General features: G+C 40.9%; 36 protein-coding genes (2 of these 36 running past the window's edge). 2 read left to right on the top strand and 34 right to left on the bottom strand.

From position 1 onward, the window contains the following. The 23 genes from HQN83_RS03630 to HQN83_RS03520 all read right to left on the bottom strand — a co-directional run. Positions 1-68, bottom strand: the 5' portion of a protein-coding gene (locus HQN83_RS03630) for a hybrid sensor histidine kinase/response regulator transcription factor (protein WP_173088654.1). 4,111 nt of this gene lie to the left of the window's left edge; 68 of the gene's 4,179 nt are visible here — the first part of the coding sequence; it begins with the start codon at positions 66-68; the stop codon falls past the left edge of the window. A 259-nt stretch (positions 69-327) separates the two neighbouring features. Next, positions 328-1,893 carry a carboxylesterase/lipase family protein gene (locus tag HQN83_RS03625; RefSeq protein WP_173088652.1) on the bottom strand — a complete coding sequence of 522 codons (1,566 nt, stop codon included), beginning with the start codon at positions 1,891-1,893 and terminating at the stop codon, positions 328-330. A 15-nt stretch (positions 1,894-1,908) separates the two neighbouring features. Then, positions 1,909-3,420 carry a family 43 glycosylhydrolase gene (locus HQN83_RS03620; protein ID WP_173088650.1) on the bottom strand — a complete coding sequence of 504 codons (1,512 nt, stop codon included), beginning with the start codon at positions 3,418-3,420 and terminating at the stop codon, positions 1,909-1,911. Positions 3,421-3,431: 11 nt separating this feature from the next. Next, complete coding sequence (locus tag HQN83_RS03615) at positions 3,432-4,913, bottom strand: cellulase family glycosylhydrolase (protein ID WP_173088648.1); 1,482 nt, start codon at positions 4,911-4,913, stop codon at positions 3,432-3,434. Positions 4,914-5,238: 325 nt separating this feature from the next. Then, positions 5,239-6,450, bottom strand: coding sequence for a glycan-binding surface protein (locus tag HQN83_RS03610; RefSeq protein WP_173088646.1), 1,212 nt, complete (start codon positions 6,448-6,450; stop codon positions 5,239-5,241). 30 nt (positions 6,451-6,480) lie between these two features. Beyond that, positions 6,481-8,058 carry a RagB/SusD family nutrient uptake outer membrane protein gene (locus HQN83_RS03605; RefSeq protein WP_173088645.1) on the bottom strand — a complete coding sequence of 526 codons (1,578 nt, stop codon included), beginning with the start codon at positions 8,056-8,058 and terminating at the stop codon, positions 6,481-6,483. A 10-nt stretch (positions 8,059-8,068) separates the two neighbouring features. Then, on the bottom strand, positions 8,069-11,239 hold the full coding sequence (locus tag HQN83_RS03600) for a SusC/RagA family TonB-linked outer membrane protein (RefSeq protein WP_173088643.1): 3,171 nt from the start codon (positions 11,237-11,239) through the stop codon (positions 8,069-8,071). 758 nt (positions 11,240-11,997) lie between these two features. Further along, positions 11,998-13,017, bottom strand: a complete 1,020-nt coding sequence (locus tag HQN83_RS03595; protein ID WP_173088641.1) for a DUF5627 domain-containing protein — start codon at positions 13,015-13,017, stop codon at positions 11,998-12,000. 27 nt (positions 13,018-13,044) lie between these two features. Further along, positions 13,045-14,799, bottom strand: coding sequence for a RagB/SusD family nutrient uptake outer membrane protein (locus HQN83_RS03590; RefSeq protein ID WP_173088639.1), 1,755 nt, complete (start codon positions 14,797-14,799; stop codon positions 13,045-13,047). Positions 14,800-14,826: 27 nt separating this feature from the next. Beyond that, positions 14,827-17,625 (bottom strand): SusC/RagA family TonB-linked outer membrane protein, encoded by a 2,799-nt coding sequence (locus HQN83_RS03585; protein WP_173088637.1) that lies wholly within the window; start codon positions 17,623-17,625, stop codon positions 14,827-14,829. A 34-nt stretch (positions 17,626-17,659) separates the two neighbouring features. Beyond that, positions 17,660-19,477, bottom strand: coding sequence for a RagB/SusD family nutrient uptake outer membrane protein (locus HQN83_RS03580; RefSeq protein ID WP_173088635.1), 1,818 nt, complete (start codon positions 19,475-19,477; stop codon positions 17,660-17,662). A gap of 11 nt (positions 19,478-19,488) precedes the next feature. Further along, complete coding sequence (locus tag HQN83_RS03575) at positions 19,489-22,629, bottom strand: SusC/RagA family TonB-linked outer membrane protein (protein WP_173088633.1); 3,141 nt, start codon at positions 22,627-22,629, stop codon at positions 19,489-19,491. Between the two features lie 957 nt (positions 22,630-23,586). Further along, the gene (locus HQN83_RS03570; protein WP_173088631.1) at positions 23,587-25,164 is read right to left on the bottom strand and encodes a glycoside hydrolase family 43 protein; all 1,578 of its coding nucleotides are present in this window, start codon (positions 25,162-25,164) and stop codon (positions 23,587-23,589) included. Between the two features lie 74 nt (positions 25,165-25,238). Then, the gene (locus HQN83_RS03565) at positions 25,239-27,170 is read right to left on the bottom strand and encodes a glycoside hydrolase family 97 protein (RefSeq protein WP_173088628.1); all 1,932 of its coding nucleotides are present in this window, start codon (positions 27,168-27,170) and stop codon (positions 25,239-25,241) included. Positions 27,171-27,251: 81 nt separating this feature from the next. Then, positions 27,252-29,777, bottom strand: coding sequence for a glycoside hydrolase family 95 protein (locus HQN83_RS03560; protein WP_173088626.1), 2,526 nt, complete (start codon positions 29,775-29,777; stop codon positions 27,252-27,254). A gap of 192 nt (positions 29,778-29,969) precedes the next feature. Next, positions 29,970-32,390 (bottom strand): glycoside hydrolase family 127 protein, encoded by a 2,421-nt coding sequence (locus HQN83_RS03555; protein ID WP_217277300.1) that lies wholly within the window; start codon positions 32,388-32,390, stop codon positions 29,970-29,972. A gap of 18 nt (positions 32,391-32,408) precedes the next feature. Then, a complete protein-coding gene (locus HQN83_RS03550; protein ID WP_246254224.1) occupies positions 32,409-34,352 on the bottom strand; it encodes an alpha/beta hydrolase-fold protein in 1,944 nt (647 codons plus the stop codon). Positions 34,353-34,393: 41 nt separating this feature from the next. Next, a complete protein-coding gene (locus HQN83_RS03545; RefSeq protein ID WP_246254221.1) occupies positions 34,394-35,287 on the bottom strand; it encodes a sialate O-acetylesterase in 894 nt (297 codons plus the stop codon). Positions 35,288-35,421: 134 nt separating this feature from the next. Further along, positions 35,422-39,498 (bottom strand): hybrid sensor histidine kinase/response regulator transcription factor, encoded by a 4,077-nt coding sequence (locus HQN83_RS25210; protein WP_217277299.1) that lies wholly within the window; start codon positions 39,496-39,498, stop codon positions 35,422-35,424. Between the two features lie 343 nt (positions 39,499-39,841). After that, positions 39,842-40,945 (bottom strand): endo-1,4-beta-xylanase, encoded by a 1,104-nt coding sequence (locus tag HQN83_RS03535; RefSeq protein WP_173088624.1) that lies wholly within the window; start codon positions 40,943-40,945, stop codon positions 39,842-39,844. Between the two features lie 127 nt (positions 40,946-41,072). Next, positions 41,073-42,752 carry a glycoside hydrolase family 43 protein gene (locus HQN83_RS03530; RefSeq protein ID WP_173088622.1) on the bottom strand — a complete coding sequence of 560 codons (1,680 nt, stop codon included), beginning with the start codon at positions 42,750-42,752 and terminating at the stop codon, positions 41,073-41,075. Positions 42,753-42,998: 246 nt separating this feature from the next. Beyond that, positions 42,999-43,610, bottom strand: coding sequence for a class I SAM-dependent methyltransferase (locus HQN83_RS03525; protein ID WP_173088620.1), 612 nt, complete (start codon positions 43,608-43,610; stop codon positions 42,999-43,001). Positions 43,611-45,225: 1,615 nt separating this feature from the next. Beyond that, positions 45,226-45,891 (bottom strand): competence protein CoiA family protein, encoded by a 666-nt coding sequence (locus HQN83_RS03520; protein WP_173088618.1) that lies wholly within the window; start codon positions 45,889-45,891, stop codon positions 45,226-45,228. A gap of 566 nt (positions 45,892-46,457) precedes the next feature. Between HQN83_RS03520 and HQN83_RS03515 the strand changes: the two genes are divergently transcribed. Next, entirely contained in the window at positions 46,458-47,213 is a 756-nt protein-coding gene (locus HQN83_RS03515; protein WP_173088616.1) for an SDR family oxidoreductase, read from the top strand. A 118-nt stretch (positions 47,214-47,331) separates the two neighbouring features. Then, the gene (locus HQN83_RS03510; RefSeq protein ID WP_173088614.1) at positions 47,332-47,781 is read left to right on the top strand and encodes a DoxX family protein; all 450 of its coding nucleotides are present in this window, start codon (positions 47,332-47,334) and stop codon (positions 47,779-47,781) included. On the opposite strand, the gene HQN83_RS03505 is transcribed toward HQN83_RS03510, so the two are convergent. The 11 genes from HQN83_RS03505 to HQN83_RS03455 all read right to left on the bottom strand — a co-directional run. Then, complete coding sequence (locus tag HQN83_RS03505; RefSeq protein WP_173088612.1) at positions 47,778-49,010, bottom strand: RNA polymerase sigma factor; 1,233 nt, start codon at positions 49,008-49,010, stop codon at positions 47,778-47,780. The two genes, HQN83_RS03510 and HQN83_RS03505, sit on opposite strands and share 4 nt — an antisense overlap. Before the next feature lie 53 nt (positions 49,011-49,063). After that, positions 49,064-49,399 carry a YciI family protein gene (locus tag HQN83_RS03500; RefSeq protein ID WP_246254218.1) on the bottom strand — a complete coding sequence of 112 codons (336 nt, stop codon included), beginning with the start codon at positions 49,397-49,399 and terminating at the stop codon, positions 49,064-49,066. Positions 49,400-50,231: 832 nt separating this feature from the next. Next, positions 50,232-50,495, bottom strand: coding sequence for a hypothetical protein (locus HQN83_RS03495; protein ID WP_173088608.1), 264 nt, complete (start codon positions 50,493-50,495; stop codon positions 50,232-50,234). A gap of 198 nt (positions 50,496-50,693) precedes the next feature. Next, positions 50,694-52,601, bottom strand: a complete 1,908-nt coding sequence (locus HQN83_RS03490) for a DUF2075 domain-containing protein (protein WP_173088606.1) — start codon at positions 52,599-52,601, stop codon at positions 50,694-50,696. Beyond that, a complete protein-coding gene (locus HQN83_RS03485; RefSeq protein WP_173088604.1) occupies positions 52,598-52,927 on the bottom strand; it encodes a nucleotide pyrophosphohydrolase in 330 nt (109 codons plus the stop codon). The genes HQN83_RS03490 and HQN83_RS03485 overlap by 4 nt, the downstream gene beginning before the upstream one ends. Before the next feature lie 117 nt (positions 52,928-53,044). Then, positions 53,045-54,112, bottom strand: a complete 1,068-nt coding sequence (locus HQN83_RS03480) for a type I restriction endonuclease (protein ID WP_173088602.1) — start codon at positions 54,110-54,112, stop codon at positions 53,045-53,047. Between the two features lie 154 nt (positions 54,113-54,266). Beyond that, entirely contained in the window at positions 54,267-54,419 is a 153-nt protein-coding gene (locus HQN83_RS03475) for a hypothetical protein (protein ID WP_173088601.1), read from the bottom strand. 208 nt (positions 54,420-54,627) lie between these two features. Beyond that, positions 54,628-55,287 carry a hypothetical protein gene (locus tag HQN83_RS03470; protein ID WP_173088600.1) on the bottom strand — a complete coding sequence of 220 codons (660 nt, stop codon included), beginning with the start codon at positions 55,285-55,287 and terminating at the stop codon, positions 54,628-54,630. 11 nt (positions 55,288-55,298) lie between these two features. Further along, positions 55,299-55,580 carry a DUF6804 family protein gene (locus tag HQN83_RS03465; RefSeq protein ID WP_173087320.1) on the bottom strand — a complete coding sequence of 94 codons (282 nt, stop codon included), beginning with the start codon at positions 55,578-55,580 and terminating at the stop codon, positions 55,299-55,301. An 11-nt stretch (positions 55,581-55,591) separates the two neighbouring features. Further along, positions 55,592-56,098, bottom strand: a complete 507-nt coding sequence (locus HQN83_RS03460; RefSeq protein ID WP_173088599.1) for a hypothetical protein — start codon at positions 56,096-56,098, stop codon at positions 55,592-55,594. After that, positions 56,091-57,671 carry the 3' portion of a J domain-containing protein gene (locus HQN83_RS03455; protein ID WP_173088598.1) on the bottom strand. It continues 417 nt past the right edge of the window, so 1,581 of the gene's 1,998 nt are visible here — the last part of the coding sequence; the start codon falls outside the window, past its right edge — the gene reads right to left on this strand; its stop codon occupies positions 56,091-56,093. Before HQN83_RS03455 ends, HQN83_RS03460 begins: the two co-directional genes overlap by 8 nt.

Raw genomic sequence — 57,671 nt, 5'->3', positions numbered from 1 at the left:
ACATTTTCCTGTGCAAAAAGAGAATTGCACAATAGGAATGCGCTGATCAAAGCTAGAAACCGAAACATATATTTTTCTATTAAATGCTTTAGTCATTCTCCGGAATTCAGAAAATAATGAAAACTAAAGCCAAATCGTTACAATTGATTGTTTAATATTGGTATAGCTAAGCTACACTTAAATCTGGATATTTTTAAAGAACAACCCGCTCTCAGCCCTGATAGATCAGTAATGTTTGGCGGGTAATTGTTAAAATTTAAACGCCAGCCCTAGCAAAATACTACAACTGACGTTTTAGAGGGCGCGTATTGCAAATTTCCTAAAACCCTATTCCTGGCCTTTTTCATTTACACCAAGTTTCCACCTAAAATATTGATCCAATACCTCCAGTGACTTTTCGTCGGGAACTGATCCAATATGAGGTGTCTCCGCGAAATGCATCACTGATGGCTGTCCTGTGTGAAACCCCGGCCATTGGGGCAGTCCCTTTCCGTTAGGATTCCCATATTTTACGAAGTTGACCCAGTAATCCCCCATGACGGCGGAGATCTTTAAATCTGAACCGGAAGTTTTCGGATTCAAAGGATCGATATGCTGGAAAACATAGGAAACGTCCTGTGCATGGGGAGAGCCGTGTCCGTATTCAGCAGTACCCTCGGGGTAATTTGGATGCTGGTCAAAAAAATAGTAAAACACCTTTGATTTCCCCGTTTTTGACTGGAGCCTGGCCCAGGTCCAGTTGTGCCATCCAAATGCGGCATCCCTCGACAAATTCCTTGCCGTGCGGGGAACAGAATTTTCACCTACCGGGTAGGCCTTAATTAACTGATCAGCAAATTGTCCATAACGTGCTTTTACCCCATCGGTATATTCTTGAGGGCTCTTTCCAGGAGAGAAACTTAGTCCCTCATCGGAATTGTAGCCAATAAGTACCGGCACATCATTGTAGCGGCCTGCCTGGTATAGTTTATATTGAACATCCGGGATCACATATCCGTCTATTACAGGCCAGGAGCTGCCAGCACCCCAGTCCATAGGGAGCTGCTCCACTTCCAGCTTTTTAAGGTCTTCTATGGAGGTCGCTCCTGCTTTTGCGGCATAAGCCAATCCCTCAGTTTCTGCTTGCTTCAGTGCCTTCATATTTTCACCAGGATATGTTTTCACGCTAATGGGGCCAAAAGATCCCCCGCTCTGTGAAATCGCTCCCCGGAAAAGGCCTTTAGCCAGAGGTGATGCACACAACATACTAACTGAGATTCCTCCGGCCGACTCACCAAAAATAGTTACTTTTCTGGGGTCACCACCAAAGGCTGCTATGTTTTGTTGCACCCACTTAAGCCCTGCTATCTGGTCGAGCAAACCATAGTTGCCAGACACATGATCGGGTCCTTCGCCACTTAGTGCCGGATGTGCTAAAAAACCTAAAGGACCTACGCGATAAGCAATACTAACAAAAACAACCCCCTTTTGTGCCAGTTTCTGTCCGTCATACCAGGGTTCTGCGGTTGATCCGGTGCTGAACCCTCCCCCATAAATCCATACCAGGACAGGCAAATTTTCTTTTTTTGATTTTGCAGGGGTCCATACATTCAGGTACAAGCAATCCTCACTTTTGCCGGCTGCCGGGTTTCCACCCTGCATAGGTGAAGCTGCAAAATGTGTAGTTTGCTTTACGCCGTCCCATCTTACAACTGGTTGGGGAGCTTTCCACCTTAATGGACCAACTGGCGGAGCCGCAAAAGGAATTCCACGGAATATAGTTAAATTGTTTTCTAGGGCTCCCTGTATACTGCCCCCCTCGACATTCACAGAAACAGGGAACTGAGCCTGACCTGTAAAGGCAGTGAAAACCATTAATACAGCGCTGAGTGCGATATTTTTCAGTATTCTCATAAATCGCTTACTAGTTTAATTTATTGGAGTAAATTTAAAATTCTTAAACGTTACATTACCTTCGCCCGTTGAGGTCAAGCCTATCCTTAAGCTTAAGAACCCACTTAGCACATTGTGATGCATGGCAGAAACCTCAAGAGAGCTTTCAATCTTATTCCACTTCGTACCATCTGTGCTATAATACATATCCACTGTATTATTGATGTTTTTCAGGCGAAGGAATACATGATTTTTTATCACATTCTTTTCCGTTTGAAACTGCCAGCCACGTAAATTGGCAAATATGCTTTCATTGTTGGCCAGGATGCCTGAATATGCATTGTTGTTGTAAAAAAGAACCAAGCCACCTGTTCCTTTTCCTGCTATTGATAACTCCAGGTCTGCCATATACGAATGGCCCGATGGAATGCACAACAAAGGCGAGCTATTGGCTACATTAGTCCCTTTTCCACTAATTGTCAATCCATTATCAGATAAGTTAAACCTATTGGTATCCAATCCTTCGAAGAATGCCCATTGAGACTTTAATTTATTTCCTTTAAAATTATCGTTCAATGTAAAGTCCGTTTTAGACTCAACTAAATTTGGTTTCCTGATCGGTTTGCTATCTGTTACACCATCGGGTACTTTGTACCAGCCATCTTTGGTCCATTCTACCGGCAGTAGTAAGGTCTGACGGCCCTTATTGTAAAAGCCAGCTTCATAAGCATGAAATATCATCCACCAATTACCTTTAGCATCGTCGAATAAGGTGCCGTGCCCTTTTGACTTCCATTTTTCAGATTGCTTTGTTGTTCTGATAATCGGATTGTAAGGAGAGTTTTCCCAGGGGCCGGATAGCGATTTCGACCGTGCGGAAATGACCATGTGACCAGTTTCAGGACCGGCTGTACCACCCTCGGCTGTTGTAAGGTAGTAGTATTCTCCCCTTTTTATTAGCTTGGGACCTTCCAAGCAAAAGCACTCGATAGTCCAGTCTTTAGGTATAGGCCAGCCACTGTAGGAACGCTGTTGATTTCCGGTAATCGAAAGACCATCGTCAGACAGCGGTACAAATCCTCCGCTGCTAAAGAATAAATATCTTTTGCCATGTTCATCTTCAATATGCCCCGGATCAATATTGCCGATCTTCAGGTCAATAGGTTCAGTCCAGGGACCGGCTATAGAATCTGCCGTTACCACGTAGTTGGTGCCATTTGCAGGGAAATAGATATAGAACTTATTTTTATACTTCACCAAATCGGGGGCATACACCGAGCCTACATTTTTATGTAAAGCATGGGTCACCGGTTTCCAGTTAATCAGATCTTTTGAATGCCAGATCAGTAAGCCTGGATAATACTCAAAAGAAGAATGGACCATGTAATAATCATCACCATCCCGTAAAATACTTGGGTCCGGATAATCTCCTGCAAAAATGGGATTTAGGTAAAAGCCGGCACCCTTTTCATTCGGCTGGGTTTGGTACTGAGCTTTCGCGAAAACGCTCATCTGGAGCAGAAAGATAGTTATTATTAGTTTATTCATATGGTCAATTATTACTTTGCGGCTGAAATCAGGGCATCTATAGTACGTTGATCACGGACCTTGTTATTTCTGCGGTCCATGACATCTCCTTGTTCCCAATAAAATGGCTTGAAACCAAATTTAATCGCTTCTCTGGTTGAATAATTATTCCAGTAGTCCACAGCGTCATTATGTTTTGCCATATCCAAAGGGCGGTTATTGGCACTTGTTCTTCGAAAAGCCGCATACTCACCCATGATCACGGGGATCCCTTTGTCAACAAACTTAGCTTTCATCAGTGCGTATAATCTCGATATTTCATTTTCTTCTGCCCAGGTTGCATTACGGCTCGGTTCAATAGTGGAGTGATGTCCCGTTCCCCAGTAGTAAAACATTTTACCCCAGGTGGCATCTCCATCCATCAGTATTGTGAACTGTGCGGGCGTATAATTATGCACTTCAACCATCATACGGTTTGGAACCTGGTCGCCGGGGAGGGTATTCATCAGGTTGTTGGTTTTTTCGAAATCAGTACCAGGACCCTGAACAACCAGTACGCGGTAACTGTTTCTACCTCCCGTGGAGCGAACTGCATTGATAAATGTTTGGTGGTAACTGTTTAGTATGCCCATCTGCTCAGCATTTTCAACGGGAGGTTCATTGGCACTTGCAAACATCAGGTGTTCATCAAAATCCCTCATCGTTGTAGCGATCTGTTCCCAAAAAGCTTTTTGCTTGGCATTGACCGAGTCTTTCTTAATCTTATTGATATTATGGTCTAACCAACCACCGTCCCAATGTATATTCAGCAACACATACATGTCGTTATCAACACAATACTTAACGACCTCTTTGACCCGATTAAGCCACACAGGATCTATTTTGGCTTTTGACCGATCACTTAAATGCTGCCAATCCCATGCACAGGGAATCCGTATTGCATTAAAACCTGTCTGCTTTACAAATTTAATATAGGATTCTGTAATCTGGGGATTGCCCCATCCGGTTTCTCCGCCCGGGGCTTCCATTGTGTTACCAATATTCAATCCTAATTTCATTTTAGCAGCCAGTTGAACAGCCGTACTGCTCATGCCCGTTTCATCCGGTGCTTTAGGAGAGGTATTGTAGGACGGAAACAGGTCACCTGTTTGTGAAAGGATAACCCTTCTGGCCTGACCATTGTCTGAAGTGACCACCAGGGTAGCGGATCGTGAAGCACCGGTACCATTAGGCACCACCGTTAATTGAAGAGCCGTACTCCCTTCATTCCCTGCTGTTTTATTTAACTGTATCCAGGAAGTTGCAGGATTACTGATGGTCCATTTTGCATTACTGGTAATGGTAATATTGGAGTTTCCTCCTGCTGGCTGAAAAGCGACTTCAGCTAAAGAAACACTGAGTTCAGCTTGAACTGGCTCTTTTTTTTTACAGGATGAAATAAGCACAGTAATTAGTAGCAGTAATATTTGGAAGGATTGTTGCCCTTTAATTTTTATAATTCCAAAATGATTCATTGGTTTTTCGTTCTACTGTTTATTTTTTTTGGTTTATATTTATAGTTGGTTTTTTCGGCCGATAGCCCATCGCGCTAATGCTTTTCAGATTCGATTCCCGTTGGAGGCCAATTGGTCATCAAAGTCAAAAATACCCCAGAAATCCCATTCCGGAATGGATCAAATGTTTCTATTTGTAGGACGAATGTTAAGGTAAGCCCTTAGCGTCAACACCATTCAGTTCCCTTACGCTTCTTTAATGATCATACATCTCCCAGGCTGAGTACCTGTTATAAACTAAATACAAACTTTATAGGCCCGTAACGCTACGGACCTATATTTTGATTTATTTTATTTTTACTATTCTGATGTTATCTATGGCCGCCTCAAAATTATCGACTGTTGTGGTGCCATCATTCATAAATGTTAGGTTAAGCGCGCCATTTCCAGTTGAACCAAGTAATTCGGTCAGTGTTGAAGCTGGCAGGCCATTGCTTAAGAAATTTGACAATGGAATGGTAACTGTTTGCCAGCCATTTGTTTTAAATGGTGTGGTGGAACCATTGGCGTTTTTCCATTGGCGGTAAAGAGCAAAATAAGTCCAGGTATAATCTTTTACAATCTGAATAGAGCCATTCACCCATGGCTTATTAACGGCTACTTCAAACTTTAATGCATAATTATTTAAGGTATCCTGTAAATTGGCAACAGGGACCCATTGAACTGCATTCGTATTGACTGACCGTCCGCCATCCCACCAGTTTCCATTTCCGGCAGGAATATTTGAGGCCTTCATGACGCCATAATTACCATTGTTTCCAGGAAAATTCACAGAACTGTTTGAAACATCAGATCCCCAGGAAAAGGTATTTATTCCATCATAATTATTCAATACCCCGGTTACATAATCATGAACATGATAAAAGGTTGTTGCTGACCCTGATTTTGTGACCACGGTGACCGGACCACCTGATGAAACGCTTGCCGGTACAGCCATACTGATAGCGGTGCCGTCACTGGAACCTGTAAAGCCCGTTACTTCTACTCCGGCATAACTGACATGCTCAATAAAAAAGAAATTAAATCCATTTATCTTAACCGAGTCGCCTGGATTGGCACTTTCATTAGATATGCCGGAAATTGTAGGAGCAGGAGCAACAATAGGAAACGAAAATGTGGTTTCCCCATGTACGGTTACATAGCGTATGGTATTGAGGTCGGCAGCCTGTACCAGAGGAAAGGCAATCACCTCAGGTAACAATACAATAGCACTTGTATCCGAAAACCATGCGTCATTGAAAGCGCCTTTTACGCCATTGAAATAAATTTGAAGTGCACCTTTTAAATTACGGCCTGAAATAACGACCCATTTTCCGGTACCCACACTAGTTAAAAGGGAGTCTCCGGGACTGGCTACGTAGTTACGTACCCCTGTAATCACCGGGATACCAGTTGATGATGATGAGTTTTCTTTTTTACAACCCTCCAGTATAAAGAACATTGTTGCAAATAAAACAAGTAATAAAAGGCTATTAGCTTTGTTTAGTAGCTTTTTCATATGTTATCATTTAATAATAAATAATTCAGTTTAGTAATAGGCCACCGGAGCACCCAGTAATTTCGGGTCAGCGGTAATCTCAGTAGCCGGTATCGGCAGGGTAAACGTCGCAATGGTTGGGGCTGTGATCACCATATCACTGGCAGATCTGGTTTTTACACCCGTGGATGGATCATAAGTAAACTGCACCCTTGTATTCTTCAGAATTTGGTTACCCAGCAGTGTAACTGCCCCCTGCGGATTGTAATACGAAAGACGCACCAGATCAAACCAATATTGTCCCTCAAAAGCCAGTTCAATTCTTCTTTCATTCCTAAGTGATTCCGTTGTAATGTTTGTTACCTCATCAACACCTGCTCTTTTTCTAATCATATTAAAAACTCTTAATGCTTCCGAATTTGCAGTGGAACTATTGTTTCCCAATAAAGCCTCAACATACACTAAATAGACATCTGCCAGACGCAATACGGTATTGTGTTGTGGAGATGACCAAATGTCCATAGTGGGTGAATTGTTATCTGTAGCGGTACCAACAATATGCTTTTTAACACTGCAACCGGTTGCTGTATAGCCACCCCCGGAAGCATTCAATTCCGGATAATGATCACCGGTTAGCATGAACGTGGCTTTACGGCGTATCGAATCCTGTGGTGTATAGATACTATCCAGGTCGAAGGTTGGTCCGATAGCCCCACCCCAACCACCACCTGGAGGCACTATAGCTCCACTCGGTGCAAACTGGGTTTGAATGGCATTACCATTGCCATAGCCTACACCTGGCGCCCACTGAAAGGCAAAAAGTGACTCAGGATTGTCATTAAACTGTGTTCTGAAAAGGTTATAATAATTTGGCAAAAGTGTTAGACCGCTTGTATTGATTACGTTTTTAGCAAAGAAAGCAGCACTGTCTAAATCCATCTGGCTCCTGCTTCCGCTAATTCCGGCTCTTGTCAGGTATACTTTAGCCAACATGCCCTGGGCGGACCAGGTAGTGACACGACCAGGCTGATCACGAATCGGCAATGAAGCTGCCGCAAACCTTAAATCGTTAATTATAAATTTATAGACATCGCTAAGCAAGTGACGAGGCAACAGTGGATTTTTAATTAATTGATCATTGTCTTCGATGATAGGCACCGCACCCCATAACTGAGCCAGATGAAAATAAGCCGTAGCTCGTAAGAATTTTAATTCGCCAAGGGCACCGTTTTTACTTTGTACGGGTACGCTGTCCGGCAGTTTTGCATTGATTGCTTTTATGTTGGCATTACAGTGGCCTACAATTTTATAAAAACAGCGCCATGAGGTACTGATTTGTCCATTATCGCTGGTGATTGAAAATGAGGTCAGCTGAGCCAAATCGGCATTGTAAGGCTGTAGCATATTGCCACTCAAAATATCACCGATACCGAGTAAAGGAAAACCATTCCAATCGTTCCATGGCTGTGCATATAGTGCAGCGGTAGCAAGTCTTAAATCAGATGAACTTTTGTAAAAATTGTCCGTTGTTATTTGTGACAAAGGTGCCCTGTCCAGGAAATCTTTTTTACATCCGCCCAGGATTACAGCGGCAAACAAAGTGAATAGGTATAGTTTAATATGTTTCATAATTTTAGTCTTATTTATTTAAAATAGAGATGTTGGCACCAATAGTAAATACACGTGGCTGTGCATAGTATCCATTGTCCACACCTGCAGCCAAAGGATTCCATGAACCTATTTCAGGATCATACCCCTTATACTTTGTTATGGTGAACACATTGGTTACCTGACCATACAGGCGCAATGATTTTAGATGTATTTTAGCCAGGAAATTCTCTGAAAAATTATAGCCAAGCGTGATGCTTTTACATCTTAAAAAAGAGCCATCTTCGATGTATTTATCAGAAAAACGCTGGTTACCGTTGCCACTGCTCTGGCTAATTCTGGTGATCGTTGTTTCAGGATTGGTAATGTACACATTGTTAATGTCCGAAGCTGAACCCGCAGGGTCAATTAATCCGATTCGTGCATAATTGAGTACATTTTTAAAATATCCGAAGTTTTGATTTGGGTTCTCTGCATCGACCCTTACCTGGTTAAAAAGCTTATTGCCATAGTTACCGGACATAAAAATGTTCAAATCGAAGTTCTTATAGTTGAAGCTGTTGTTGATCCCAAATTGGAATTTCGGATTTGGTGTACCTAAGAAAACCTGATCACTTTCATCTATTATACCATCGTTATTTTGATCTTTAAAGATCACATCGCCTACCCACACCCCTCCGGAACCGTTGGTAACTGGTAATGCAGTTCCTCCTTTTTGTGGTATTGCCGGATATTTTGCGAAATCTGCGGCATTTTTATAAGTACCCAGGGTTTGGTATCCATAGTACTCTCCTATAGATCTGCCTACAATGGATTTGGTGATGACGGTACTCCCGGCATAACCATATAAAGCGGCAGCATCGGTATTTAAGGCGAGAATTTTATTCTTATTGTGAGACAATGTCAGGTTGCTTCTCCAGTTGAAATTCTTGCTTTTCACATTGTGTGTGGTGATCGCAAATTCGAATCCCCGATTGCTGACAGAACCAATATTGATATATGGCGATTGGATAGATCCCGGAGCATAACCTGTCGCATCAATCATTCCTGAATACAATGGCAGCGTAAGACTCAGTAGTAAGTTATCTGTTTTTTTATAGTAAGCATCCACAGAAAACTCAATCCTTCTGTCCAAAATGCTTGCATCTAAACCTGTATTATAACTTTTAGTTGTTTCCCATTTAACATCTGGATTGCCACTGGCAGCCAATAGTTGCGCGTTACCCGATAATGAGGTAGCCACCGTTGTTAATGTTGAGCCATAAGCATAATCACGTATGTTCTGATTATTCTGCAACCCATAACCCACACGAAGTTTCAAATCATTAATTGCTTTTATGTCTTTCAGAAAGCTTTCCTGATTCAATTTCCAGGAAAATGCTCCGGAATAAGTAGCTACCCACCTGTTTTCAGGGGCAAATTTTGAAGAACCATCGTTGCGCACATTAAGTGTTAGGTTATACTTATTGTTGTATTTTAAATCAAGACGCCCAAAATAAGACTCTCCTGCAGTTTGGCCTTTTGCACCGGCATTAGTTGCTGTCGTCGCATCACCACTGTTTATTGCCTGTACATTATTACTTGGAAAATTTGTTCTGGTTGCCGATACGTTTTCGTATTCCCACACTTTAGATTCATGTCCCACCATCGCATTTAAGTTAAATTGGTTGCCAAATGAATGCCAGTAGGTTAAGTAATTGGTAAGTGAATAAAAGCTGTTTTTACCGCTAAAATAAGTTGCCGAATTGGAGGTCTTAGAATATGCGCCCATTGTATAAATGGGATCGAACTGGTCTTCAGAAGCAGTAGAAAAATTCCCCGATATTTCATTGCGCAGGCTAAGCCCTCTTGCAAACTGGATTTCGCCATAAGCATTTCCAAATAACTCATATCGATTCTTAAAGTCCTTTACGATACTCGCCAGAGCAAATGGATTAGTCCCTGTAGCACCATAAACATTGGGGTCATTTCCGCCCCAGGTGCCATCAGGATTTACAATGTTCACATCAGGAGTCTGATTTAATGCCTGACGAATTACGCCCGTCTGTGAAGTAGTTACATTTTCTTTTACATTCGCCAGTTGCAAACTTGCGCCAATCTTTAACCAATCTGTTGTTTTGTTATCCAGATTTAACCTGGTTGAAATCCTTTTAAAATCAGAACCTAAAGCGATCCCATCCTGAGCAAAGTAGGTGCCGGACAAATAGTATGTCGTTCGGGCATCGCCACCGGTAAGGGATAAGTTGTGGTTTTGCATGAGCGCTGTTCTAAACAAGGCCTCCTGCCAGTTCGTTCCTTCGCCCAGGTATTGTGGGTTAGCAAATTGAGGCCTTAAATCATAACCAATTATGCCCCCTTTCTCGTTCATGAACGTTGCATATTCCCGCAAATTCATTACATCGTAGTATTTAGGCAAGGCCTGGCCTCCGGCATATCCATCGTAACTGATTACCGGGGGGCCAGACACTCCTCTCTTTGTGGTAATGATGACCACACCATTAGTTGCCTGGGCTCCGTAAATAGCGGTAGCTGATGCATCTTTTAGGATATCTATCGAAGCTACTTCAGAAGGATTGATACTTGATAAAGGATTGGTACCCTTATCGCCAGTTGAAGGCAATATCTGTACCCCATCAATTACATACAGGGGAGGATTATTGCTAAAACCCGACAAGCCGCGAATCTGCACAGAGACACCGCCACCGGGCTGACCTGAGATCTGCTGTACAACAACACCGGGAACCTTTCCCTGTAAAGCCTGATCAATCGTTGTGGGCTGCGTTTTAACGATATCAGCTCCTGACACCGAGGAGATGGAGCCCGTAAGATCCCCCCTGCTTTTGTTCCCGTAACCAATTACAACAACTTCATCCAGTTTTGTATGTTCGGTCCTTAAGCTCACATTGATGATACTGGCATCGCCTACCATTACTTCCTGCTGTTGAAAGCCGATCATCTTAAAGACGAGGATGTCTCCGGTATTCGCCCGTATAGTATACAGTCCCTGTTCATTGGTAGATGCCGATGTCTTTTTTGTTTTCAGCTGTATTGTAGCTCCCGGCAATGGAGCATCATCATCTATTGTTACTATCTTCCCTGTAATTTGCCTCTCCTGGGCATGCCCGTTTAAGTGCAGGAGCACCATCGAAGTTACCAACCACAAAAAGATCGGTAATTTCTTAATAGAAATTGTTTGGTTCATATTTGGTTTATTTTGGTTTATTTTAGTCTGTAGTCAACACTACCCCCCTCCTCTTGCCTGTTTTTTTCTGCTTGCTCAGGCAGAAATCTCCCCAGTTAAAAATCACCGGGATGAAAAAAAGCAAACGCAATACGGTCGGGTTGGTAACTAATTACTGATGTCAACATGTGCGAAAAAGTCTGTTATTGATCAAAGCTCCTTTGGCCTGATAGGTTAATTATTGGTTAGATGAAGGTCAAATATAGGCTCCCATTAAAGCCACGGATGCCTCAAATGATAAAGAGAAGAGCACTTATGTTAACATAAAACGTGCATTCAAATGCAAGGTTATTCCTCAATAGCAATAACAAAATCGATACAGCAGCCCAAAATCAGAGCACATTTATAGCACATAGACCTGGATAAAAGGTTGAAGCGGAAATTCACTAGTTTTCTCTCAGATCAATACAAACAATATCCTGAGAGATACCCGATTTAAAGCCAATTCTACTGCCGGATTAAATGGAAATACATGAAAATGAGAGCAGGTCCTTCTCCGGGAGATAAAATCCGATATCGTTCCTCAAACACGGGAGCAGCTGAAGTCCTGCAGACACAAGACTTGAATTGAAATGAATTGCCAACCTTTGCCATTAAGCGGAAGGAATTTAGATTTAAAGGTATGCGCCAATGGGGAATTGGTCTTCTAAGTACTTTAATGAAAATGCCGGATCGGTGACTTTTAAGTCACGCGATCCGGCATAAGCGCAGTTAAGCGTTTACTTGTTATAATAAGGGGTAAAAAGCTGAAAACTTTCGGCTCTGTCGCGCAAAACCAGGGTATCTGCAAACACATGGGTAGCAGCACCGAATTTCACCTGATAGTCCAGATAAAGCACATCCCTTTTTTTATCCCCCCACATATCACCGTCTTTAACATACTTACCCTTTCCGGTAACCGTATAATTTACTGCCGCCGGGTTTGTCAGGGTACTGTTGCCATTGTTATCAAATTTGAGCTGCAGCTGAAAAGGGAGGTCCACATTGCCTTTGGTTTTACCTCTCAAGGAGATTAAAACTTCGTCCATCGATTTGGTTGCAACAGTTGATACTACCTGATCATATTCCACATGTTTTTGATGATATACTACTGTTGTGTCTGGCGATTTTTCAATTCCCCTACGCAAATAAATTGCATCCCATGGATTTTTATATTTAACCGCAAACAGGATGTAGTCTTTTGGTTGGGTCGACCAGTCTGTTGGAATTAGACGATTTCGGCCAGAACCATTTGCTGGTACCCCGCTTAAAATAGAATCTGCATTCACAACTTTCGTAATCCTTAGCGGAATAACATAAGTTGTTTTAACAGCCAGAGGGTCAGCAAAAAAAGCGTCCGTTAATTGGACCTTGATTTCTCCCATCATCGATCCTGAAGGAATCGTAACCTTCATGTCTGAAGGCAGCGAATAATAATTAGCCGGCATAGGCAAAACCTTGTCACCGGTTGCACTTTCCAATGTCAGATTATGACAAAGGGAATTGTCAACTGTCACATCAAGGGTACGGTCCTGTTTATTGCTGTAAACACCTCCCATTGTGGCATAGATGATACATTGATGCGCCTTGTCCAGTGCATTGTCGGAGACATAACTCGTTCCCAGCAAAATCGTTCTTACCGGATATTGATTTGCAAAATAAACCGTGGTGTATTTATAGTCCGGGAACGCTACGTCAGCGTTTTTACATGCCGTCAATAACGAATATCCTATTAGTAATAAAAAAAATATTTTTTTCATTGATTTGTCAATTAGATGTGATTAAAATTACCAGCCCGTATTTTGAGTTAATCCCCATTTCTGTATCTCGTTATATGGTATTGGTCCAAAAAGCATATGATCATTGTACAGTCTCGTTTCTACAGGACCAACAACAGAGCTGCCATCCGCATTAATGGTTACACCCTTTGCAGACTCAACCAGGCTTTCTTTCCATCTTCTCAGGTCCCAGAAACGGAATCCTTCAAAACAAAGCTCCAGTCGTCTTTCATTATGGATGAGCTTTCTCATATCGTCGGTGCTGTTTATAGCACTGAGAAAATGATCAGGTTGTTGAATTCCCGCTCTGTTTCGGATCGCAGCTATAGTTTCCCTGGCAGAATAACTGTGTGTGCCTTTACCATTTGGACCCCAGGCTTCGTTAGCTGCTTCGGCATAAGCTAAGTACAACTCTGTATAGCGGATATATGGCACATAGTGTTTCTGCATATTTGAATTTGCCGGATCAACACTCACATCTTCACGAAGCAACTTCCGCATATAATAACCCGTACGGGTTGATGTGGGAACAGCATTCAAACCGTCATCAGTTCCGCCTATTTTTGTATAAATCGTTTTGCCTTGAGAACCTTCCTTACTGCCGTTTACCACTATATACAAGCCCAAGCGTGGATCGCGATTGGCATTGGGATTGCTGGCCAGGTACCCGCTGTTCGGATCATTAATAGGAAAGCCGTTGGCCATCGGGAAAGCATCAACAAGATTTTGTGTCGGATTAACACGGCCATTTCCATAAAGGGTAGGTGGATAATTATCTCTTTCCAGGGCATTCGCATCACTCACATTTCTGCGCCAAAGAACTTCTTTTGGATTCAAGCCTGCCGACAATCCATTTATTTCACCTGCATTGCTGCTCGCATACCAAAAATGACCATTAGCTGCAATGCCCGATAATCCGCCATTTAAATCGAGAATGGCAGCTGCATCATCAGCAGCTTTTGCCCAGGTAACGGTTGTGCCACCCTTAAAAGCAGGACTGGCTGCCAAAAGAGAAGCTTTTGCACGAATACCTTTCGCTATTCGTACGGTCATACGCTGGCGATTGTAAGCCCCAAATACACGATTGTAATCAGCAACTGTTGTTTTACCGGCATATTTTGATGGAATCTGATTGACCGAGGAAATGTTCTCGAAATCAAGTGGTAGGAACTGTTCAGCCAAATCCAGATCTTTATAAATCTGCTGCATACATTCTTCAAAAGTATTACGCGGTACTCTGAAATTTGATTTACTGTCTTGTGGAGCGGTAAGAATGGGTACCCCTAGTAAACTTCCTCCTGCCCAACCGGCATGCACCTGTAACAAATTATACATAAACAAAGCTCGTAGCCCATATGCCTCTCCTTTTGTCCGGTCGTTAAACATTTCTTTGGTAAACTGGCCTGTAGTTGCCCATTTCACCTTGTCTGTTTCAGCCAGTATTAAATTAAGGTATTGAATAGCGGCAAACGCACCCGTCCACTGTTCCATTGGGTCATTTAAGGATGACCATTGTCCCGTAGCCATTAGACGATAGCTGTTCGTGGGATTATTGGATACTGCGTCATCAGTAGCTACATCGGTAAATGAATAACTCCCTCCAGGTAACCTAACATAGCCATTGAGCAAAAGCCCCTCGGCAAATGCTGCATCATTGTATATCTCGCTAAGATCACGGATATTTTCATCGGCAGGGGACAAAATTTTCTTACATCCTGAAAGAATTATCACCGATATCAAAATAAAAACTAATCTTCTTTTCATATAAATTTAATTTTTTAATAATCAACTTTAAAAATCGGCTTTAAGCCCAAGATTATAGAAGCGTGTTTGGGGAATTGAACCGATGCTTAACTCCATTACCTCCCTGTTCTTGGAAATAGTTAGCAAATTGCTGCCACTGGCATATATATTTAAGCCTTTTACGAAAGAATTTTTAAGTACCCTTCCCGGGAAGCTATACGTTAACTGAACTTTGGCAATATTAATTCGGTCAGTGCGGTAAGACCAGAAATCGGAAGTACGAAAATTGTTGTTACTCCCAAGGGTTGACAGCCCTGGGTAAGTTGCGGTATTCTTAGTCTCTTCCGTCCAGGAATCCCGAACAACTGCAGAATACTTAGTGGCACCTGATACCCAATAATAACTATTACGCTTAATATCTGTTCCTCCAAATGATCCGGTTGCCAATACGAACAGGGTAAAGTCTTTAATCTGGGCAGTAATATTCAAACCTCCAGTAAAAGGATTCATCCATCGGCCGATCATCACTTCGTCCCTGTCATCTATCATACCATCCTGATTTTGGTCTTTATACTTAATGTCTCCAGGCTTGGTTACACCGAACTTTTGTGATGCATGACCATTAATGTCGTTCTGACTGTTGAAGAAACCTTCGCTTACTAAACCGAATATGGCATCTATTGGTTTACCGGCCCTGTTTCTGTACTGGTCTGCAAATAGCTCGTCACGCTTAAGGGCTTTTGTAGTCACATATGTACCCGCTAAACCTATGGTCAGTTTAGCCTCCCCTAGCTTTTCATGAAGGTTAAACTGGATATCCGCCCCTTTATAGCTATTTGCTCCAAAGTTTGTGTAGGGTACAAAAGATGTCTCTGGAAATGTAGTAAAAAAGTAGCTTGGATATTGGGTAAAACTCTGTAATGGAATTCCATTCTTTTCAATTAAAAATACGCTTCCCCTGAAATCCAGTTTATTTTTAAATAAAGCACCATCTATCCCCAGGTTAACTTCCTTTCTTTTAGCATACGAAAGATTTAAATTCTCACCACGTGAGATCGTTGTAGCCCGATTGGTAAACGTTCCATCAGCCCAGGAGAAAAAAGCGGTTGACGAATAAACGGCATTATACAGATAGTAATTTCTAACATCGAAGTCCAGATCCGTATTTATGATACCTGCTGATGCGGTTAATTTTAACCGATCAACCACCTCTGAATTTTTAAGAAAACCCTCTTCACTTAAAAGCCATCCCAAGCTAACTGTTGGGGAAAAGGCAACTCGCTTATTGGCAGCCAGCTTTGTTGAATTGACAACTGCTCCACTAAAGTCAGCATAATATTTATGATCGTAATTATAAGAAAGTTGTAGCCCAAGATTACTATTTGTCCGATACTGATAATCTCCCGTCATACGGCGTTGAAGGCCTGATGCAAGTAAGATTGCCGAAACATTGTGTTTCTCATTAAATGTATTTTTATAGTCTACATGAAAATTGAAATCGATCAGCTGGTCACTAAAGGTATTGGTTAAGTTCTGAGTCCCTGTTTTACTGTCTTTATTATATAGGGTCAATTGAGTTATAGAATCTGCTGCGTTACTCCAGGTTGGAACATAAACTGCATAGGTGTTGTTGAGCGTCTGATTATAAGTATTCGAATAATCAATGCTTACCTGTCCATGAAAAGACAAGCCTTTCAATGTCTTTTTAAGGTCAACATCTATCCCACTGGTGTATTGAAACTGACGGCTCGTAAAAATGTTATATCCTCCAGCGTAGGCATCGGCTATTGGATTGGTCAGATATTGCTGGGTACCGCCCAACAAATATTTTCCACCTATAATATTACGGCTCCCTTTTACCAAAGCCTGGGCTGCCTGCGCATTTGCTTCAATTAAGCTGATAGGGATCAACGGAGCAAAACGCTGCGGCTGAATAATAGCAGCCTGTCCCCAATAATCCCCCAATGCAGTTCTACTATTAGCAAATATTGTAGATACGTTTATATAGGCACTAATGGTATTATTTAACTTCAGATCAACATTACCACGTATATTAAAGCGCGTATTGAGCTCATTGTTTCCTTCTCCAAAATTCAGCAGTGAATTTTGACTTTCGAAACCGGCAAAGGCATAGAAACGTGCCCGATCGTTCCCTCCTGAAAACTCTCCATTACCAGAATAGGTATGGTATGCCTTGCGCAGATAATCGGAAGAATAATAATCAACATCAGGATAACGATACTTGTTAGAGCCTGAGGCATAATTACTTATTGTAGCATCATCATATAGTGGTGCCAGTCCATCATTTTTAGCGGCCTGATTGTAATAAGTCATATATTCTGCTGATCCTAAATATTCAGGATAAGATTTTGGTACATTGATACCGGCATTGGCACGTATTCTGGATTGGCGATTTCCCGCCTTACCACGCTTACTGGTAATTAGTATTACCCCGTTAGCTGCACGGCTCCCATATAAAACAACGGCACTGGCTCCCTTTAAAAAAGATATTTGCTCAATTTCATTTGCCGTAATGTCAACCAGGGAACGAGGTACCCCATCTATCAATACCAGTGCTGTTCCGATATTCCAAAGATTACTGCCGCCTATAAATGCCTCAGTACCATCCAATGGATAAGTTCCATAATGCTTATCCAGGTAAGAAGATGGGTTTAATATGGAAATAGCGCCGGCTAAATCTTTAAGACTTACGGTTCCGTAAGCGACATGAACTAAGGAATCGATGCCCGAGGTGTCTGGTTCTGTCTCTGTAGTTTGTGCCACAGCTCCCAATATAAACCCAAGGCACAATCCACATGAAACCAATACTATTTTTATGTATTTCATTATTTTTCCTTTTTAAGCTTTAAAAACTATGCTTTTAGTATCCCGGATTCTGACCGAATGAAGGATAAAGCGTTACATCGTTTATTTTCAGCGGTAGCCAATAATTTTTATCCTCAAACTTGCGGGTTACAAGTACCGTTTCCTTTATATTAATTGGTTTCCCATTTGCACCACGATCAAAATCAATGGAGGTCTTTTCCCTGTATTTCAGTTGCCCCGCAAGTAACCAGCGCCGCAAATCATTGTAACGGATTTCCTCTTCAAAACCGAGTTCCATTGCTCGTTCCCGAATGATTTCACTCATGAATTTTGAATTGTCTGAAACATAATTCTGGGCAACATCACCGCTATGGCTGCGTCGCCTTACTTTATTGAATGCGTCTTCAGCACTGATATAATTTGGTCCATTGCTCTTACCCGAGCCATACCCCTGTAGCACTGCTTCTGCATACATGAGGTATACATCGGCCAGACGCATGTATGACAAATGCATATAATTGTTAGGGAAATTATCTACACTATTTGCTGTCATAGGTGTCAATTTTCGGAGTAGATACCCAGTCCGACTGGTTGATGAGCTATTGCGGCTGTGTCCGGTGTTCGATAAGTTAGCATACCGGTATTTTTCTTTATCTGCCGGAGCAGAGCCCTTAATAACCTGATCACCATCAATAACGATATCATTGTAGAAGCGCGGATCTCTATTCACCCAGGGATCTGCAGGGTTGTAACCAGATGCAGGATCGTCAATTGGAAGTCCATTGGCCATTCCATAATTCTCTACGAAACGAGCATTCGGAGAGGTATATCCTCCGCCAATATTTCCATCAACAAAGACAGAACTTGGACCCCATGGACAGCCGGCAAACCAGGCGCTATAAACGGGGTTTTGGAAGATGGCTTCCGGAAATCCGGGGATAAAACTTCCGCCATTAGTATAGAAAAGCGTGCTGTACTTAGAAAAATCAACAAGCTTAACCCAGGTTTCCTGACTGTCGACCAACTTTAGCAATTCTGCAAATGCCTCAGCTGCTTTTTTGCAGTAATCTGCATTAAATGTTGCTGCACCTGTTGAGGATTTATTCATCAATGGACTGCCTGCATATAAGTAATTCTTACCTAAATAGCCTAAAGCAGTTACCTTTGTAACCCTCAATTGATTCTTTCCTAAAGTGGTCTTACCTGCATTGGTTTTATCCCAATCAACAGGTAATAGCGCTGCAGCTTCCTTAAAGTCTTTTGCCGCAAGATCAGCAGTTTCCTGATAAGTCAGACGTGGCAATTCCAATTTTGTACTGGCCGACAATACTTCATTAATATAGGGAAGTCCGCCCCAATAAGTCATCAATTCAAAATGGAACCAGCCACGGAAAAACAACAGCTGTCCTTTGATCAGGTCCTTCTCTTCCTGAGTTCCCTCGAGTTTGTCGAGATTGGCCAATCCTAAATTGGCCTTATGGATACCGTACCAGGCGTTCGGCCATAACCCTTTGCCGAATCCACTGCCTTGATCCGAATTGTATCGACCTGCATCCAACCACGAAATCCACTCAGCAGTTGTCCAGGACCAGGAATCTCCATTATCAAACTGTTCATTTAGCCAGGTTACACCAGTTTTATGTATTATTTCGTCACCGAGAATCCAATTGGCAGCCCAGGTTTTACTGGTATACTCGGGTACACAGCTGTAAAGCTCTTCAGTGAAACCTTGAAAATTGTTGAAATTAATAAAAGCATCTGTTGGCGACACATCAGCGCCCGGTGCTTTATCCAGATATTTTTTACAAGAAACTAGTCCTACTATTGCAAGAAAGACAAAAAACTTAAAAAATAAATTTGTGTACTTTTTCATATATACAGTAGTTAAAAAGTTATATTACAACCAAAATTGATACGCCTTACAGTCGGGTAAGCCGTAGCTGCCCCGTTATCTACTTCGCGATCATCTGGCATTTTAGTCCATAACAATAGGTTATTGCCATTCACATAAACCCGTAATGCACCAAGCCCAATTCTTTTTAATTGAGAAGACTTGAAAGTGTAAGCTACTTCGGCAGTTTTCAGCCTGACATAAGATCCATCATATAAATAGCTAGTACCATAATAGGGCATTTGAGAAGCATATCTGGGCATAACTACATCAGCATTCTGATTCCCCGGACTCCAATATGAGCCCTGCTTATATACATTGTCGTAATGGTCCTGTCCGGAGAAGCTCACCAATTGCAAGAAACGATTGGCATTACTCACCGCATAAAATTGAACGAAGGTGCTAAAGCCCTTCCATTCAAAACCTAATGTTGCGTTATAACTGTTCTGAGGACGCTGAGGATATCCGTATGGAACAATATCTTCATTATCAATAATACCATCCCCATTATAATCAACCATCTTAAGGTCGCCAACCAGTTTCTGGTTATCGTTCGTATTCAACTGAACAGTACCATAAACCTGATCCCAGTTATTCGCATATCCATTGCTTAAATAGGAATAGGTCTGACCAATTTGTTTATCTGCCCTTTTTAAATAGTCATCCTTCAACTGGGGATCATCAGCTTCAATAATTTTATCTTTGGCATGTGTCATACTGAAATTACCCCACAACCGTATGCCATTATTCAGTACTTTATTCGCGCGAACCTCGATCTCATAGCCCTTATTCCGAACAATACCCAAATTGGCCGTAGGCGGTTGAACTCCAAAATAAGAAGGTACTGAGCGGCTGGCCCCATCTAGTAAAATACTTGTGCGATACTCGCTAAATACATCTACACTTCCTGACAAAAGATCATCGAACAGAGCATATTCAACACCATAATTGGTCTTTGTGACTTTCTCCCAATGAATGTCCGGATTACCAACACTGGTTTGGGCTTCACGCCACCAGGTATAAGGACTATATTGATCACTTGATGATCCCAAGGGAGTGTTACCTCCATAAGTCCAAGTGGTGGAATAGAGCCAACGATTTGCAATGTTATCATTACCAACCTGACCACGGGAAGCACGAAGTTTTAAAGTATTGATGAAGGTCAGATTTTTCATAAAGTTTTCTTTACTGACCATCCATCCAACTGCTGCAGAGGGAAAAAAGGCAAAGCGATAGTTGGGGCCAAATTTTTCAGAACCATTGTAAGCTCCATTGAATTCGGCAAAATACTTTTGCCCGAAATTATAGGTAACCCTACTTACCCAGTCTTCACGAAAGTGCTCAAATTCACTGCCGCCAGCGTACTTATCCCTGCTGAACAAGCCCATCGCAGTGACCGCATGGTTACCAAATGCCTTATTGTAATCCAGTACTGCCTGATAGAATAGTTTACGGAATGTTGCACCATTTTGAACTGCATCAGTATTAACGCTCCAACGAGATGGAATCCAGTCGAATTGATTAGTCCCCAAATACTGACTCTGTGTTACTTCTCCTGTAATAGGGTTGATGTATTTTTGTTGAATTGTGCCATTGTCAAAAATACCTCCCTGAGATAGAAACGAGTTGTCAAAAGAGAAAGTTCCCTTCGCAGCCAGACCACTTAAAAGCTTACCTAAGTCCTGCTTTAGCGTAAAGTCAGTAGTAATCCGGGTAGTAGTGATTTTGCGAATCCCATTGTTTGCCATGGTTGCCAATGAGTTGATTGTGGAAACCTGTTCTTGCGGATAGTAACCCCATCCCCCGTCAGAATACTTTGGATAATAAATATTCGGCGCATTACTGTATATACTCTGCCAAATCCGGTATTCCCAACTATCTTGGTTCCAGGCATCTTGTTTTACCCCATAGGAGCCTGCGAGATTCGCCGTTAGAACGGTAGTTTTAGTTAAATTAAAATCCAGATTACTACGAACATTGATGCGGTTAAATCCATATCCTGGCTGATAGGATTTTCCATTGTCTAATTTTTTAATGATATCACCTTCTTTCAAAAAATCTATCGCTGTAAAATATTTGACGAACTCTGTACCACCGGAAACATTTGCACTACCATTGTAAGACATGACAGATTTCTTGATCAACTCATTCCCCCAATCTACATTCGGATAACGCTCAGCTTCTTCCTGGCTACTGGGGTTACGATACTTCGTCAACTCAGGTGATGGTACAAATTTACTCCAGGAAGATGGAGAAAGGCCCAGTTCATGCTCAATGGCCAGATTACGAATTTTTATGGCATCATAAGAATCGAATTTACTGGCCAGCAAAGAAGGTATTTTCATCGTGACGTTACCCGTGAAACGGATGTCTGCTCTCCCTTCTTTTCCACGTTTGGTGGTAATGAGGATAACCCCATTGGCACCTTTTACACCAAATACTGCTGTGGCAGAAGCATCTTTTAAAACTGAAATACTTTCCACGGACCCCACATCAACACTGTTCATGGAGCGCTCAATACCATCCACCAAAACCAAGGGATCACTGTTGTTCCAGGTACTCTGGCCACGGATGAAGATTTTCGGATCTTCAGCACCCGGAGTTCCCTGAGTGGCCACGGTAATCACACCGGGTAAATTACCTGTTAAGGCTGCGCCAAGACTTGACACACCACCGGCCCGCTCCAGTACTTCTCCCTTTACTTGTGTAATTGCTCCAACTACACTTTCCTTTTTTTGTTTTCCATAGCCCACGACTATGACTTCATTTAAGTCCTTATTCTCATCTCTCAATACAACCTCAATGTTGCTTTTGCCGGTAATATTGATCTCCTGACTAATCGTACCGACATAAGCAACCACGAGCGTTGTCGTTCCTCCTCGCAACTCAATTGTGAAACGACCGTCTGAGTTGGTTAATACTTTTGTATTTGTACCTTTAACCGCAACTGTTGCACCGATCAGTGGTGTTTTTTGCGAGTCAACAACAGTACCTGTAATTCGTCTTTGCTGTGCGCTGACCGTAATGGTTAGCAGAAGAAAAACAAACACCGAAAAGCAAACTTTTTGTGATGATGCTTGTCTGAGAAATCGCATAAGACAGCCTTCATTGCACACTTTTGTATATTTTTCCATTATTTAAAATCATTTTAGAGGATTTAGTTTTGATAATTATATTTTCCATACACGCTATGGAATCCTAGTTGTAGTAATTTTTTTCTGTCATACATTTGGTTTGATTTATACCTGGTTTAAAAAATTAAAAGCTATTTTTAGGGGCATAGCTTACCCGCCCCAGTCAATTAGATGGGTAGTTTCATTTGGATTAGTTTGATCAGTTGACGTGCTTTAAAGCACTGACTTTCGTTGTTCCGCAAGATTCAAAAGCGCTAAACCACTAGGAATTCCTACGGTGCAGCTACCGTTTGCAGGACCCGGTTTATAAGAGCCGGCGGTCAGCAACTTCTTACTGCAGCGTCGTCGTCAATCGAAAAGAATTAGAGTAACATAAAGATGCCTGTTCATTGATTTGTTTGGTTTAATGCCGCCCCACAATTTGGAGCCTGCAGTTGATTTATATTCAGTTAACCTAATTTAAGATTGCATCATTTTTTAGACTGGTACAATTGTTTAAATTTATATACTTGATGTTCAAAACAGCAAAAACAGGGCTTGCGTAGTCAAAAACAGCGATATTAAGTGTAACAACACATCGATATTTCAGAAGAAAAATCTCCTGAAACATAATTACCATATAAAAATTTATTCCTGCTAAACCAAAAAGCAATTTCACAGCTGGGCGCATGATATAACTGCTTTAACAGCTGCTTATTAACCAAAGCGTTTACAGCTTCGGCGCGGAATCACAGAAATCCTAAAAGGTGTCTCGCATTCAGCAGCATAACAATTCACGCACGGGACACCTATAATTTTCTTCCTGAATATGGTGGATCTATACCGGGGAATCATCATTACCTATCGTCCTGTTTAAACTGAGGAGATGGTGGTCTGGCTTCGGTCCCTGAGGACTACTGCTCTTCGCGTTGCCGGGAATTCAGTCGGGTATTTGCAAATACGGGCGTATTTTAGGAGCTAGTTTGTGGAAGATCGTTGATCTGAAATACGGAAGTAATCAAAATCAGCATACCCGCCTGTTTGTTTTCTGGCATAGTTAAACAAAGCAAACCGGTAGCCCATAAAGTGTGGAATGGTATAAGCCATTTTTAATGAACTTCCTATTTTCTTCCAGTTCTTTCCATCGAGACTATACATGAAGTTGGCAAGATCATGCCGCTGGCTGAAATCACAATCTACTTTAAAATAAACGTTATTCTGGTTAAGCTTGATCCTTTGGCTTTCCACAGGATCAGCCGTATCTACGCTCATGACCACTATATATTTAACACTCCCTTCAACGATCACACCAATTTGCCCATACTTTTTTTGCAGTAAACCCAGCCCAGCAAAATCACCATCCTTCATCTTAGTTACATCAAGCAAGGTAGTTGCAGCGGAAAATGGTCCAATCGTCCGTTGGGTCAACGTATTCCTTGCTTTCAGGAAATCATCATCCAATCGTCCATTGGTCAGCCGCAAATAACCTTTTCTCTTCCTAACCGACCAAGACGCCATATCAGGATTATGGTTCCATTGCCAAACCAGCGGTAAATCAGCTTCAGCCCGCCGGCGACTAAATTCATCAGAGGCAACAATACCTGGGATCAAACCCTTACTCCCCGGTAAATCCAGCGTGTCCGGAACTTTCCCATTGCTCCCCAGTATCGGCCAGTCGTCTTGCCATTTAACAGGCACCAAATAAGGGATACGTCCTACCGAACCGAAATCACGGAAAAGGTAAGCATACCACTCACCATTAGGCCTATCGATAAGTCCTCCCTGGGCCACGCCCATATCCTGCAGCCCAACCGTACCTTCATAGGGACCAGTTAGTTCATCAGCTCTATGGATAACCACCGTCCTCATACCGCCTTTTGGCCAGGTAATGTTAAAGAGATAATATTTACCCTTAATTTTAAACAATTGAGAGCCCTCTGCCGGAAGCCCGATGTTTTTTCCGGAAGGGAGACTTGCATTTTCTATTAGGACACGTTCGGGAACATCAGTATTTGGTCCTGACAGGTCAGGCTTTAGTTCTACTAATTTAATCTTCCCACTTCCATAAACCATATAGACTTTGCCATTGTCATCGAAAAACAATGAATGGTCATGAAAACCTGGTTTAAAAGAACTTGCTTTCCATGGGCCCTTTTCTACATCCTTTGTGGTATATATGTAGGTTTTTCCTGTATTCTGAGCAAAAGTACTCACATAGAAAACACCATTATGATAACGCATACTACTTGCCCAGCTTCCCTGTCCGTAAGCCTGTTTGCCATTTTTCAGGTTGAGGTCATCCACGTTGCCAAGTGTATCATAGGCATAACTTACAATACGCCAGTTTACCAAATCATTTGACTTCATAATCGGTATGCCCGGGCTCATGTGCATGGTTGTGCTGCTCATGTAGTAGGAATTACCTACACGCACCATAGACATATCTGGTATATCCGCAAAAATAAGGGGATTTTGTGCCTTTTGATATTGAGCAAATACCGGGGGGCAAAGAAATTTTAAGGTAATTATAGCCACAAAGGCAATCTTTTTTTTCATCTTATCTAGGTTTTTGTTTAAAAGGGAACCTACCCAAACTTAACATTTAGAATGACGCTATTCAATCCTTTCCGCTATTCAAAAACCGCAACAAAGCCGTCATTTCCCTTTAAGTCAATTTTAACTTTTCCAGCTGACGCTACTTTGAAACGCTTTGAATCAAATGAATTATTGCTGTCCATGCCAGAAGTAATAAAGTTTCCTGTTCTATTTTTTAAGAAGGAAAGGTCTAAAGTCAATGTCTTGGTAGCCTTTTCTCCATTAATGCCTGCCAGGTACCATTTGTTTCCTGACTTCCGGGCAATGACGTACAATTTTCCCGGATAACCATCAATAAATTTAACATCATCCCAACTGTTGGGTAATCCTCTCAGAAATCCCTTTACAAACTCGGGAACATGCTCCATCCCATCCGGGGTCTCTGCATAGTGCTGTATTCCCGATAAAAATGTAATGGCAGTCGCCAGCTCAAAAGCCGCTGTGGTCACGCGCTTTATATTAGGGATCTGGTATAAACACATGGGGGTAAAATCCATCGGATCAAAGACATTCCGGACCATTGAGCTCATCACCGCATGTTCCGGCATCTTATTAGCGGCATCCTGACTAAAGGTGATCATTTCATAACCAAAAACAGCTTCAGCAGTCATCAGATTGGGGTAAGTCCGTTGCCATCCTCTTGGAAGTGTGGCACCATGGAAATTAACCAGCAAATGGTATTTCGCTGCATCTTCTAAAATATCCTGATAATAAGCGATCATAGATTGCCCGTCACCTCCAAAAAAATCTATTTTTATCCCTTTTATGCCCATGTCCTGCAGACGGGCAAATTCCTTTATGCGATCTGTGTGGCTAACCAGCTTATCTTTTGGCGTAAATTTTACAGTATTCCAGTCTCCGGCAGAATTGTACCAAAGGAGCAATCCAACATTCTTTTGTTTTGCATAATCCGCCAGCATTTTCACAGCCTCATATCCTATGGTCTGATCCCAGTTTGCATCAATAAGACAATATTGCCATTTCATATCGGCAGCATAGTCAATATACTTTTTCTGTACCGGGTATATTGTGGCTCCATCCTTTTCCAACACCCAGCTCCAGGATGCTTTACCAGGTTTTATGAAAGACGCATCCATCTCTTTTGCTGGCAAAGCCAGGTCAGTCCCCAGAGTTGATTCCATAATTGTTTTCAAGTCTCCAACTGCAATAATCCTCCAGGGTGTCTTCCAGGGCAAAGTAGACTCCGGATTTAATGCTCCACCTGCGATTTTTTCAGCTGGTTGTGGGAAATTGATGCGATATTCCCCATCATTAGAGAACTGCTGGAGGGCAGTACCACAATAATTACTTTCCAAACCGGATTCCGTAATGATTACCCAAGCATTTTTACTTTTAAATAAAGCGGGGTACACCCAACCGTTAGTACTACTTGAAGGTGTTCCCACCGGAATATCCATCATGTAATGAGCTTCATAGGAAGGGTTAGTATGTTCAAACCCCGTTTGAGCTTCTGTTTTGGGCTGTAACCAGGCCCTTGTTCCTTCCGGAAAGTGAAAACTCGTTGTCTCAGCCGTTATTGTCTTAAGATCATCGCTGTACTCTGGAAATTCATATCGAAATGCAACACCATCATTGGATACCTGAAAAATAACATTCATTCGCTTTCCCGAAATTGTTTTGGTTTCTATTACCAGTTGGTTCGCGCGATAAGTAACATTTCTCTTTTTTGCGTTAGATAGGGTATAATTGTCCTGCATCCCGGGAGAAATAGAAGTCCGCAGAACCTCCAGGTCTTTAGAGAAGTCTTCATCCCCTCTTTTTATTCCCATTTTGGAATCAGTAAGCACAATTTCCCCTTTATACTTAACACTGTAAATCGCCTGAACCGGATTACAGGTTACCTCTATTTTTTTATCAGGACCTGAAACCAGGTAAGTACCACTTTTTTGTGCATTAGCGCACAATACACAAAGCAGAAAATTAAACGATAGGATTATTAATTTCATCAGTATATAGAATATATAAGCGGTAAATCACTACTTATTGAGAACAACTTTTACCAGATCCATTGATTCATTTCTGGTTGGTTAATTTAGGATCAGTGTATACAGTTGATCAGGTTGGGTAACGATATCATAAAGAAATGTCTTGTTGAGCACTGGCATCGTTAAGTCAGCCTTTTCAGAGACGATCGCCTCCGGAGTTTTTTCCAGCGCATAAAATGGATTCGGATTTTCTCCTATCGCTTTCTTCAAACCAGCCACATTCATTTTCATCGGATGAGGAACCCTCAGGCGGAGATTTCCACCAATGGTAGATTTGATGATGGCTTTAATCACTTTTCCATCTGCCCATTCCATCGTAACTACTTCGAAACCTCCCCTTGCCCTCAAACCACTAATGCTCCCCTTCTTTTTCCACTGATCAGGAATCGCAGGAAGTAAATGCAATGCTCCATCCGCACTTTGCATCAACATTTCTGTAATGCCGGCGGTACAACCAAAATTGCCGTCGATTTGAAATGGAGGATGTGCATCAAACAAATTGTTATAGGTGCCGCCTCCACCAGGATTCACTCCTAGAGGGCTAAGTTGATTCTGAATCAGCTTATAGGCATGATTGCCATCCTGCATTCTCGCCCACCAGTTGATTTTCCAGCCCATACTCCATCCGGTTGATACATCCCCCCGTTGGAGCAGGGTGTTTTTAGCCGCTGCATACAATTTAGGTGTGCGGTATGCTGAGATCTGATTAGATGGGAATAAGCCATAAAGATGAGAGATGTGTCGATGTTTATCCTCAGGACTGTCAACATCATCAAGCCACTCCTGCAATTGTCCGTATTTGCCAATGTGCATGGGTGGTAACCGTTTGCGCATCTGCACTAAACTGTCTATAAACTCCGGGTCTTTATTTAGAATCCTTGCCGCGTTTATGGTGGAGGTAAATGTGTCAAAAACAATCTGGTTATCCATGGTTGTTCCTGCATCCAGAGAAGATCCGCCATGTGCTTGCGGTGCATTCTCCGGTGAAGTCCCTGGATTAACCACTAACCATTTGTATTTTGGATGTTCTACTAAAAAATCTTTATAAAAAACAGCTGCCCCCTTCAATATGGGATATACACTTGTCAAATAACTTTTGCTTCCATTGTATAAATAATGCTGCCATAAATGTTGGCTGGACCATCCTCCACCTCCATTCCAAATGCCCCAGAGGGCACCATCAACGGGGCCTGTTATGCGCCATATGTCCGTGTTATGGTGTGCCACCCAACCCCTTGCACCATACATAGATTTAGCGGTTTCTGTGCCTGTTTCAGACATTTCCTTTACCATCCTTAAGAATGGTTCATGTAACTCCGATAAATTTGTAGGCTCAGCGGGCCAGTAATTCATTTGCGCATTGATGTTAATGGTGTATTTGCTATCCCAGGGTGGATTTAACTTGTCATTCCAGATGCCTTGTAAATTAGCCGGCTGACCACCAGGCTGTGATGAGCTGATCAATAAATAACGACCGAACTGATAATACAATGTCACAAATTGAGGATCTGAGACGTTTCTAAAATTCATTAATCTCTTATCTGTAGGCAATTCTACAGATGCTGTGGTACCCAAATCCAGGCGAACACGGTTAAAATATTTTTGGTAAGCACTGATATGTGCACCTAATACTGAAGGGAATGATTTTAAGCTTGCTTTATCAAGATATTCAAGTGCTCTTTTATGTGCATCCCCACTAACGTCTTTATAGTTGTTAAAGTTGGTCGCAATAGATAGGTATATCGTAACCGCATTGGCTCCTTTAATACTAACGGTGCTATCAGTCGTGGTGACCAATCCTCCCTCACTTTTAAACCGGCTGATCACCTCGTATTTTACCATGCCCTTAACCCCTTCATGGTCGCTTGTCAAACCCTGAATTGACAGGTCCTTCTCAGGTGTCACGTTGATAGCAGCATTTTTGTGCGGCGAGGTGTAAGAAGCCCTGAAGGAAATTTGCGAAGGTTTATTCGCCGTCAACCGCATGACCACAACGCGATCACCAAATGAGGCAAATGCTGTCCTGGTATAGGTAACATCTCCAATCGTATAGGATGTCGTAGCGATGGCTTTTTCAATATCCAACTCCCTATAATAATTCTTATAGGCTTCGTGTCCTGTGAATTCCAGATGGAGGTTCCCCGCTGGCTGAAACATCTGGCCTGAAGATTTTTTGCCGAACATCACTTTGTTGGATAAGTCTTCCGCCTCCTTATGTTTACCCTCAAAAATTAACTGGCGAATTTTATTTAAAGAATCGAATGTCTCTGGAACATCATTTCGATTGGGGCCACCACTCCATAGGGTATGTTCATTTAGTTTTAATGTTTCCTTTTCCACATTACCATAAACCATGGCGCCAAGCATTCCATTTCCGATAGGTAATGCATTTTCCCAGGTTTTCCCCGAGGGTTGCTCATACCAGAGCTTTAATTTTGAAGCGCCCTGCTCCTGGGCTTTTAAAGAACCTGTTGAAATCCCTGACAAAAAAAATAAGCCGCCAATAAAACATACCAGCTCAGGCTTAAATCCCTTGAAAGGGAATAATAAAAAAAAACTGAAACGCATTTTAATTCCCATTATACTTAATCTACTATTTGGTTAGCGCTATGAATCTATATTATAGCTACAGGCAATATTAAAACTTGTCAACTGCTAACAAGGGAACTTATCTTCATTATACAGCTAAAAATGTTCAAATTTCCTGTTGAATCAGTAAGGTAATGCCGATGTGTCGCAATTGGACAGCCCTTTACTAACTTACTTTCGGGAGACTAACCTGACATGGTAAACCGGGTCGGTAGTTTTTCCTGGTAAGGCCAGAAATTTCACCCTTACCTGCTGTTTTCCTTTTAACATAGCTGCAGGAATAGGATACGCTTCATTGTAGAAACCAGACTTCTTAAAACCCGCTGTATGATCGACTGCTTTAAACTTCTGGTCATCAATATAAATTTCGAACTGTCTCCCCGCCATACCTGTAGATTGATATCGAATATGCAGTGACAAGGAATCAAGGTCACGCGTTGACAACTGATAACTAAAATAACCGCCATCAAAAGCCTCTCGCCAGAATTCATTGGCAGAAGAACCTGTACGGGAATTTTCAATCTGCATGGCGTGATCTATCTCTGGTTGTTGTTCGCCTGGCGCCACAAAATCTACTGTCCGTTTTTCAAGTGCCAGTTTTTCCCTTTCTTTTCCTGCAACCGAATCCAGGTAAGTAACATATTGTACTGGCGTCAAGGTCATCCAATACATCATGTATCGCGAATCATGGATACGATAAAAAGGTTCCAATACAAGTCTCTCTGGATTTATGATCTTTTCATTTGCAAAGGAAAACGTCATCGGATGATCCTTTACTGCTTTGATCTTTTTAGAAATTGTCCGAAAATTCTCCTCAATAATTATAGGGGCTTTATCCAGAGGCAATTTTTGTCCAGCAGCAATATGCCCCCAACGACTATCATCTGCGATGAGTCCGGCTAATGCCTCCGTTTTAGTTTTCGCAGCAAGTAATATCGGTCCGTGCATAATGGCCACGTACTCCGAAACATTTGGCATTCGTTCAATTGTTGTTTGCATTGGCAAAGTCACTTTAATGACATCGCCTTTTTTCCAGTTTCTTTCGATAGCAACATAAGATGAGGGACCTTTTTTATATTTTATCGTTTTACCATTTACCAATATTTGCATGGCACCTTCCTTCATCCAGGATGGATATCTCAGCATCAGGGTAAATTTGGCAGCTCCCTCAATGATGCTAAGTTTAGTTTTCTCCTGGTCAGGAAAGGCCGTTTCCTGTTTTAATTTTATCCTTTTATCTTTCCAGTTTAGTTCTGAGGCGATAAAAAGGTTCAGATACAATGAATCTTTACGATGGGTATAAATAAACTCGTTGTATTTCCCATGGTTCTCCATTCCGCTACCCACACAGCACCACATGGCTTCGTTAGGAGCAGAATATACACGATAATGTCTGGGCCTTGCCGGGGTAAAATAAACGTACCCACCATGCTCCGGGTGTTGGGTAGATAAGATGTGGTTGTACAAAGCCTTTTCGTAAAAGTCAGCATACTTTGCTAAAGGTTCCGCTCTGAACAAGCCCTGTGTCAGTTTCAACATGTTATAGGTATTACATGATTCCGGGCCTTCCACATCATTTATAAAATCTGAGCCGGCGGCCGCAGTCGGGAAAAACTCCCTCCTGCTGTTTCCGCCAAATGCAAGTGTCCGGTGGTTTGTAACCGTTTCCCAAAAGAAGCTACCGGATTTTTCATATTCAACATCATGGCTAAGTTCAGCGATACGCTGAAAGCCAACAACTTTCGGTACCTGGGTATTGGCATGCTTGTTATCCAGGTTATCAACCTGTTCCGACATTGGTTTCAGCAGCTGCTGATGCGAAAACCGCTTTGCAGCGATCAGGTACTTCTGGTCGCCGGTAATTTCATAAGCATCTGCCAGTTCTTCATTCATACCTCCATGCTCGGTATCGAGCATGGCTTGCATTTGACCTTCAGATAAGCCGGAAGTAAGATCAATTGCCCAGTCGCAGAATTTTAAAAAGACCTCTTTAGCATCCTGATTCCCGCCATATGCCCAGGCATCCCGCAAACCCGCAAACATCTTATGCACATTATACCAGGGAACCCAGGCGTTGCGATAAGCTTTAAAATCACCTCTTTTCAAACCAGACCATATTTGGCTGCTCCCTGGTACTCCACCAACATACCCCTTAGCCCAGTCTGGTTGGACAGCAGAAACATGCTGTTGGCAGGCTTTTAATTCAGCCACCATATAATCCATCCTGCGCTTACATTCAGGGTCCCGGGTAGAAGCATAGTTGAGTGCTAAAGCAGTCAAATAGTGTCCCGCAATATGCCCATCTAAGCCTTCCCAGTTCTTATAGCTGGTTTTCTTTGGTTTTAATCCGGCTTCTTTAAGATACGGAGCCAGCAACCGATCCACATCATAGGCCAGTAACACATGAACATTAAGGTCTCTTGCCCTACTAAAAGGCCCTTCCAGTAAGGTTACCTGCCCCAGGGGGAAGGTATTTGGATAGAGCTTTTCCTGGGCTTTTATTTCTCCACAAAAGAACAGTCCGGCAATTAAAAATTTATTCATCGGACTACCAAGGGCATACAGATTCAGATTTCTTAGAAAACTCAGCATGAGATAGTGTAAAGGGAATTACATAAACAATAATGACGCAAACTTGTAAAGGTTATTTCTCCATACCGGCCAGCTGTGGCCGCCAGGATATTCTTCATAAGCATAGTTAACATTTAAGTCCTTAAATTTCTCAAGCATCAGCTGGCAATTGGTATATGCGATATCTTCTTTGCCTCCCATAGCAATCCAAAGCTGTTTAAGATTGGTATTTATTTTATCCTTGTTGCTTTTTATAAATGTGTACTGCGCCTCAGCTATACTATTCTGGCGTGGAACAATCCAACCTGAACTGAACACACCCAAATAGGCAAACATTTCGGTGTTTTTTATTCCCGTGTAAAGGGTATGCATCCCTCCCATCGATAATCCTGCTAAAGCGCGGCCAGATGCATCATTTTTTGTGCGATAATTCTTCTCTACCATTGGTATGATCACCTCCTTGAGCTCAGATTCGAATTTTTTTAATCCATCCTCAGCAAAAACTAATCCCCCAACATTAGCATCAGGCATTACCATAATCATGGGCTTTGCTTTTTGGGCTGCAATGAGGTTGTCCAGGATCAGATCTCCTCTTCCCTGGTTTGCCCAGCCTGTTTCATCTTCACCGCCGCCATGAAGTATATAGAGTACCGGATATTTCTCATTGATCTGCGCATCATAATCAGGCGGTGTATATACGTACAGCTGGCGCCATGAACCGGTTACTTTTGAAAAATACTTCTTAATACGGACATCGCCGTGCGGCACATCTTTCAAACTGTAATAAGCTCCTGATGTGAAAGGGATTTCTATACCGCTGGCCATCCTGCCCATGCCATAGTAAGTTTCGCTTGAAGGATCAGCTACAGGCAGGCCGTCGACAATTAGCGAATAATAGTGAAATCCCGCTCCGACAGAATCTGTAGTGACATTCCAGTTCCCGGATTCATCCTTTATCATATCATACTTTTTACCTAAATCTACCTGGACCTTTGTGGCCTCCGGTGCATGAAGTTTGAAAACTACCCTGTGGTCAGGTAGAATCTGAGGATACTTGTTCGAACCAATATTAGTTGAGGCAGGCATTCCTGTAACCGCATATTTAGAAAAAGAAGCGGTATCTACCGGTTTGAACAGCAGCTGAGAAAACATATACAATCCATTTTTCCAAACTTTAAAATCATGGAATCCAGGTTCAATAAAATAGACGTGCGGCACATTATTTTGCGCAAGGTAGTCATGAGTACGCTTACTGTTGATGATTAAGTTATCACTTGCACCACAGGATATAAATAACAGTTTGAGCATTTTTTTTGCTTTTGCAGGATCTGGTAATAGATCTTTAGGTGCTCTTGTATTCGGGGCTGAGGAAAAACCGCCTACCCATGCAAACTTGTCCAGATTACCTAAACCAAAATTTAGCGATTGCCCACCACCCATAGATAGTCCGGCAATTGCACGGTGCTCCCTGTCTTTATACACACGGTACTTCTTTTCAACAAAGGGAATCAGGTCGCTTAGCAGGTCTCTTTCAAAAGTTGAAAATGCCTCAATCTTATCTTTTGACATGATATTGCCAATTGGGCGGTCATCTTTCATAGCCCGTCCGTTGGGCATTACCACAATCATAGGCTCCAGCTTACCTGCCGCATAAAGGTTGTCCAGAATCACCTGTGGGGTGCCACCGTTTAGCCACTCCTTTTCATCCCCGCCAATCCCATGTAACAAATATAAAACCGGGTATTTTTTACTTTTTGAATACCCTGGAGGGGTATAGGTAATCGCCTTTCTGATGTTACCTACGGTTTTGGAATAGTAACTGACCGTATCTATTTTCCCATGTGGTATGGCAACATCAACAAGGTCAAAACCCGGAGCGGCAGGTGCCACAATCTTTTGTGAAAAAACGGGCATACAGCACAAAGACAGCGCAGCAACAAGCAAGGACTGGCTGACATTGAAACGTTTATTCAATTTAATCATATTTGGTTATATTAAAGGTTTGTTTTGAGGAACGGTTCAGGTCATTTTCTTTTGGTACCTTCCCCTGATAATGATAGGATTTTGCTGGCATACCGCTTACCAAGTTCCCGATATCCTGCAGCATCAAAATGCAATTTATCTGCTCCGGCAGTACATCCTTTAGAAGAGATGACATATGCGTTCGAAATCACATTGGGAAGTTGTCCGATAATACCATTCATACCCGCGCAAATTCCTCCCTGATCTGCGTGTACCAGTTCTCCGGCAAGTATGGGTACTGAATTTGCTTTAAGGTTCAGATCTTTCAGTAAATTGATGTAAACCGCTTTAACCTTCTCCACCCATAAGCTATCACCTGTGTTGGATTCACCCTGATGTAACAATATGCCCTTAATTACACCGTCTTTCTGGGCGATTTTCGCTAGCTCAACCAAGCGTTCATAAGGATTCCCTCCATATTCATTGATCATTCCTGTCATCCATCCAGGAGCACTGGCAATGTAGGTTTTGCAATTCTCCTTATCAAACAATTCAATTTTGCAGCCACCGACTGCGACATTAATGACACCCACTTTTACATTCTTCGGAAGATTGCCGACCATTGTTCTTCCAAAATAGTCAGCCGGGCTTAATCCGGTGTTGCATCTGGTTAACGGCGGCACCGCATTGTACCATTTTCCTTTTACTCTATCAAGCTCAGGGCAATCCACAGCTTGTAGTACTTGGAAACGATCACTTACATTTAGGGTATCCTGGCCTTCAAACTTCGCATGACCTTCCATATTGGATTGTCCGAAACATAGGTAGATATGAAAATTCTCATCTTGTGCATAGCTTTTGCTGAGGCCTAACAAAAGCATTATAAAAAAGACACCTGTTCTTTTTACGGTCAATACGGATAAACGGAATCCTGAAACATTACTATTGTTCATCATGATAATCATTATTGCTTTTAAATCAACTGTGCATCTTCTGACTCCTACAAAATATCCACGCTAGCGAGGTATAAAACTAGGTAATGGAGCTCCTTTTACCGGGAAGTTTTGAATATTATTGTAGAAGAAATGTTCTAATGTTTGATTTCTCCAACCAAAGCAACATCCACCTTCCGCTTTAAATGTATAAATTCAGTCGGCTGCATATTGAATTTAGCTTTAAAGGACTTTGCAAAATAATTTGGGGTTGCAAAGCCAACCATATAAGCAATCTGAGAAACGTTGAAATCGCTCTTTTCAAGTAAGACAGTCGCTTTATCCAATTTAACTGATCTTATGTATTCTACAGGCGATTGACCGGTCAATTCTAAGATTTTATGGTACAAAGATCCCCTGCTCATTCCAACATGCTTACTCAGATCTTCAACAGAAAGTTTAGGGTTATTCAGGTTTTCCTCAATATACAGGATCACTTTATTCAATAACTTATCGCTATGGGATTCTATGACGATTTCCGGTGTCTGAACCTTGATCTGTTTGGTATAAGTATCTTTGAGCGTTTTATTCAATGCCAGCAGGTTTTTAATTTTGGCATTCAGGATTTCAAAATTGAACGGCTTGGTCAGGTAATCATTAGCACCTGTTTCCAGTCCCCTGATCTGTTCTTCTTCGCCGGTTAAAGCAGTTAGCAATAGGATCGGGATATGATTGGTCCTTTTATCAGACTTTACTTTATAACATAACTCAATTCCATTCATGTAAGGCATATTGATATCGCTCACGATAATTTGAGGGTGGTGCGCCAGGGCCTTTTGCCATCCTTCCTGACCATTGCAGGCCTCATAGATCTTATAGAATCTCTTCAAACTATCTTTAAGATAAAGCCTGAAATCCTCATTGTCTTCCACCAATAAAACAGAAGGGATTTCCATACCGCTTGAGGTCTCTTCTAGACTCACAACTGCCTCCTGCGGGATTTCCGTTTTAAAGGATCCTGAAAAATCCAGTATGGATTCATCCACTGTGGTACTTGCGGAAAACGGAAGGTTGATCATAAAACTACTTCCAATCCCTGGCTCACTTTGAACAACTATAGTTCCTCCGTGCATTTTGATGAATTCCTTGGCAATAGACAAGCCGATCCCACTGCCCTGATTCAAAACAGAGGCACTCGTGTCAACCTGATAAAAGCGGTCAAATATTCTTTCCCGGTTTTCTTCCGAGATGCCAATACCCGTATCCGAAATCCTGATCATCAATAAAGATTCCTTAGCTTCAATGTGAAGCGCACTTTTCTCTAATTCCAGGGATATCGTACCTCCAACAGGCGTAAATTTAAATGCATTAGACAGCAGGTTAAACAATACACGCTCTATTTTATCCTCATCAAAAGAGGTATAAAAACAATTCAGTTGGCTCTTAAATACAAGCTGGATCTGCTTCCTTTCGCTAAGATCTTCAAAGGATGCCAAAACGTCTTTGATAAAGGAAACGATATCTCCCTCTGAGAGATTTAACCTTAATTCCTGGTCTGCCATTTTCCGGAAATCTAAGATCTGATTAACCAGGTTTAGTAAGCGTCTTGTATTTCGCTTGATCATATTTAAAGGGGCGGCAATTTCCGCACTTCTATTTTCCGTCAGTAGCCTGTCAATAGGCCCGATAATTAGTGAAAGCGGTGTACGGAACTCATGGCTCAGGTTCGTGAGAAACTTAATTTTCAGCTTGTCCAGCTCGCGTAATCGTTCCCCCTCTTTACGCTCCTGTTCTATCAGCTGTTGTGCATTCATTTTTTCCTGAATCACAGCAAATTCCATCTTCAGTTTTTGAATCCCTCTGTGTCGGATATAAAGGAGTGTGCCCAAAACAACACTCACATACAAGACATAGGCATATGCGGTACGCCAAAATGGAGGCATGACATGTATTTTTATGGAGGTTTCCCCAGCATTCCAAAGCCCGTCATTGTTACTGGCTTTCACATGAAATACATAATCACCTGGATCAAGGTTCGTATACGAGGCAGATTTTGAAGTCCCACCATCAATCCATTCGTTATCAAAACCTTCTAAACGGTACAAATACCTGTTCTGCTCAGGCGCAGTGTAGTTTAAACTCACATAGCTCAGCGTAAAATTTTGTTTATAATCTAAATAGATATCCTTCACAACTGAAATATGTTCCTTTATAGGGCCGTCCGGCGAGGCTATAATTGAAATATTGGACACTTTAAGATCCGTAAAAAGAACTGATGGCACATTTCTGTTTTTCTTAAAATACTGAGGATTAAAATAATTAAAGCCGTCAGCGCCCCCAAAATAAATCTCCCCATCAGCCGAAATGAAACCGGCACCAAGTACAAAATTGTTATTCTGAACTCCATTGTAAATGGTGTAATTGGTGAATTTATTCGTTTTACGGTCAAAACTACTGATTCCTTTATTTGTGCTGACCCATATTCGTCCTTGCTTATCTTCAACGATTGCATAGACAGTCCCATTATTCAGGCCATTTTTTTCAGAAAAAGTGATAAACTGATTCGTTTTACGATCGAATAAGCTTAAGCCACCACTGAATGTTCCGACCCATATGTTTCCCATACGGTCCTTTAGAATAGACAATGTAAGGTCATTGGGCAGTTTACTGTTTGCTTTATTATGAATGGCGAAATTGTTGCTGTCAGGATTAAAGACGGCAATTCCTGAGCCATAGGATCCAATCCAGATCCTGCCTGCATTGTCTTCTTCAATAAACCGGATAAAGTTGTTGCCAGGATAATCATGTTCATTTGCTGCCTTAGGATTTTTACAGTATTTCACAAGCACTTCATCATTGGCTCCTAAAACATCCACACCTCCTCCATTGGTGCCCACCCATATTTTGCCTTTTCTATCTTCTTTGACACAAAATATATCATTTGAATTTAGCGCATCCGGACGATTACGGGAAGTGATTTGCCGAAATTTACCGGATTTTACATCCATCACCACCAGGCCGCTGGCATAAGTTGCAAGATACAATTGCTTAGACCTGGTTAATTCCATGTTCATGATCGAAATGTTACTCAGGTTGGCCCCATTTGCTAAAGGGAAATCAAACCGCTTAAATAATTCTGTTTTACGATTGAAAACATTAAGTCCCCCGCCATCGGTCCCAACAAAGATATCGTCATCTTTATACTCGGCAAACGAAGTTACAATAGAGGCATTTAATCCATTTCGGTTGAAAATATTACTCTGCTTTAGTTGAAAAAGATTCAGATTGGTATCGTATTTATTCACCCCTCCGCGGTAAGGCCCCAACCAGTAAATGCCTTGGTTATCTATATAAATGCAGCTTATAGATCTCCCTGTCAAACTGTATATATCCCTTGGATCTGCATTGTAACTTTTAAAGGTTCCTCTTTTAATATCAAGAACACTTAAGCCATCATCAGTCCCAACCCACAGCTGCCCCGTATTGTTTGCTGCAACACTCAGTACAATATTATTGGTTAATGTATTTGGATCTGTACGGTCATGTCTGAAATGTTTAAATCCTTTCCCACCCGGAGGTAAAAAACTAAGCCCATTTCTTGTCGCAAACCATAAATTACCGGAAGGGTCTTCAGTGATTGACGAAACATAATTATCACTCAGACTTGAAGGATCCGATGGATTGCTTTTAAAATACTGGAATGAGTTTGTTTGTCTTTCGTATAAATAGAGCCCATTATCAGACCCGACCCACATTCTATGTTTGCTGTCCTCATAAAGACAGTTTAGCACAATAGGTGGCGCTGACCCCCTGGAGCCGCCATTAACAGATAACTTTGTGATTTTTTTTGTTTCTGGATCTAGTACATCTAGACCACCATAGGTCGCGACCCATACTTTACCCGTATAATCGCTGCGGATTGCACGCACATTGTCCTGACTCAGGCCTTCGGGACTCCCCGCAGGAAAAGTAATAAAGGAATTCTTCTTCCGGTCATATAAACTCAGAGATCCTCCGGAGCTTCCGATCCATAGATTACCCGCCTTGTCTTCATGTAATGCACGAACGTCATTGGCCTGTAATCCAGAGGGATCGTCAGATTTATATTTGTAAACGATGAAATTGGTGCCATCAAATTTATTCAGTCCATCTTCGGTTGCAAACCACATTAAGCCGTACTTGTCTTTTAAAATGGCGTTGATCATATTGGAAGAGAGTCCATCTTTAGTTTTCAAAGCGGTAAAGTTCACTTTTTGCTGTTGCGCATATCCTAAAGCGCCTGTCAAAACAAAAAAGAAGAAACAACAACAAAATCTTTTAAATATGGCCCTATTCAACATGGTCTATGGTTACCTAAAGTTACTTAAATGTGTATACCGAACAGCCAAAATTCAGAAAATTTCAAATCAAATGGCTGTCAAACATTATGATTCCGATTGATGTTTGCCTTCAGCCGAAACAGTTACAAGTGATATATTTGGTTTTCAATAACGAAAGTAACTACAAATTAGGCATACGGTAGCAACAAATGTTTATTTTTTAGCTACAAAAGTTTAAATCAGTTCACCGGAAGCCAAATCATTTGAAGTTTACAACTCCCCAATAAGCCTTTTTACGGTGTAAGTTCTGATCAAATAATAAAGGGTAATTCTTCCTCCCAGGAACCGGATAATTATCTAACCAGGTGTACCGGTCTGAAACATTCCAGAAAGTAACACTTGAAATGTGCTTCTTATATTCCCTAAAGATTCGGAAAATATTCGTGTACTGGTCAATTTGCTTTTGTTCAAGCGCCGGTGTTAACTCGTCGGCTTCTCCTGCTCTTTTTTGTCTTTTATTCTTTTCCCATGGATAAATTGACATATCCAGTTCCGTAAAATGTATTTGTAAGCCTAAGGAAGAGTACAACTCAATAGCCTCACGTAATTCCTTCTCGGATGGCTCAAAAACCGACCAGTGGGCTTGTAGCCCTACCCCGTGGATCGGAACCTTTTGCGCAATGAGCTTTTTGAGGAGGCGATAAACTTTATCACGTTTCACTGGCCGCTCTGTATTATAGTCATTGTAAAAAAGTAGCGCATCGGGATCAGCAGCATGAGCATACTCAAATGCCTTTGCAATAAACTCTTCACCACAGATTTTGTACCATAAAGAGTTCCTTATAAACTCATCATCAGCATCACCTATTACTTCATTTACCACATCCCAGGCATAAATCTTTCCCTTATACCTTTTTACAACGGTGGTGATGTGATCTTCCAACCGCTTAAGAAGAACTTCTTTTGTAACCAGCTGACCATTTTTATCTTTGAACATCCAATCGGGAACCTGTTCATGCCAGCATAAATTATGTCCCCTAATCTTTATTTGGTGATTTTGAGCAAAGTTAACCATCGAATCTGCATCACGCCAGAAATATACATCCTCCCGAGGATGTATGCTTTCCATTTTCATGGCATTTTCGGGGGTAATGCTATTAAATTCCTTTAAAAGAAGTTGAGCCTCCTCACCTTTTAAAGTTCTGTTGTTCACTGCAACACCAATAGGAAAGTAATCTTTATAATATTCTTTAAGCCCTTTAATACCCGATGGGTTTTGGCCTTGTGTCTTGCAACTTATTAAAATCCCCAATACAAAGAGGATCAATCTAAATTTTTCAGCTTTTAATCTATATGGTTTCATGTTGCTTAAAGTGTAGGTGCCAGTCAGAATGTTCCAAATGGCTATTGAAATAACGCCGAGGCTTTTTTGTGATCTGCCAGAAATGCTGCCAGATCACTTTCAGTATATTTTATGTTCAAATAAATGGCTACTTTTCGTAAGTGCTGTCATTCCCGCTATAGCCAAACCATTTGTAAACAGCCTTGTTATCGGTCGATTGCCCTTCAGAGGTAGCATACATACCGTACAATGCCCCAACAAAGCCCTTTGCGACCAGTGTACTTAAATACTTTCCATCAATTTTATCGGCTAAGGGTTTCCAGTTGTTTTCTTGTAAAGCATACCAAAACGAATAAGCATCACCTTCGGAACTAATTTTAAAGTACAAGTTTTTTTGAGTAGACGGCAATTCAACCTGTTTTAACAAATCCATTTTATCAGTAGCCGGATTGCCTTTAAACAATTGAATTACATCTTTTCCTTTATCATATGATTTGCACATAAAATAAAAGTGATTTTCGTTTTGAAAAATAACCATGCCTGCCTTCTCATTCGCCTTTGTGGTAGAAAAGCTCATCTCTGTTGAGGCTGAACTCAACAGGTGCTGCTGCCTTCTTCCAATAAAAGCAGGATTTCCTTTTTCCAAAATTGTTTGCGGAAGAAGCTTAATGGTAAGTGCGTCTTTATTGTCTTTAAAATTATACCATGAGGGATTGTGGGTACGCAGAAATAAAAAGGCTGTACTGAGGCTATCTTTAAATGGAGCCTTGAAATCGAAATTCCCCGTAATAGGCAGTTGATTGTCTGGTTTCACTTCTTTCCAGTTTACTTTATACTCATATTGTACTTCTACATGATCAGGATTTATAACTGGCCAATCATTTATCCATTTAACAGGTGCAATAAATACTTCCCGGCCAGTATTATAAAAATCTCCTTCATATGGGCGAACTCCTAAAAAAACTGCATACGTATTCCCATCAGGTCCATCTACCAAGTCTGCATGGCCGACTGAGGATATCGGGTTTTTTCGTTTAGGATCCAGCTGCCTTTGAGTCAAAATAGGATTCTTTTCATAGGGTATAAAAGGTCCGCGGACGTCTTTACTTCTGAAAATCACCTCTGAATGGTTAACACTTGTTCCTCCTTCAGCAGCCATTAAATAATAGTATCCGTTTCTTTTATAGATATGTGGCGCTTCGATCCAAACTGGTTTTTTACTAATATCCACACCCCCATTTACCAGCATTTTTTCAGTGCCTATGGGTTTCAGAGTAGCCAGATCCAGTTCGTATATCTTTACGGTTCTGTGTCCGCTATACAATGACTTGTAATCAGGAGGATCACTGTTGTATATGATAAAGACCTTATCATCTTCGAAATATAAAGAGGGATCTATACCTTTCACCTCTTTTAGATAAATCGGGTCACTCCAGGGACCCGCAGGATTTTTTGCGGTGATGATGAAGTTACCACCCTTATCAATATTTGTACAAGTAATATAAAAAGTCCCTTTATAATAATTTATTGCCGGTGCAAACAAGCCTCTGGAGATCTGTTCCCCCATAAAATCCATTTGTGAAGGCCTGTCAATCGCACTTGTAATCTGCTTCCAGTTTTTAAGGTCTTTACTGTGAAATACCGGGATTCCTGGGAAATAGACAAAAGTCGAGGTTACCATGTAATAATCCGTTCCAACCCTACATATTGCCGGATCCGGATAAAATCCAGGAAGAATAGGATTTTTTAAAGTCACTTGTGCGCTGGTGTTTGAAAATAGAAACAGCAGAACGATGAGACAAGAAAGAAGTGTGTGTGTTTTTTGCATATTTGGTTAAATTAATGCTTCAAAACTAACTCAAGGGGAAAAGGAAAGTGACTTCATTTGTTGATTTTAAGGCTATAAATGTTTGTTTTTCTATGTGCCATCCTTGCATTTGCCCTCAAATTACTTAAAGATTAACTCTTGGTCTACTTCAGTAAAATAAAAATGGCTTTTCCTGGCATTCTTTGTCTACTATAGTTTTTGTTAAAAAACAACATTAAATGGGTAACATTTGATAAGGCTTTCATTCTATTTTCGCACGCACCAGGTAGTCATGGCTCTGATGTTTTGTACGTTGGTGGTTTTGATGGGTTCGTAAATGTGTCCGTCAAGTCGTTTGGTGAGCCGCTGGAGCATTTCTTGGTTGACCAGGAATCTTTCTGATCCGTCAGGAAGGATGTATCGGCCATTCCCAATAAACCTGACAGAAGTTTCGATTCCGATTTCTGAGGCGAGGCGGCAGAAAAAGTATCCTCCGGGTTTTAAGGCATTCCACATGGAGCTTAACATGGCATCAAAATGCTCTTGGTTCTCTGCAAAATGTAGGACCGCGGAGCTAATGACCAGATCAAAACTTTCATTTTCAAAAGGCATTTTTTCTACCGGTGCTACTTTGAAGTTTTCTTCGATATTGATATGGGGAAAGGCACTGGCAAAGTTTTTAAGCTGTGCAACAGCTTCAGGGTTTTTATCTACACCGAATACATTTGCGCCACTTTTTAAAAAGTAAAGCAGGTTTCTTCCCGTTCCGCATCCAGCATCTAAAACAGTTTTACAGTTGTCATAGGTGCCTTTGGCCAGTTGGTCAAATAAATAAATATCAATGTTCCCGAAGATTTCCTCAATGTGCTGTTTTATCATCTCTTTGCAAAGATAAACACTGGGAGCTGTGAATGGAAATTAGTATTATTTTGTGACCTATGATTTGTTTTGGGCGGTATCTTCGGTTGAAACTTAAGTAAAGGATTTGCTGGTTTGTCGGTAATGATTTATCCCTCTAGCTTATTTTAGGGTGAAAAATGCTTATTTTCATAGAAATGAGCAGTAGCACCTCAAATCTGTATTTTAAATCGAAAAAGACTTCGTTAATCATATTAGCGGTAGTGGCCTTGTTCTGTTCCAGAATGTTGTTTTTCTTTTTCGATGATCCTGAAGGCCCTAATCTTCTAATAGTCGCAGTTTTGGCTTTGCTTATCTATTTTTTTTCTTTAGCGGTATATCTATTCACCCCTTCCAAAATCAGTGGTATAAAGAGGCTTTTGATGGTGATTTGTAGCCAGCTACTATTGGTCATTGGTCTCTATTTTTCTATGAAGTGATTTAAGGTCTACCTGTGCTCAGTATTTAGGTGTCAAATTTCAGAATGAGACCCTTTGGTTTGCAGGCAAAACATATCGGGTAAAGCCAGGGTGATGAAGCATCAGAGTTGCTTATCCCCGAATTTCACTGCGCATAAATAGATAGTGGGAAAGTGCATAGCAAATTGCGGTTGCTGACTCTGGGTGTGTAGTCCCCGGTTGCCAGGCAAAAAGGAACAAGAAAAATAATAAGGATTTGGACCTGGCATGAAGGTTTGAAATGAGGATTTTACTAACCTAATCTAAATACTGGAATTGATAACAATAGTCTAAAAAAAATGTCGGTTTAATATTTTTGTCCTGGGTGCAATTCAAAAAAGAAACTAAAATTTTTCAAACTGATTTAACATTTTCAATGACAATGTTGTGGGGTATAGACAAAGGCGTCATGTTGTCTGGGTGATGTATTTCCTTTAAATTAACCCCAAAAATACACCTAGTATTTTGAGGGTTTCACTAAAAAAACAGGGTAAAATATAGCTCATTTAAAGCTTTATGTAATTTTATTAATTGATTCAAATATAGTGTAATGAATTATTTTTGATAAACTTTTAGTTTAGATAAATGTGCCCTCCCTACTATTTTTTGAAGGAATGGATGTGTTAGAAAATATTTATTGTTTTAGGTTATTTTCTTGTTGGATTTATTATGCCAATTGACAGGATATTTGTCGGGGAAAAGCAGGCTTGTAATGCATGCCCCTGTTTGCTGTCATTTCACCAGGGGATCCTATTTTTGAAAAATTGCCGGGTAAATTCTACAATGGTTTAAAAGGTGCTATCAGGCTTAAAATACTCAACCTGTAGGAATAATTGCGGTTCAGTCAAAAACTTGCTTGCGTGCTGAAGGGATGGTTTTACCTGATCAGCCCTCCTCAGAATGAACGGCATTTAGAAGCCGACGAGTGTCCTTTAAATTTTCGCTTTTGTAATGGATGAAAGCGCTACCCGGTGTTCATCTTTAAAAACACTGATGTCGAAGTCGCCACTATACTTTTCAATTAAAGGATGCCGATCTTGAGTTTCTTGCTGCTGATGGTGATCTCCCCAGGCAGGCAACAATGGTAAGCTCCTGCTTAATTATTACTTTGATGGAAGTTGGAATGAACTTGTTTCCTCTTAAGCCCTATACTTTTCAATAAATTCCTTTCGCGGAATCATATGCAGGTAGGGATAGTTTCCTGATAGCTGTTGCCTTTGTTTGAGCTGATAAAGAAAATGCCCACCAAGATCGACAATAATGGGGCATTTTGACTGGTACCATACCTGATGCGGATGTTTCCAGCAAAAGGAGTAATAGTAACTGGTGAGCGGTATTTTCTTTAGTTCGGGATGGTAAAAGTTTAGTATTTTCGGACGCCTTGCTCCATGTAACAGCTCTGAGCGTCTGATCATAGAAAGATGATCACTGTGGCAAAACTCAAAGTCCGATAGCCGGGGATCATCCACATCAGGCAAATGCTTCAAAATCCTGAAGCCCTTAAATTTCTTACCATTCAGTACCCACACCAGTTTAGGATAGAAAGTTTCCCGGCTTTCCAGTTCTTGGATGCTGATCGGCGAATTCTGAAATTCAAGTGTGGTACCGCAGGGTGTATGCACATCGGCGCGATGTTGCTGCTGGCTCGCTTCATCCCAAAAGCAGACCTCCCGGAACGAAGTTGGAAAAGCCATTTTCCAGTCCCGGTGCCAGGGCGTTTCCCCGTAAGACCTCAATGGCTGGATTTCCGAAGCAGTAACTACAGGAGCAATTTTTTCCGGAAATGGCAATGCATTGAAATCCATTAAGGTTACCTTGATTTTTAGTAGGAATTCAAATTTAAACTAAAAATATTAGTAATCAAATTAACGGATGAAAAGTTAGTGTTTTGATAAATCCTAGATATTTTTTGACTTATTTGCCTTGTGAAGAATGAATATCCGGTTATAAGTTACACTGATAAACTGGGTTTCATCAAAACCGGAATTAACAAGGAGGGAAACCTGAAAGGAATCCTTTATCTCCCGATCTACAATTAGATTTTGTTTCAGATACATCCTGCAAATTTAAACCAAATTAAATGATCCATCTGCAAACAATTGCAGGTGGTATCATTTCAGAATGATTAGCTGGCGCTCCCATTTGAGTAAAGGATAGAGAATGGCGCGCCACTTGGGTAGTGTAATGGAAACTCTTGGGTTTGGCATTAATGCTTTTCTTTTATTTGCGACAGTTCGATCTTGGATTAAGCGGTCATTTTTGCTGTAAATCGCAGGTATTAACAAAGGAGAAATAAAAACAACTGAATCTGTCCAATTTTAAAACATCGATTGTTACTGCTATAAAACAATCAAAATTTAAGCATTAACATATGAAAATTGTCGTAATGGGAGGCACTGGCCTCATTGGAACAAAACTGGTGAAAACTTTAAGCGAGGCTGGACATGAAGTATTGGCCGCTTCCCCGGCTACCGGGGTAAATGCCGTTACCGGAGAGGGTCTCGCTGCAGCATTAACTGGGGCAGATGTGGTGGTCGATGTAGCCAACTCTCCATCATTTGAACAAAAAGCAGTATTTGATTTCTTCGAAACTTCTGGAAGAAATCTGATTGCGGCAGAAAAAATAGCTGGTGTGAAACACCATGTTGCCCTATCAGTTGTGGGTACCGACCGTCCGAACGCCAACACCTATTTTCTGGCCAAACTTGCACAGGAGAAACTGATTCAGGAATCCGGAATTCCTTTTTCTATTTTGCATGCTACACAATTCTTTGAGTTTGTAGGTGGTATTGCCCAGGCAGGAACCCAGGGAGATCAGGTCCACGTTTCGCCGGCATTGTTCCAGCCTATTGCAGCTGAAGATGTAGTTTCGGCATTGGCAGAGGTCACCACCGGATCTCCATTAAACGGATCAACAGAAGTGGCCGGTCCTGAAAAAATCGGTCTTGATGCAATCGTCAGGCAATATTTAGACCTTAAAAACGACATCAGGCAAGTGATCTCAGACGTTCATGCCCCATATTTTGGTGCAGAAATCAATGACCAGTCCCTTGTTCCGGGAGATCAGCCTCGTACCGGCAAACAAACCTATGGAGAGTGGATCCGCAAACCGGGTAACTTAAGATAAGTAGGCATTACAATCTTTCTATGTCTAAAGGTCGTCTGACCAGAAAACAGGCGGCCTTTCGCATTTAACAAAAGTTTTTGAGTACATTGAATCCATCATACAAAAGCAAGCTTAACCCATGAAAAAATACAGCAATGCAGCACAACTATTCCTGCGTATCGCATTAGGACTTGCCTTCCTTTCTGCTGTCCTGGACAGAATTGGATGGCTGGGTATGGCAGGACAGGCAAATATTGCCTGGGGCAATTGGGCGTCTTTTCAGCAGTACACCCATACCCTGCTCCCATTTTTCCCAAAACAGCTTTCCGATATTATGGGCATTACCGCGACAGTAGCTGAAGCGCTGTTTGGCCTGCTGTTGATTGTTGGTTATAAAACAAAGACAACTGCGATCGGAAGCTTTATATTGTTGTTGTCCTTCGGGCTTATGATGACCCTGGTCCTTGGCCTGAAAGCGCCGTTAAACTATTCTGTATTCAGTGCCAGTGCCGGTGCCTTGCTACTTGCTTCTTTACCTTCTTACAAATGGAGTCTGGACAATTTGATGGACAAATCGGATAAAGATTAGCCATTCAGATGCCGGATGTGTCTGCTGATGATTAGCTGATCAGCATCCGAACTTGCCAGTAGCAGTGCCTGCTTGTAATGCTGTAAAGCAAGTGCATCATCGACATCTGTATACAAGTTACCCAACAGCGAATAGTAAAAATGATTTCCGGTCAGTTTCAATTTTTCTGCTTCAGCAATAGCTGTTACTTTCCCCTCGACTTTGGCCAGTGCAAACATTCTGTTTAAGGCCACAATTGGCGAATATTCAAGTACCAGCAAGTTGTTGTAAAGCTGAAGAATTTGTTGCCATTTTTCAGTGGTGTCTGCCTTATGTGTATGCCAATAGGCAATGCCGGCTTCCAAATGATACTTGGTCAGCCGACTGCCACTGGCGGATAAACCCAGGTAATATTTACCCTGCGCTATCAATTCCTGATTCCATAGACTTTCATCCTGATCACCATACAAAATGGCCTCTCCCTCTGGGGTCGCACGGGTATCAAAGCGGGAAACATGAAAGCACATCAGGGAAAGCAAAGCATTTACTTCTGGAAGATTTGTCGTTTCCTGATCCGCCAATAGGTAGACCAAACGCATTGCTTCCGCGCAGAAATCCTTTCGGAGTGTCGTATTTTGTGCAGTAGAATAATAGCCTTCAGAAAACAGGAGATACAAGGTGGTCAGTACTGTATCCATGCGTAAGCTGATCTCCGTTAAACCTGGCTGTTCAATCTTCATATTTACTGCTTTCAGCCGGTCCTTTGCGCGCTTAAGTCTTTTATAAATGACTTCCTTATTGGTTAGGTAAGCATCGGCAATTTCCTGAATGCCAAAGCCGCAAAGCAGATTCAGCGCCAGCGCGACCTGAGATTCAGTAGATATCTGGGGATTACATATGGTAAAGATCATGGCCAGCTGGCTATCTCCTATATTTTTGATGGACAGATCCAGCTCAAATTCCTCCATTTTTTCTGCTTGATACTGAAGCTCAGGAGATAGCTTCTGCTGGAACAAACTATCCCGCTTTAGGTAATTTTTGGTTTTGTTCTTTGCGACGGTATACAACCAGGCAGTTGGATTTTCCGGCACTCCCCTTGCACTCCAGATCTCCGTAGCTGCAAGAAAAGTATCACTCACAATATCCTCAGCTGTTTCCACGTGAGCGATACCAAACAAACGGCAAAGTACGCAAACAATTTTTCGGTACTCGTTCCTGAATAGGTTTGGGATCAATTCATGTTGCTCCATATGTACCTCTAAAATGCGTTTACACTCGAATGCAAAGATGTCATCACCGGAATTTAACCTTCAGGCTCTGTAGCCATCCGTACCTCTACATTTCCACCTAGCTCCAGGATCGGGCAGTTCTGTGCAATTTCAACAGCTTCTTCATAGTTTTCTGCCCTGACAATGATCAAACCTCCGATAGATTCCTTGATCTCCACAAAGGGACCGTTGATCACTTGCTTATCTGATTTTACCACTTGACCGGCAATATCCCAACGCTGTAAAGGTCTTGCCAGTTTATTCTGCGCCGCAATCCCGCCGAACCAGTTTTGCCAGGCTTTAATCGAATGTTGCAATTCCTCAGGAGATGGCTGTGCTTCCTTATTGGTGAAATCTCTTCTGAAAATCAATAAAAATTCATTCATATTCCTTTAATTTTTAATGTGATATCAAACAGTGACAACCCAACAAGTAAAATTGGACATTCTTTTTTAAAAAAGATAAATCTATTTTTTTCAGCTGTAGGATCAACAGAAAATAGGAACTCCAATGGATAATGCAACCTAGTACTTTGATCATAATCCGATTCCATCCAGACTCTGTTACAGATAATTGTTGCTAGCCTAACTATTTTTTACTTTGAAGTTTTTGAGTTGTGCATACAACAATGGTAATCCCTTTTTGATCCAAGCTTTCTTTAGTGCTTTAGGAGATAAGTATTCAATGATGTTGTTATCTAAACTACAAAGCAAGGTCGGTACTAGCATTCCGTCATAGAGTTCTATCCTTTGAAAACTTTGATACTGACTATTTATATGCATCAGATTATCATTAAATACACCTTTAATTGTATCTGGTCTGACAAGATGCCCACCTTCAAGAACTCTTTGTTCGACCCTACCAATACAATCTCTAATTCAATTGAACCTGGTAACCAGCTGATTCAAACATATCTATATACTTCCAATAATCGGGATGTGAGAGTGGGGTCTCTAATACGAAATGCTCGTTATTCTTTATAGCTTTTTTCATTTCCTCAAAAAGCTTTTCCTCCATCATGCGAGTAGCACGAGGAATTATATCTGTTTTTAGAACCCCTTTTGTCTGAAGCTCTAATTCAAAGTCTACCCGAGTTCGACTCTATCAAAAGACAACAATCCCTCAAAAAAGTCAGGTAGCATGGTCTGAATATGAGTTGACTTGCCTGCACCATTAGGGCCCGAAATTACTAGCAGAGTGGGCTTAGAGTAATCCATAAGCTTTACGGACGCTATCTGCCTGCAATCCCTTAAGAACCTTAATTACTCGTGTACGGAATTTTTTTCCAGCAGATACAACTTCTTGGATTTCGATGCGTCCATCAGCAAATTCTTTATAAACTTGTCCTTCAGGGAGACTTTCGGAAAGAATAAGAAATGGCAGATCCTTACTGAAATTATTTGCCCTCAGATTTCTGATTGTAATCAGATATTTCTCATGTTTAGTTTCAAGCTCTAAATCTGACATATTTTTAAATCGATGATTTAGTGTAAAAATACAAAAATTAAGACAAAATTTGAAATTTAAAGCTTTGAGGTAGATTCAAAGGCAACTTTCCTGAATGTAACAGTTGTATCAAAAGATACCAAATGGGAACGGGATTGTTCAAGCTTATTTGCTTTAATCTGGTTTAAGTTTCCTTAAAGAATGGGTATTGCTAAACTCCTAATCTTTCCTTATCCTGCTTCTAAAATATCTTTCTGTCTCCTTATCCATGAAATAAACATAGCAAGCACTCATGCCACGACCCAAAAGGACACGATAAGTGTTTTTTACAAGTTGTAGAAAGTCTTTACTGCTTTTTACCTGACCGTCATAGCTAAATTCTGGGAAGCCTTCCCACTCCGCTGTGTCAGGATTATAACGAAGATCTTTGCCAAAAATCACTCCTGAATAATCAAACTCAAAGCCTTGAGCTGTATAAACACAACCAACTTGATCTACCCCACCTTCATCATAAGCCCAATATTGAGACTTGGGAATACCCTTACGCATTCCTGTTAATCCTTCTTGTGCGTTCCATGGCCTTGAATAATCTCCAATTTGAACGTCATTGATTAACTCCCTGTTCTCATCCAGCTGCTTGGACCATGGCCAACAGAATCCAGCGCTGATTCTTGCGGTAAATCCTTCTTTAACTTTAGCCCTTATTACAGCTTCTAATGCTTCAGGCGAATCCATAATAACAAACTTAAAATTAGGCTCGTCTATCCACTCCGGATGCGCTGTATTACGAATCTTTAGCATATGATCTATCCAATCACTATAGCGTTCTGATCCTCCGTTGCGAAATTGCGCCTGTAAGTCGTACTCGTATACTTTACATCCTGCAGCCTCAGCCTGCTCTTTAATAAATGCAGCGGAGCCTATTTCTCCCTTGCGTACGACTTGATAGTCATCGATCAGGAAAACGGATACTTTAGCTGCATTTAATAGATCCTGAACTTGTAGCTTACCTGTTGATTTAAAAGGATATCCAGTCTTTTCACGAATACGATGCGCTTCATCCATCAATAAAATATCGATTTCATTAGATTTTGCTTCGCCATAAGACATAAAGTATTTTAGAAGACTATTGGAGTTTGGTCCTAATATTTTTCGTAAGGTTTCTGTAAATGCTTTAGATCCGGTAGCATAATGTGCATTAAGGTTTAAAGCGGTAAGATCTGCGAGTAACTGCAAACCAATAACTGACTTACCCGTACCAGCACCTCCTTTAACGATAATGGCATGTTTTTGCTTATGCTCCAGTCCTTTTTGTACAATGCTCATGACGGCGTCGTAGACAATCAATTGTTCATCGAGCAATATATAATCGCCCTGAGCCTTAGCCCGGCCAAACAATTTCAGTTCTCCTTTCAGCTTCTGCTTAATTACAGTAGAAACTTGCTTCAGGAGCTTCTTTGAAGGTCTTAAACGACTATCCTCGATCTCAGCCAATACTTGCATCCCATCACCATGTTTCACTTTGCTGGTGATAAAGCTGGATAGTTCCGTTCTATCGTCAGATGTAAACACAGGAAATCGGCTTAGGGCTTGTTCAAAACGTGCATCTGTTAATACATCGTCTTTAAGAAAGGTATAATTGTGGAGGTAGCTACATGCAGATAATCCTACAGGTTGATCCCCCTCGTAAAACACAGTGCTATTATCCTGCAAGTAATACATGTAATTCCCAACCTGAACACTTGGGTGAAGTATGGGCCTATTACCTCCTCCTACCCAGGTGACTACGTAATCACTGTCGTAATCTGTAAAGCTGCATTTATCCCATTGTTTTAACTCGACTATGACAGCATTTTTTTTCTGATCTTCATCTTTACCGCAGATTACCACATCGATACGCTTACCACTGAGTGGTAATTTGTATTCTACCATTACGCCCTGATCTGTAAGGTTAGCACGCTCCATAATATCCGAAAGACGGAATAAAGAGTTTCGCCAGGACATCACTTCGTTTTGTGATGGCTGAAATCCAAATTGCTTGAGGAATTCTACTTTTAACAGGTCGGCGATTTGGTTGTTGACATTTAGCGCTATAAAATTAGCTGAGGAACCTGCGTATAGTCTCATAGTTCATTGTATTTTGTTGCAGTTCCTTTTGCTTTGTCAACAGGGTACTTTGTTGCATTTTTCTGGATTTTGTCCAATACGATTTGCTTCACATCAAAGCCATACTTTTCAGCCAATAGAAATGCGTAAGCAAATACATCTGCTAATTCTTCCTTTACTTTCTCTGGTTTCGCTTCTTCAGAGGTTTTCCATAGATAGGCTTCGAGCAATTCACCGGCTTCAATGTTTAAGGCTACCGCCAAATCTTTTGGATTGTGAAACTGTGACCAATCACGTTCGTCTCGAAACGCAATCAGCTTTGCTGTGATCTCTTCTATTTCTTTCATGCAGGAATATCAATAAATTGATGAAATTTATTAATCGTTGATTAAGATGCTGAAATTATAGAAAAAAAGTCAGAAAAGGTGGAATGAGTTTTAATTGCTGATAGGGTTATATAAAATCTATTTCTTTTCCAACCTCTCTATCACTAATTTTAACAAATTAGCATGCCCATATATCTCATCAATTGAGTTTATTTCATACTTCACTTCCTTCTTGTTCTCATCGAGAACAACCAAATATTTCTTATTTCCGAGATACAGCCTACAAATCGTTTTGCGGTTATTATCATCTAATAATATTGCAAAATAAGATAGTGCATCACGATGTGTAATCCGTTTAGGTTCTATTATCTCCCTCAATATTGACTTAACAATAAAGAATCCCTCGATCTCTTCTTCTGTTGTTACAACACCATTCTCTGAAGCCATTACCGGTTCTGCGGTAACCTTCCCCTCTGTTTCGTTGCTGTTTGCCTCTTCTTTCACTAATGCGGTTTTTAGACGATCTGTAATCGCATCATTTAGAACCTGATTTGAGGAACGTTTAACCAATTCCGTAAACTGGTTTAGAATTTTCTCAGTCAGCTTACCTTGGTATACCTGATTAGCAAAGTGCTTTACAAATACAGTGGAAGGATTTCTTAATTCAGATGTAATGAGCGCTTTTAACTCGTTGGTATATTTAAGGTCGGAAGCGGTATTGGATATGTTTTCTACATCGAAATAGGATTTGTGAAACTTCTTCAGCTCTTCTATTTGCGCTTCTTTAATTTCAGAGATATTAAATTCAAAAAAAGGCTTCTCGTCCATCTTGTTTGCATCATTCAAATCTGTATAGAAACGATAAACCAATCCATTGGTTAACAATCCAAATTTAGCTTTGCATACATGGAAATATCTAAACAATTGAGAGTTATGAGGATCTAATTTTTCCAGATGATGTTTACATTCAATAATAATGATAGGCTCGCCATCTTTCATGATTGCATAATCAACCTTCTCCCCTTTTTTGATACCTATATCCGCTATAAACTCAGGATTTACCTCGAATGGATTAAATACATCAAAACCCATGATTTGTATAAAAGGCATTACTAATGCATTCTTTGTAGCTTCTTCAGTCTGAATCTGTGGGACCATCTTCTCTACCCGAGCGGCCAATTGTGCAATTTGATCTTTAAAGTCCATAGTTTATTTGGTTAAGTAATAGAATATTATGTTCATTTATGCTGGTAACAGTATCCGCCCCCCTTAACCATACGCTTGCATTGAGCTCCTTTCTTAGTGATCCCCTTACATTGGGAGCTAGCTGATGTATTTGCTTGTGGTTTGGGGTTAGAAATTAGCGTATTGGAAGATGGCGATTTAGGAGAGCATACGCCACAACTCCCCCCTGAGTTGCAATGGCCGCAATACTTGCATGAACTACAAGCCCTGCAATTATCGGCACCCCTACAAGTTGCGACATATCCATAGCCAGTAGTTTTCTCAACAAACGGTGAGATATTGGTAAAGGAAAACATGCTGCTAAACAGCATCAACACTAAAAGATTTTTCATGATTGAGTAGCGTTAAAAAATCTATTTGCATCCCTACGATACAAATACAATATCTGGTTAACTCAAATATTACCAATTTACCTCAGAAAAGCAATAATTAACTCAAAATAGTTATATGTCAACTAAAAGATAATAAAAATCGAATTAATTATTAAAATCGTCTTCTGTAATTCCACTCGAATTAAATGAGTCAACGCTTGAGTTTGAAATGACATCTAATTCTAAACTAAAGCTTGGAATATTATATCCTGTGGCAACCTTTTGTCTATTAAAATCCAAAATATCTTCACCCTTTTCATATAATGCATTAGACATAAATTTCCCTAAGCACTTCCCATCTTCTGCTTTTGAAATCCATTTTTTGCCATATGCGATTTTTAAATAATATTGGTCCTCAGGCAGGTTTTTTATTGCATATGTGCTGCCACTATTTATAAAAACATACCTAATACACCGATTAGAAGAGATAGACATCATTTTAATTACAACGGCTGTACCACCACCTACTGTTACAACAAGCTTATTGTTCAACTCTCCATATCTAGGACGATAATTGTAACAGTCTGGCATTGCTCCATTTGAAAGATCGCTAGTTTTCCATCCTTCGCTACCTAGACGATCTTCTTCTGAAACAGGTTGTTGGGGGGATGCCATCGTAGTATCCGGACTTTTAGAATTTTCAAATTCTTGTGATAGCTCCCCTTCATGAGGCTGTTTTACCTCAATGTCTTGGAATGTGGAGGCGTTATTACAGCTTGAAAATGTTGTTAAGCATATAGCCAATAATAGTATGATTGTTCTCATATTAACGGTGATTAATTAGAAAATGCCTTAGAGAAAAACAAAACAGCGCTTGCAATATCTATTGGTATCCAAATGCTTTTATCATGTAAATACACTGGGACCAATGGGTTAAATATGATGGCTGTAATTCCAAAACTGATTACCCATAGGTTGATTCCCTTTTTAAAATCCTGTACTACAACTAATATAGAACCGATGGTTACAATGATTCTTAGGAATGTAAAATAACCTATTGGAAGATTAGTTATAGCTAATAATAAAAAGCAAGCACATGCTATTAATAATATCTTCATAAAAGTAGTGTTTAGTGGTAAAATGGGACTTCTATATTTGGAACTACTAACCTTAACAGCAACTCTAAAACTGATGAAAGACTCAGCACGATACCTATTAGAATACTTCCTTTTATTATGAAGTAGGTATAATTATTAGCGCTCATCTCTTGTCCATCACTTCCCGTGAATACTACGATTTTCGTTAAAAACTTAGTAACGTAGAACCAGATCAGAAACCAAAGAAAAGCCAGGATCGTAATAGACGCAATGCTTTGGATTATTAGAAGAATCAATTGATCTGGTCGGATTTTGGTGACATTATCAACCACCTCCAAACTTAATCGCACTACATTTGCAACAATGGATGCACCCGACATAAATAAAGCAAAAAACCAAATTCCATAGGCTAATTTGAGATTGCCATCCTCGTCTTTTTTCGCTTTAAATGGCTTCAAAATCAAATGGATAATGAGCAGGAGCAGAACAAAGGAGATCAGAATTGTAATTGGTAGGGTAAATAGTTTAATTTTATTCATTTTTTTTGGATTTTAAAGATATTCGCCAGTAATCTGTATTTGAAATCTCATTGGGTAATATTCCGGGTTTTGCATTAAGTGCAGTAGTTTCCCAGAGTATATATCGCTGGTTATTATAATTGTATGTTACTCCATCATATGGAAGATTTACTCCTATTATTGAATGACTATAATAATCACTACTTAAGAGGGTAACATCATATTTATAATGGTCCAAGACCGTGTAAAGTAATAAAGTCCTCGTATCGCAGTCACCATTTAAGGAGCTCAGAAATTCTACCGGTGTATTTATACCGAAACGTTCATTCCCATCACATCTGGCGTTTTTTGATGACAAATACTTTGTTGTAAACTCATCTTCGTAGAATTTTGAATTACAAGAGCTTGGAAGAATTATAGTATAAGGTATTGTTTGCACAAAAGATACAATTGCTTCAGCAAACTTGTCTGCAGGGAGTTTATTTGAAATTCGTAACGAATCGAACATCTTGTATAAACCACCCAAACTGGCTTTATCAAACTCTTTTAAAGAGAAAATTGCTTCGTCATAACTCCTTTCATCAATCACAGAAATTGGCAATTCATTCTTGTAAGTATGCGCCTTCTGAAGATGGTTCTTACTTAGATAAAAACTACCACTGTAAGTTTTACCATCGTAATCATCCCAACTCATTGTATGTGTAATTAATGTGTCTAGCCTCAAATCTTTCGATTTCTTTTCTATCACTGGAACTAATTTTGATTCTATAGGCCTTGGTTTAGGTATGTTCGCTGTTTCTTGAACTCTATTCCTTTTATGGTTTATAATTGTAGAAGCTAAAGCGAAGACATAAAATCCAAATATTAACCAAACAACAGCACTAGAAAACCAATTCCAAAATCTAATAGGCAAAAGATTTAGGAGAAACGGAAGTAAAATAAATGGAAGTAAAAAAATAAGTTTAGGCAAAAGAAATAAGAAAAATAAAATAGCAAAAGTACTTCCGATAGCCCCAAATACGGAGCCTAAACACCCATTGTCTTTTACTATCCCTGCTGGTTGCTTATATACCCAGCCTCCGGTGTAGGTTGTTTTGTAATCGCTTTTATAGTAAGTAGATCTTACGTAGTCACCCTTTGTTTCTGTTTTTCCAGTTGGTACATAAGTATCTCGTAACTCTTCTTCTACCCACTGACCCCAATAGGTTGTACAATCCGTATTAAAATACTGTTTTCTATAGGCAGTCCTGCCATTTTCCTCCCTTTCTTCTTTTAGTCCAGTTTCTCCAAAACACTCTGTAACTTCTGTTACCAACTCATGTTTTTCTTTCCTAGCTATATACCCATAAAATTGTCCTGTAAGGGTGCCGAAACTCTCACCTTCATGTTTAGTAACATTGACAATTTGCGGATGAGGAATAGTAAGATCTAGTACATCTAATTTGTAATATTCAATCTTATTTTCTCTATGGATTTGACAATTAATAGGTTGCTTAATATTCAGATCAAAAGGCTTATGCGCATCAAAAACCTTCTTAAACTCTAAAGGTACTTGCTCCGATGAATACATATTTTCGAAAAATACTTCAGCATC

The sequence above is a fragment of the Pedobacter foliorum genome (assembly GCF_013266735.1).
Taxonomy (GTDB): Bacteria; Bacteroidota; Bacteroidia; order Sphingobacteriales; family Sphingobacteriaceae; genus Pedobacter; species Pedobacter foliorum.
The sequence above is the reverse complement of the archived record's forward strand: the minus strand, read 5'-3'. Positions and strand labels throughout refer to the sequence as shown.

Coding starts and splice junctions, on each gene's coding strand:
- HQN83_RS03510 (WP_173088614.1), top strand. CDS start 47,332: ATGAAAAAATACAGCAATGCAGCACAACTATTCCTGCGTATCGCATTA.
- HQN83_RS03480 (WP_173088602.1), bottom strand. CDS start 54,112: ATGGACTTTAAAGATCAAATTGCACAATTGGCCGCTCGGGTAGAGAAG.
- HQN83_RS03490 (WP_173088606.1), bottom strand. CDS start 52,601: ATGAGACTATACGCAGGTTCCTCAGCTAATTTTATAGCGCTAAATGTC.
- HQN83_RS03600 (WP_173088643.1), bottom strand. CDS start 11,239: ATGAACCAAACAATTTCTATTAAGAAATTACCGATCTTTTTGTGGTTG.
- HQN83_RS03485 (WP_173088604.1), bottom strand. CDS start 52,927: ATGAAAGAAATAGAAGAGATCACAGCAAAGCTGATTGCGTTTCGAGAC.
- HQN83_RS03615 (WP_173088648.1), bottom strand. CDS start 4,913: ATGAATCATTTTGGAATTATAAAAATTAAAGGGCAACAATCCTTCCAA.
- HQN83_RS03470 (WP_173088600.1), bottom strand. CDS start 55,287: ATGAGAACAATCATACTATTATTGGCTATATGCTTAACAACATTTTCA.
- HQN83_RS03620 (WP_173088650.1), bottom strand. CDS start 3,420: ATGAATAAACTAATAATAACTATCTTTCTGCTCCAGATGAGCGTTTTC.
- HQN83_RS03555 (WP_217277300.1), bottom strand. CDS start 32,390: ATGCTGAGTTTTCTAAGAAATCTGAATCTGTATGCCCTTGGTAGTCCG.
- HQN83_RS03570 (WP_173088631.1), bottom strand. CDS start 25,164: ATGAAAAAAAAGATTGCCTTTGTGGCTATAATTACCTTAAAATTTCTT.
- HQN83_RS03545 (WP_246254221.1), bottom strand. CDS start 35,287: ATGATGAACAATAGTAATGTTTCAGGATTCCGTTTATCCGTATTGACC.
- HQN83_RS03590 (WP_173088639.1), bottom strand. CDS start 14,799: ATGAAAAGAAGATTAGTTTTTATTTTGATATCGGTGATAATTCTTTCA.
- HQN83_RS03530 (WP_173088622.1), bottom strand. CDS start 42,752: ATGCAAAAAACACACACACTTCTTTCTTGTCTCATCGTTCTGCTGTTT.
- HQN83_RS03595 (WP_173088641.1), bottom strand. CDS start 13,017: ATGAAAAAAATATTTTTTTTATTACTAATAGGATATTCGTTATTGACG.
- HQN83_RS03550 (WP_246254224.1), bottom strand. CDS start 34,352: ATGATTAAATTGAATAAACGTTTCAATGTCAGCCAGTCCTTGCTTGTT.
- HQN83_RS03535 (WP_173088624.1), bottom strand. CDS start 40,945: ATGAAACCATATAGATTAAAAGCTGAAAAATTTAGATTGATCCTCTTT.
- HQN83_RS03515 (WP_173088616.1), top strand. CDS start 46,458: ATGAAAATTGTCGTAATGGGAGGCACTGGCCTCATTGGAACAAAACTG.
- HQN83_RS03505 (WP_173088612.1), bottom strand. CDS start 49,010: ATGGAGCAACATGAATTGATCCCAAACCTATTCAGGAACGAGTACCGA.
- HQN83_RS03560 (WP_173088626.1), bottom strand. CDS start 29,777: ATGCGTTTCAGTTTTTTTTTATTATTCCCTTTCAAGGGATTTAAGCCT.
- HQN83_RS03495 (WP_173088608.1), bottom strand. CDS start 50,495: ATGTCAGATTTAGAGCTTGAAACTAAACATGAGAAATATCTGATTACA.
- HQN83_RS03525 (WP_173088620.1), bottom strand. CDS start 43,610: ATGATAAAACAGCACATTGAGGAAATCTTCGGGAACATTGATATTTAT.
- HQN83_RS03580 (WP_173088635.1), bottom strand. CDS start 19,477: ATGAAAAAGTACACAAATTTATTTTTTAAGTTTTTTGTCTTTCTTGCA.
- HQN83_RS03625 (WP_173088652.1), bottom strand. CDS start 1,893: ATGAGAATACTGAAAAATATCGCACTCAGCGCTGTATTAATGGTTTTC.
- HQN83_RS03605 (WP_173088645.1), bottom strand. CDS start 8,058: ATGAAACATATTAAACTATACCTATTCACTTTGTTTGCCGCTGTAATC.
- HQN83_RS03575 (WP_173088633.1), bottom strand. CDS start 22,629: ATGGAAAAATATACAAAAGTGTGCAATGAAGGCTGTCTTATGCGATTT.
- HQN83_RS03520 (WP_173088618.1), bottom strand. CDS start 45,891: ATGGATTTCAATGCATTGCCATTTCCGGAAAAAATTGCTCCTGTAGTT.
- HQN83_RS03465 (WP_173087320.1), bottom strand. CDS start 55,580: ATGAAGATATTATTAATAGCATGTGCTTGCTTTTTATTATTAGCTATA.
- HQN83_RS03565 (WP_173088628.1), bottom strand. CDS start 27,170: ATGAAATTAATAATCCTATCGTTTAATTTTCTGCTTTGTGTATTGTGC.
- HQN83_RS03610 (WP_173088646.1), bottom strand. CDS start 6,450: ATGAAAAAGCTACTAAACAAAGCTAATAGCCTTTTATTACTTGTTTTA.
- HQN83_RS03585 (WP_173088637.1), bottom strand. CDS start 17,625: ATGAAATACATAAAAATAGTATTGGTTTCATGTGGATTGTGCCTTGGG.
- HQN83_RS03460 (WP_173088599.1), bottom strand. CDS start 56,098: ATGAATAAAATTAAACTATTTACCCTACCAATTACAATTCTGATCTCC.